The sequence below is a fragment of the Thalassospira sp. MIT121401 genome (genome assembly GCF_047125595.1).
Classification (GTDB): Bacteria; Pseudomonadota; Alphaproteobacteria; order Rhodospirillales; family Thalassospiraceae; genus Thalassospira; species Thalassospira povalilytica.
Window position 1 is genome coordinate 7,501 of record NZ_CP138926.1, and the last position, 57,671, is coordinate 65,171.

At 53.2% G+C, this 57,671-nt stretch carries 54 protein-coding genes, 1 tRNA gene and 1 riboswitch (2 of these 56 only partly in view); of the genes, 19 read left to right on the forward strand and 36 right to left on the reverse strand.

Features of this window, described 5'->3' with window-relative positions:
- Window positions 1–762, forward strand: the 3' portion of a protein-coding gene (locus SIB88_RS00040; RefSeq protein ID WP_412559020.1) for an MATE family efflux transporter. The gene continues 666 nt to the left of window position 1, outside the view; only the last 762 of its 1,428 coding nucleotides appear in the window; its start codon lies beyond the left edge, outside the window; the stop codon is at window positions 760–762.
- Between the two features lie 99 nt (window positions 763–861).
- Here SIB88_RS00040 and SIB88_RS00045 read toward each other — a convergent pair whose 3' ends face one another.
- Window positions 862–2,127, reverse strand: coding sequence for a hypothetical protein (locus tag SIB88_RS00045; RefSeq protein WP_412559021.1), 1,266 nt, complete (start codon window positions 2,125–2,127; stop codon window positions 862–864).
- A gap of 140 nt (window positions 2,128–2,267) precedes the next feature.
- Window positions 2,268–3,227, reverse strand: a complete 960-nt coding sequence (locus tag SIB88_RS00050; protein WP_068517844.1) for a helix-turn-helix transcriptional regulator — start codon at window positions 3,225–3,227, stop codon at window positions 2,268–2,270.
- Window positions 3,228–3,474: 247 nt separating this feature from the next.
- Here SIB88_RS00050 and SIB88_RS00055 point away from each other — a divergent pair, with 247 nt between their 5' ends.
- Genes SIB88_RS00055 through SIB88_RS00065 form a run of 3 tightly spaced genes read left to right on the forward strand, consistent with a single transcriptional unit; the run spans window position 3,475 to window position 5,327 of the window.
- A complete protein-coding gene (locus tag SIB88_RS00055) occupies window positions 3,475–3,951 on the forward strand; it encodes a low molecular weight protein-tyrosine-phosphatase (protein ID WP_412559022.1) in 477 nt (158 codons plus the stop codon).
- Window positions 3,952–3,965: 14 nt separating this feature from the next.
- Window positions 3,966–4,826 carry a fructosamine kinase family protein gene (locus SIB88_RS00060; RefSeq protein WP_412559023.1) on the forward strand — a complete coding sequence of 287 codons (861 nt, stop codon included), beginning with the start codon at window positions 3,966–3,968 and terminating at the stop codon, window positions 4,824–4,826.
- Between the two features lie 51 nt (window positions 4,827–4,877).
- The gene (locus SIB88_RS00065) at window positions 4,878–5,327 is read left to right on the forward strand and encodes a c-type cytochrome (protein WP_412559024.1); all 450 of its coding nucleotides are present in this window, start codon (window positions 4,878–4,880) and stop codon (window positions 5,325–5,327) included.
- 90 nt (window positions 5,328–5,417) lie between these two features.
- Here SIB88_RS00065 and folE read toward each other — a convergent pair whose 3' ends face one another.
- From folE to metZ, 3 genes are all read right to left on the reverse strand, one after another.
- Entirely contained in the window at window positions 5,418–6,008 is a 591-nt protein-coding gene (gene folE, locus SIB88_RS00070; RefSeq protein ID WP_068517759.1) for a GTP cyclohydrolase I FolE, read from the reverse strand.
- Between the two features lie 69 nt (window positions 6,009–6,077).
- Window positions 6,078–6,470: a Co2+/Mg2+ efflux protein ApaG gene (apaG, locus tag SIB88_RS00075; protein ID WP_068517760.1), complete on the reverse strand. Its 393-nt coding sequence runs from the start codon at window positions 6,468–6,470 to the stop codon at window positions 6,078–6,080.
- Window positions 6,471–6,692: 222 nt separating this feature from the next.
- Window positions 6,693–7,895 carry an O-succinylhomoserine sulfhydrylase gene (gene metZ / locus SIB88_RS00080; RefSeq protein WP_412559025.1) on the reverse strand — a complete coding sequence of 401 codons (1,203 nt, stop codon included), beginning with the start codon at window positions 7,893–7,895 and terminating at the stop codon, window positions 6,693–6,695.
- A gap of 78 nt (window positions 7,896–7,973) precedes the next feature.
- A riboswitch (SAM riboswitch) is annotated at window positions 7,974–8,048 on the reverse strand.
- Window positions 8,049–8,306: 258 nt separating this feature from the next.
- Here metZ and SIB88_RS00085 point away from each other — a divergent pair.
- The 3 genes from SIB88_RS00085 (at window position 8,307) to SIB88_RS00095 (ending at window position 12,051) form a co-directional block, all read left to right on the forward strand.
- On the forward strand, window positions 8,307–9,071 hold the full coding sequence (locus tag SIB88_RS00085; RefSeq protein ID WP_412559026.1) for a TVP38/TMEM64 family protein: 765 nt from the start codon (window positions 8,307–8,309) through the stop codon (window positions 9,069–9,071).
- The gene (locus SIB88_RS00090) at window positions 9,064–10,491 is read left to right on the forward strand and encodes a dihydrolipoyl dehydrogenase family protein (RefSeq protein ID WP_412559027.1); all 1,428 of its coding nucleotides are present in this window, start codon (window positions 9,064–9,066) and stop codon (window positions 10,489–10,491) included. The genes SIB88_RS00085 and SIB88_RS00090 overlap by 8 nt, the downstream gene beginning before the upstream one ends.
- 75 nt (window positions 10,492–10,566) lie before the next feature.
- Window positions 10,567–12,051: a sensor histidine kinase gene (locus SIB88_RS00095; RefSeq protein WP_206926285.1), complete on the forward strand. Its 1,485-nt coding sequence runs from the start codon at window positions 10,567–10,569 to the stop codon at window positions 12,049–12,051.
- Between the two features lie 405 nt (window positions 12,052–12,456).
- Here SIB88_RS00095 and SIB88_RS00100 read toward each other — a convergent pair whose 3' ends face one another.
- The 4 genes from SIB88_RS00100 to SIB88_RS00115 all read right to left on the reverse strand — a co-directional run bounded on the left by SIB88_RS00100 (window position 12,457) and on the right by SIB88_RS00115 (window position 15,565).
- Complete coding sequence (locus SIB88_RS00100; RefSeq protein ID WP_412559028.1) at window positions 12,457–13,065, reverse strand: DNA-3-methyladenine glycosylase I; 609 nt, start codon at window positions 13,063–13,065, stop codon at window positions 12,457–12,459.
- Between the two features lie 3 nt (window positions 13,066–13,068).
- Window positions 13,069–13,356, reverse strand: a complete 288-nt coding sequence (locus SIB88_RS00105; protein ID WP_114112325.1) for a YciI family protein — start codon at window positions 13,354–13,356, stop codon at window positions 13,069–13,071.
- Between the two features lie 15 nt (window positions 13,357–13,371).
- Window positions 13,372–13,953, reverse strand: a complete 582-nt coding sequence (locus SIB88_RS00110; RefSeq protein WP_206926288.1) for a TetR/AcrR family transcriptional regulator — start codon at window positions 13,951–13,953, stop codon at window positions 13,372–13,374.
- A gap of 145 nt (window positions 13,954–14,098) precedes the next feature.
- The gene (locus SIB88_RS00115) at window positions 14,099–15,565 is read right to left on the reverse strand and encodes a TrkH family potassium uptake protein (protein WP_228195114.1); all 1,467 of its coding nucleotides are present in this window, start codon (window positions 15,563–15,565) and stop codon (window positions 14,099–14,101) included.
- A gap of 295 nt (window positions 15,566–15,860) precedes the next feature.
- Here SIB88_RS00115 and purU point away from each other — a divergent pair, with 295 nt between their 5' ends.
- Together purU and SIB88_RS00125 are read left to right on the forward strand one after the other, a co-directional pair.
- Window positions 15,861–16,727 (forward strand): formyltetrahydrofolate deformylase, encoded by an 867-nt coding sequence (gene purU, locus SIB88_RS00120; RefSeq protein ID WP_288350075.1) that lies wholly within the window; start codon window positions 15,861–15,863, stop codon window positions 16,725–16,727.
- A 213-nt stretch (window positions 16,728–16,940) separates the two neighbouring features.
- On the forward strand, window positions 16,941–18,377 hold the full coding sequence (locus SIB88_RS00125) for a diguanylate cyclase (protein WP_068517780.1): 1,437 nt from the start codon (window positions 16,941–16,943) through the stop codon (window positions 18,375–18,377).
- A 104-nt stretch (window positions 18,378–18,481) separates the two neighbouring features.
- On the opposite strand, the gene SIB88_RS00130 is transcribed toward SIB88_RS00125, so the two are convergent.
- The 3 genes from SIB88_RS00130 to SIB88_RS00140 all read right to left on the reverse strand — a co-directional run bounded on the left by SIB88_RS00130 (window position 18,482) and on the right by SIB88_RS00140 (window position 21,599).
- Window positions 18,482–19,489: an aspartate-semialdehyde dehydrogenase gene (locus SIB88_RS00130; RefSeq protein ID WP_101246980.1), complete on the reverse strand. Its 1,008-nt coding sequence runs from the start codon at window positions 19,487–19,489 to the stop codon at window positions 18,482–18,484.
- A 325-nt stretch (window positions 19,490–19,814) separates the two neighbouring features.
- Window positions 19,815–20,003 carry a DUF3012 domain-containing protein gene (locus SIB88_RS00135; protein WP_197460776.1) on the reverse strand — a complete coding sequence of 63 codons (189 nt, stop codon included), beginning with the start codon at window positions 20,001–20,003 and terminating at the stop codon, window positions 19,815–19,817.
- A 138-nt stretch (window positions 20,004–20,141) separates the two neighbouring features.
- Window positions 20,142–21,599, reverse strand: coding sequence for a TrkH family potassium uptake protein (locus tag SIB88_RS00140; protein WP_231856678.1), 1,458 nt, complete (start codon window positions 21,597–21,599; stop codon window positions 20,142–20,144).
- A 217-nt stretch (window positions 21,600–21,816) separates the two neighbouring features.
- Between SIB88_RS00140 and SIB88_RS00145 the strand changes: the two genes are divergently transcribed.
- Entirely contained in the window at window positions 21,817–22,530 is a 714-nt protein-coding gene (locus SIB88_RS00145) for a thermonuclease family protein (protein ID WP_412559029.1), read from the forward strand.
- Here SIB88_RS00145 and SIB88_RS00150 read toward each other — a convergent pair whose 3' ends face one another.
- The 10 genes from SIB88_RS00150 to SIB88_RS00195 all read right to left on the reverse strand — a co-directional run bounded on the left by SIB88_RS00150 (window position 22,531) and on the right by SIB88_RS00195 (window position 34,876).
- On the reverse strand, window positions 22,531–23,865 hold the full coding sequence (locus SIB88_RS00150) for a PepSY-associated TM helix domain-containing protein (RefSeq protein WP_412559030.1): 1,335 nt from the start codon (window positions 23,863–23,865) through the stop codon (window positions 22,531–22,533).
- A 29-nt stretch (window positions 23,866–23,894) separates the two neighbouring features.
- The gene (locus SIB88_RS00155) at window positions 23,895–26,333 is read right to left on the reverse strand and encodes a TonB-dependent siderophore receptor (protein WP_412559031.1); all 2,439 of its coding nucleotides are present in this window, start codon (window positions 26,331–26,333) and stop codon (window positions 23,895–23,897) included.
- 135 nt (window positions 26,334–26,468) lie between these two features.
- Complete coding sequence (locus SIB88_RS00160; RefSeq protein ID WP_412559032.1) at window positions 26,469–27,509, reverse strand: FecR family protein; 1,041 nt, start codon at window positions 27,507–27,509, stop codon at window positions 26,469–26,471.
- Window positions 27,510–27,627: 118 nt separating this feature from the next.
- Entirely contained in the window at window positions 27,628–28,188 is a 561-nt protein-coding gene (locus SIB88_RS00165; protein WP_228195103.1) for an RNA polymerase sigma factor, read from the reverse strand.
- Window positions 28,189–28,349: 161 nt separating this feature from the next.
- Window positions 28,350–28,423: transfer RNA gene (locus tag SIB88_RS00170), tRNA-Gly, on the reverse strand.
- Between the two features lie 215 nt (window positions 28,424–28,638).
- Complete coding sequence (gene gpt / locus SIB88_RS00175; protein ID WP_068517785.1) at window positions 28,639–29,118, reverse strand: xanthine phosphoribosyltransferase; 480 nt, start codon at window positions 29,116–29,118, stop codon at window positions 28,639–28,641.
- Window positions 29,119–29,301: 183 nt separating this feature from the next.
- Entirely contained in the window at window positions 29,302–31,197 is a 1,896-nt protein-coding gene (locus tag SIB88_RS00180) for a CHASE2 domain-containing protein (protein WP_412559033.1), read from the reverse strand.
- Entirely contained in the window at window positions 31,198–32,667 is a 1,470-nt protein-coding gene (locus SIB88_RS00185; RefSeq protein ID WP_412559034.1) for a M48 family metalloprotease, read from the reverse strand.
- Window positions 32,668–32,669: 2 nt separating this feature from the next.
- Complete coding sequence (locus tag SIB88_RS00190) at window positions 32,670–33,080, reverse strand: hypothetical protein (protein ID WP_170310201.1); 411 nt, start codon at window positions 33,078–33,080, stop codon at window positions 32,670–32,672.
- Window positions 33,081–33,262: 182 nt separating this feature from the next.
- Window positions 33,263–34,876 carry a tetratricopeptide repeat protein gene (locus SIB88_RS00195; RefSeq protein ID WP_412559035.1) on the reverse strand — a complete coding sequence of 538 codons (1,614 nt, stop codon included), beginning with the start codon at window positions 34,874–34,876 and terminating at the stop codon, window positions 33,263–33,265.
- A gap of 453 nt (window positions 34,877–35,329) precedes the next feature.
- Here SIB88_RS00195 and SIB88_RS00200 point away from each other — a divergent pair, with 453 nt between their 5' ends.
- On the forward strand, window positions 35,330–36,988 hold the full coding sequence (locus SIB88_RS00200; RefSeq protein WP_068517790.1) for a methyl-accepting chemotaxis protein: 1,659 nt from the start codon (window positions 35,330–35,332) through the stop codon (window positions 36,986–36,988).
- A gap of 71 nt (window positions 36,989–37,059) precedes the next feature.
- Here SIB88_RS00200 and SIB88_RS00205 read toward each other — a convergent pair whose 3' ends face one another.
- Genes SIB88_RS00205 through ubiE form a run of 3 tightly spaced genes read right to left on the reverse strand, consistent with a single transcriptional unit; the run spans window position 37,060 to window position 39,891 of the window.
- Window positions 37,060–37,512 carry a GNAT family N-acetyltransferase gene (locus SIB88_RS00205; protein ID WP_412559036.1) on the reverse strand — a complete coding sequence of 151 codons (453 nt, stop codon included), beginning with the start codon at window positions 37,510–37,512 and terminating at the stop codon, window positions 37,060–37,062.
- Window positions 37,513–37,541: 29 nt separating this feature from the next.
- The gene (ubiB, locus tag SIB88_RS00210) at window positions 37,542–39,104 is read right to left on the reverse strand and encodes a 2-polyprenylphenol 6-hydroxylase (RefSeq protein WP_068517852.1); all 1,563 of its coding nucleotides are present in this window, start codon (window positions 39,102–39,104) and stop codon (window positions 37,542–37,544) included.
- Window positions 39,105–39,117: 13 nt separating this feature from the next.
- Entirely contained in the window at window positions 39,118–39,891 is a 774-nt protein-coding gene (ubiE, locus tag SIB88_RS00215) for a bifunctional demethylmenaquinone methyltransferase/2-methoxy-6-polyprenyl-1,4-benzoquinol methylase UbiE (protein ID WP_068517793.1), read from the reverse strand.
- 155 nt (window positions 39,892–40,046) lie between these two features.
- Between ubiE and SIB88_RS00220 the strand changes: the two genes are divergently transcribed.
- The 3 genes from SIB88_RS00220 to SIB88_RS00230 all read left to right on the forward strand — a co-directional run bounded on the left by SIB88_RS00220 (window position 40,047) and on the right by SIB88_RS00230 (window position 44,268).
- A complete protein-coding gene (locus SIB88_RS00220; protein WP_250280769.1) occupies window positions 40,047–40,691 on the forward strand; it encodes a phosphoribosylanthranilate isomerase in 645 nt (214 codons plus the stop codon).
- A gap of 117 nt (window positions 40,692–40,808) precedes the next feature.
- Entirely contained in the window at window positions 40,809–41,804 is a 996-nt protein-coding gene (locus tag SIB88_RS00225) for an ion transporter (RefSeq protein WP_206926301.1), read from the forward strand.
- A gap of 226 nt (window positions 41,805–42,030) precedes the next feature.
- Window positions 42,031–44,268, forward strand: coding sequence for an anthranilate synthase component I (locus SIB88_RS00230; protein ID WP_412559037.1), 2,238 nt, complete (start codon window positions 42,031–42,033; stop codon window positions 44,266–44,268).
- A gap of 129 nt (window positions 44,269–44,397) precedes the next feature.
- On the opposite strand, the gene SIB88_RS00235 is transcribed toward SIB88_RS00230, so the two are convergent.
- Entirely contained in the window at window positions 44,398–45,015 is a 618-nt protein-coding gene (locus SIB88_RS00235) for an RNA methyltransferase (RefSeq protein ID WP_114112395.1), read from the reverse strand.
- A gap of 260 nt (window positions 45,016–45,275) precedes the next feature.
- On the opposite strand from SIB88_RS00235, the gene SIB88_RS00240 reads away from it, so the two are divergent.
- The 5 genes from SIB88_RS00240 to SIB88_RS00260 all read left to right on the forward strand — a co-directional run bounded on the left by SIB88_RS00240 (window position 45,276) and on the right by SIB88_RS00260 (window position 49,608).
- Window positions 45,276–45,473 (forward strand): CsbD family protein, encoded by a 198-nt coding sequence (locus tag SIB88_RS00240; protein WP_101246965.1) that lies wholly within the window; start codon window positions 45,276–45,278, stop codon window positions 45,471–45,473.
- 115 nt (window positions 45,474–45,588) lie between these two features.
- Entirely contained in the window at window positions 45,589–45,786 is a 198-nt protein-coding gene (locus tag SIB88_RS00245; RefSeq protein WP_412559038.1) for a DUF1289 domain-containing protein, read from the forward strand.
- A gap of 123 nt (window positions 45,787–45,909) precedes the next feature.
- A complete protein-coding gene (locus tag SIB88_RS00250) occupies window positions 45,910–46,683 on the forward strand; it encodes a HugZ family protein (RefSeq protein WP_412559039.1) in 774 nt (257 codons plus the stop codon).
- 220 nt (window positions 46,684–46,903) lie between these two features.
- A complete protein-coding gene (locus tag SIB88_RS00255) occupies window positions 46,904–48,529 on the forward strand; it encodes a phosphoenolpyruvate carboxykinase (protein WP_068517805.1) in 1,626 nt (541 codons plus the stop codon).
- Between the two features lie 206 nt (window positions 48,530–48,735).
- Window positions 48,736–49,608 carry a substrate-binding periplasmic protein gene (locus tag SIB88_RS00260; protein ID WP_412559040.1) on the forward strand — a complete coding sequence of 291 codons (873 nt, stop codon included), beginning with the start codon at window positions 48,736–48,738 and terminating at the stop codon, window positions 49,606–49,608.
- 47 nt (window positions 49,609–49,655) lie between these two features.
- Here SIB88_RS00260 and SIB88_RS00265 read toward each other — a convergent pair whose 3' ends face one another.
- The 10 genes from SIB88_RS00265 to fliD all read right to left on the reverse strand — a co-directional run.
- Window positions 49,656–50,567, reverse strand: a complete 912-nt coding sequence (locus SIB88_RS00265; protein WP_412559041.1) for a flagellin — start codon at window positions 50,565–50,567, stop codon at window positions 49,656–49,658.
- A gap of 11 nt (window positions 50,568–50,578) precedes the next feature.
- Window positions 50,579–52,300, reverse strand: a complete 1,722-nt coding sequence (gene flgK, locus SIB88_RS00270; protein WP_114112311.1) for a flagellar hook-associated protein FlgK — start codon at window positions 52,298–52,300, stop codon at window positions 50,579–50,581.
- A gap of 52 nt (window positions 52,301–52,352) precedes the next feature.
- Window positions 52,353–52,793 (reverse strand): hypothetical protein, encoded by a 441-nt coding sequence (locus SIB88_RS00275; protein ID WP_114112310.1) that lies wholly within the window; start codon window positions 52,791–52,793, stop codon window positions 52,353–52,355.
- Between the two features lie 12 nt (window positions 52,794–52,805).
- Entirely contained in the window at window positions 52,806–54,101 is a 1,296-nt protein-coding gene (flgE, locus tag SIB88_RS00280; protein WP_287464762.1) for a flagellar hook protein FlgE, read from the reverse strand.
- 17 nt (window positions 54,102–54,118) lie between these two features.
- Window positions 54,119–54,814: a flagellar hook assembly protein FlgD gene (locus SIB88_RS00285; protein ID WP_206926308.1), complete on the reverse strand. Its 696-nt coding sequence runs from the start codon at window positions 54,812–54,814 to the stop codon at window positions 54,119–54,121.
- Window positions 54,815–54,952: 138 nt separating this feature from the next.
- Window positions 54,953–55,456, reverse strand: coding sequence for a hypothetical protein (locus SIB88_RS00290; protein ID WP_412559042.1), 504 nt, complete (start codon window positions 55,454–55,456; stop codon window positions 54,953–54,955).
- Window positions 55,453–56,154 (reverse strand): hypothetical protein, encoded by a 702-nt coding sequence (locus tag SIB88_RS00295; protein ID WP_412559043.1) that lies wholly within the window; start codon window positions 56,152–56,154, stop codon window positions 55,453–55,455. The genes SIB88_RS00290 and SIB88_RS00295 overlap by 4 nt, the downstream gene beginning before the upstream one ends.
- 63 nt (window positions 56,155–56,217) lie before the next feature.
- Window positions 56,218–56,829: a sigma-70 family RNA polymerase sigma factor gene (locus tag SIB88_RS00300; protein ID WP_170310199.1), complete on the reverse strand. Its 612-nt coding sequence runs from the start codon at window positions 56,827–56,829 to the stop codon at window positions 56,218–56,220.
- Window positions 56,830–56,836: 7 nt separating this feature from the next.
- Window positions 56,837–57,301 carry a flagellar protein FliS gene (locus tag SIB88_RS00305; protein WP_170310198.1) on the reverse strand — a complete coding sequence of 155 codons (465 nt, stop codon included), beginning with the start codon at window positions 57,299–57,301 and terminating at the stop codon, window positions 56,837–56,839.
- Window positions 57,294–57,671: the 3' end of a flagellar filament capping protein FliD gene (gene fliD, locus SIB88_RS00310; RefSeq protein ID WP_412559044.1), read on the reverse strand. It continues 1,311 nt past the right edge of the window; only the last 378 of its 1,689 coding nucleotides appear in the window; the start codon falls outside the window, past its right edge; its stop codon occupies window positions 57,294–57,296. The genes SIB88_RS00305 and fliD overlap by 8 nt, the downstream gene beginning before the upstream one ends.

The window sequence follows — 57,671 nt, forward strand, 5'->3', positions numbered from 1 at the left end:
AGCGTTATTCGCTGGACCATGGCCCTGATCCTGCTTGGTTATGTTCTGGTCATGAAGGGGCATGATCAGTATGGCATCAGGAATGGATTTGCCGGATGGTGGCGCGGATCGCGCGATGCCCGACATCTTGGCTATGCCGCAGGCGCAAGCCAGGGCATGGAGACAAGTGCCTTTGCGGCGATGCAGCTTTTTGCCGGCCGCCTTGGCGTTATCGCCGCCGCAAGTTATGGCATCGCGATGACCATGCTGGCACTTATGTTCATGGTGGCACTTGGACTGGCGTCTGCAACATCTGTCAGGGTCGGGATAGCCTATGGCCGTCGGGACCGGCCGGATATGGCACTGGCTGGCTGGATCGGATTGTTGACCACGATGATTGTCATGTTCGGGTTAAGCATCCCGCTTTATCTGTTCCCGGTCGGGGTTTCGCATCTGTTCACACAAGATATCAACGTCATTGCAACCACGGTTTCGGTTCTGGTTCTGATGCCGATTATTTTCCCGACCGATGGCGGGCAAAATGCCGCGATCAGTGCATTACGTGGTGCTGGTGACAAATGGGCGCCGACCGTCCTGCATCTGGTGTCTTATATCTTTGTGATGATCCCGGCTGGATATTACCTGACATTCGAGCGCGATATGGGGGTACGTGGCCTGTTCTGGGGAATCGTGATCGCAAGTCTGGTGGCGGTTTGCGGTCTGGCGATACGGTTTGCCATTGTTTCGCGCCGCGCAATCCCGGCCTATGTGGCGCGCGGTTGATCCGCCACCTGTTCAAACGCAAATCCCTGCAATGAAAAGGCCCGCCTGTGTGTTCAGGCGGGCCTTTGTTATTTATGCGCAGACTTGGGTTTTTGATGCTTAGGAGCGCGTCGCATCAAACTTGCGCCGCGGCATCAACAGATCGCAAAATGGCAGGACCAGCGTATCAAAAGCCGAAGCAGCCCGTGCGGCATCGATGCGAATAATGTGCTGTTCGATATCGCGCTGTGTCGCCAATTCACCAAGCGGGGCCAATTCGGGCAGCGCATCAACAAGGGTCGTGTAAAATTCGATCTGGTCGGCCCGGGCCGTCCCCGAAGCAAGATTGCCAAGATGGTTATAAAGCGCCATGGCCAGGAACCAGCGACAATAAGGCATCAATCCCTGAAGGATTTCGGCACGTTGTTGTGGTTGAAGATATTGTTGCAGATCACTGTCAAGCCACACCGCATTTTGCACACCGGCAATAAAAGCATTGCGCAAAGCCGGATATTCGTCGGTGAAAAAGACCGTCGTCAGCCAGCCTGACAATTCATCAAGTGACGTACGCCGGCTTTCCGGTGTGCTTTCGGCGGTAAAATCAAGAGCCGGCATCGGCGGTTTCCCGGACATGGCAAGACTTGCCACCGCCGGATCAATCAGGGCATTGGCAAGCCATGCCTGATGCCAGATTCGCATTGGCCTGAAGAAAGGTTCCTTTTCAGACCCGCCAGCATCGATCCAGCTTTCGATCAAATGCGCGCGGCCAAGACAAATACCCAGACGCAATGCGTCTTCAAACCCCATGCCCCCGACAAGCAACGGATCCCCCAGCATGTCTTCGAGGAGCGGCAGGCTTGTTGCAACGTGATCGGCACGAAGCCCGGCACCGAGCGGCTGATAAAAAGCCGCACCATCACCATGGGCAAGAACCGTGCGCGCATGTTTGGCAAACTGTCCCCAGAAAACCAGCCGAACCGGTTCGGCACGCTTGCGCCAAAGCGGGCGGGTCAGATGCCAGTTTTCCGTTTCAAATTCGGCAAGCGGCATCATGCCGACAAGACGGGCCAACGGTTTTGCCACCGCCTGTTCCAGTGCATCTACATCGCCAACATGACCGATCGAAAGCCGCCATCCCGGTTGTTCATGGGGGTGGCGGTCAAGCCAAAGCATGGCAAATCCCGATGCCCCGGCACGTTCGCAAGATGGCGCAACCAGATCAAAGAAAAGGGATAGTGCGGATGGAATGTCGGGTACCAGATGGTCAGGCAATGCATCCCCAACCACCCAGGTCTTGACCATTACGTCATCGGCATCTGGCCGGTCATGAAAACGCGGCGGCAAAAAGCCGGCATATTGGTTGGCAGAACTCAGTGCGTCGGTCATGGCAGCCTCGTAAATACAAGCGGGATAAGGTTCGCGCCGTCTGTTTGGTGCTGATACCCAACGCGATCAGTCAGGTCAATGAGATGCGCGCGCCACAGCGGTACAACCAGATCCCTGCAATCGACAAGTTTGTGCTGTTCCTATGCCCGTGTGAGCCCGGCATGCCCGATGCTTGCTTCGCGATAAACAGATGGTGGCATTGCCATCAAGCGTCTGAAATCCCGGGAAAAATGCGCATTGTCTGTAAAGCCGCACCAAAAGCCGATTTCCCCAACCGACAGGGTCGTACCACACAAAAGCCGGCATGCTTCGCGCACGCGGACCAAACGCAAAATATCAGAGAACCGACTGCTGGCCTGTTGCAGGCGTCGCTGCAACGTGCGGCCGGATGTTTCAAGTGCCGCAGCGACTTCGTCGATTGTCCAGCTGCGTCCGATATCCTGTTCAAGGATTGCAAAAAGTTGCCTGACAATTGGTCGTTGCGCACCAATTGCCGGCGCGGTTCCGGGCATATTGGCCAAGAAAGGATAGGACGAAGAGACCGGCTCAAAACTGTTCCAGTTGATGCGGAAACGAAGCCCGCGACCGGTAAAGTCGAGCTTGTTATTGATCCGGCCCTTGCGCATGACACGGATGGCGGGGCCATGGCTTGGCAAAATCGTGCTGTCGATATTTTCGGCACCGACAGCTTCGAGAAGGCCGATTAAAAATCCCTGAAGAAGAAGGTTTTCAACCCGTGCAGGCGGCTGTCCGCGCACAACACCGCGATGGATGCTCATGGATTTTCCGGTAATTGAAAATTCGCTGCGTGCACGGGCGTGGGAATAACCTTCCAGACGGCGCCAACGGTCGGCAATGACCGCCGGTGTTGCCGAATGACGCAACATTGTCAGGATCGGCTCCTGTTCCTTGGCAGCGAGATGCCGACCAAGGCGCACCAGAACCGCCGGACCATTTGATTCTTCGAGCGCGAGCATGATGCTGCGCAGCTTGGCAGATGTGACAACGGTGCCCGCCGGGACCAGATCATACCCGCGCGGCAACCAGGCCAATTGCCGGATCAGGGCAACATGCAATCCGAAAGAAACAAATTCCTGCATCGAAACACGCCAAAATTCCAAGTTTGGCGCGATCATACAAACTATTGATTGCACTGTCAGCGCACGATCCAAAATGTCACGAAGCTGTTACATAACAGCATCTTCATCAGGACTTCCAATCAGCCAGACAAGCAAAGGACAGATGACGGATACAGGATGAGCATATGGCGGAACGCCACATATTGCCCGAACCGCCCGTGCATGTCAGTCTGGGCCATTCCGAATTCACATTTAACGGACATATGGCGTGATCAAGGTTCTTTTTGTCTGTACCGGCAACATTTGTCGGTCCCCCACCGCAGACGGGGTTTTCCGTAAAATTGTTGACCAGGCGGGACTTTCCGACCAAATCGGCATTGATAGCTGCGGGTTGTCTGCCTATCACGTTGGTGAATTGCCAGATCCCCGATCACGGGAAATGGCCGAAAGCCGCGGCTATGATCTGAACGATATCCGGTCCCGCAAAATCAAGCCAAGCGACTATATACAGTTCGACTACATTCTGGCGATGGATGATGGCCATTTGCGCGACATGCGTCGTCAGGCCCCGTCGGAACATCAACATCGCATCGAGCTGTTTCTGGATTACCACCCCGAAATGGCCGGGCAAAGTGTCCCTGATCCGTATTATGGTGGCAGCAACGGGTTTATCCGCGTGTTCGACATGATCGAAGAAACGTCAAACAATCTGTTGTCCCATATCCGTAAACAGCACGGCTTGTAACACAGCCACCAAAGATGGACAGAAATGCCGCAACATCGCTGATTGAACGTTTGACCGGCTGCCCGGTCAAACAGATTACCCGCATGTCTGGCGGTTCCTTTGCCGAGGTCATCCGGCTGGATCTGAGCGATGGCCGATCAGTTGTCGCAAAGATTGCAAGCAGCGGGAAAGGCGACCTTGAGACAGAGGCAGAAATGTTGCGCTATTTCGCGAAACATTCCCCGATTGCCTGTCCTGATGTCATTCATGCTGACCAAGACTGTCTGGTGATGACCTATGTCGCCAATGACAACCGGATGTCACAAAGCGTTCAGCGTGATCTGGCCATCCAGCTTGCCGCACAGCATCAGGTCACTGCTCCGAAATTCGGTCTTGCGTTTGACACCCTGATCGGGGGATTACACCAGCCCAACAGGTTCGAGCAAAGCTGGGTAACCTTTTTCGGGGAGAATCGCCTGCGACACATGGCGCAGGTAGCACATCGCGAAGGGCAATTGTCCGCATCGCTGACTGTGCGGATTGATCACCTTATCCAGCGGCTCGATCATTTCATTGATGACAAACCACAAAGTTCGCTTCTGCATGGGGATCTTTGGGGCGGAAATATCCTGTGTCAGGATGGGCGGGTTGCGGCCCTGATTGATCCGGCAATTTATTACGGTGACCGCGAAATCGAGCTGGCCTTCGGGACACTGTTTGGCGATCTGGGACCGGATTTTTTTGGGCAATATCATGAAATTTTGCCAATCGCGCCAGGGTTCTTTGAAGAACGCAGGGATTTGTATAATCTTTATCCGTTACTGGTGCATGTGCGCCTGTTTGGTGCGCCATATGTCAGATCGGTTGAAAACATCCTTGAGCGATTTGGCGTTTAAGAGAGACCGCCTTTATCCAAAACAATTGTCGAAATACAGGGGACGAGAGAGTTGAAATTTCTAGCAGGAGCCGCTCTGGCACTTTCCATGACGGTCAGCATTGCCGCCATCGCCCATGAAGGTGCGAGCGGCGTTGTCAAAGAACGCATGGATGGCATGAAAGCCATCGGCCAGCAGGTCAAGATCATGGTCCCGATGATGAAAGGCACATTGCCTTATGATCCGGCCAAGGTCGCCCAATCAGCCGAAATCATTGAACGTCACGCCGGTGAAAACTTCACCAGCCTGTTCCCGGAAGGCAGCGACGGAAAGCCATCGGAAGCCCATGCCGATATCTGGTCGGACTGGTCAAAATTCAACGACCTTGCCATCGAGCTTGAAACCAGTGCATCGGAACTCAAAACGGTTGCAGCCAATAACGGCTCGGAAGATGCCTTCAAGGGCGCGCTGGGCTCGGCATTGCGGACCTGCAAATCCTGCCACAGCAGTTTCCGCGAATAGGCAACAGGCCTGTCGCAAGACACTGCCAATAAAAAGGCCGCAGCACCCGAAATGCTGCGGCCTTTGTCATTCAATGTGCTATCGGCGCGATTAGCGACCGATCATCGCGAAAAATTCACGACGGGTAATCGGATCATCGCGGAATGCACCGAGCATCCGGCTGGTGACCATTGATACGCCGGTTTTGTGCACGCCGCGGGTGCTCATGCACTGGTGGTTGGCATCAATCACCACAGCAACACCAAGCGGATCAAGCTCTTCCTGAATGGTGTTAGCGACCTGTGCTGTCATTTTTTCCTGAATCTGCAACCGTTTGGAATAGACTTCGACAACACGGGCCAGTTTGGAAATGCCAACAACGCGCTTACGCGGCAGATAGGCGACATGTGCGACACCGATGATCGGCACCATGTGGTGTTCGCAATATGACTCAACGCGGATGTCACGCAGGACAACCATTTCGTCATAGCCGTCGGTTTCTTCAAAAGTCCGCCGCAGAATCTCGGCCGGGTCCTGCTGGTAGCCCGCAAAGAATTCGCCATAAGAACGCACCACACGATCGGGCGTCCCACGCAATCCTTCGCGGTCGGGATCGTCCCCCGCCCAGCGAAGAAGGGTCCGCACCGCATCTTCTGCTTCTTCGCGTGTTGGACGTTTCACGGCGCTATGTTCGCTGCACATACTAAATCCTTTTGTCATTTCCGTGCGGGATAAATCCCGGCTTGGTGGGGCTCCTGACCCGCTTTTATATCAGTTCACAGTATGTTGCCCATGGGGACTGTCCAGAGAAAAGGCAGGAATGGCAATATCAAAATGATTGCCGTCCATGTCCATCATCTCATAGGTCCCAACCATAAAGCCACTTGGCGTCGCCAGTGGCGCACCACTGGTATAGTTGAAACGTTCCCCACCTGCGAGGACGGGCTGTTCGCCGACAACACCCGGGCCTTTGACCTCCTGGGTTTCCCCGCGTGAATCCGTAATCCGCCAGTAGCGACTAAGCAACTGGACGGTTTTGGATCCGAGGTTTTCAATCTCGATCCGATAGGCCCAAACATAGCGATGGGTATCAGGATCGGATTCATCCTCAAGGAATACGGGTTGCACCGAAACCTTGATGTCGTGGGTTACGGTCGAATACATGCACGTCTCCAGGCCAAATGTGTTCCATTCATCTTCTGTCAGCCAAGATCACAATTGATGAGCCATATGTAGACAGTCTGCATAAGAAGTACCAGTGGCCTGTCACAATAGTTGCGAAACAGTTTCGCCGCTACTGCCAGGCCGCCAAAACACCCTTCTAAAAGCAACGGCCCGCACATTGTACGGGCCGTTCCGATATCAGGATTACCGTATCACCATCCGTTATACGGAAAGGGCCGCCAGCAGATCTTCTTTCAGATCATCAATGTCTTCCAGACCAACAGACAAACGCAGCATGCCCTCGGTAATGCCCATCGTGATTTTGTCCTCGGCCGGGACACGCTGATGCGTTGTCGTCCAGGGATGGGTGGCCAGACTTTTGGCATCGCCGAGATTGTTGGATATATCAATCAGATTGAGGTTATCAAGCAACGAAAAGGCTGCTTTCTTGCCCCCGGCAAGCTCAATCGCGATCAATCCACCGCCCCGACCAGACATCTGTTTCATTGCCAGTTCATGCTGCGGGTGACTTTTCAGTCCCGGATAGATAACGCGCGACACTTGCGGCTGTTCCGACAGGAATTCCGCCAATGCCGATGCATTGCGGATATGCTGGTCCACACGCAGGCTAAGTGTTTCAAGACCTTTGAGAAGCACCCAGGCGTTGAACGGGCTCATGCTCGGCCCGGTGTGACGCAGGAATGTCGTCAGGTGTTCGTCATGCCATTCCTTGTCGTTAAACAGGATGGCCCCGCCAAGACAGCGCCCCTGACCATCAATATGCTTGGTCGCGGAATAGACAACAATATCAGCCCCCAGTTCCATCGGCTTTTGCAGGATCGGGGTCGCGAAAACGTTATCGACCACGACTTTCGCACCTGCCTTGTGCGCCAGATCGGCGATAAAGGCGATATCAAGAACTTCCAGGGTCGGGTTGGACGGCGTTTCAAGAAAGACCGCATCGGCCGGCTTGGAAAGGGCTTCTTCCCATGCGGCGTGATCCGTACCGTCGACCAGTTCGGTTTCAACACCAAAGCGGGGCAAAAGCGTGGTCAGGATGAATTCACAAGACCCGAACAATGCGCGCGAACCCACAACACGCCCGCCTGCCTTGGTACAAGCCGCAAGCGCATTCCACACCGCCGACATGCCAGATGCGGTCGCCCGGCAGTATTTCGCGCCTTCGAGCAACGCAAGGCGTTCCTCGAACATGTTCACGGTCGGATTGGCAAAACGTGAATAGACATAGCGTTCCGGACCACTGCCATCAAAGGAGGCCTCGGCCTCGGCGGCGGTTTCATACACATATCCGGAATTCATAAAGATGGCTTCGGACGTTTCGGAGAAACCGGTGCGCGCGGTACCACCACGAACGGAACGGGTCGCGGCACGCCAGTTATCGGAAGCCTTTTTTTCGGTCGTCATCGTCTTGCTCCTAATATGCCCGAAGATATTGGTGCGTTCCGGGCACAAAAAACCCTGACCGGCATGAATGGGTCAGGGCCGAAGCCGTTTTACCCCTCTTTAGCGATTTTTTACGTGGCCGCAAGCCGGTCGACAAATCCCACGATGCGCAGACGATACGTCCAGATTTCCCCGACGTCAAGCACCAGACCATCAGGATTTCTGCGCAGCTTTGTCTGCATTGATGCTTTGTCGGTGATCGCGATTTCCTCACGCAATGGTGAAAGCAGTTCATAAGCTTCTTTCGAGAATTCGCTCTAATCTTGCCGAAATTAATGCAATCCTGTTTATCGGGTTTTGCTCTTCACCCCGTCACCAGATCCATGCAAGAGCGTGAATTATATGATCAAAACCAGTTCAGCGACGCCAACAGTGTCCGACCACAAAACAGAACATACAGATCAGAATCAGGCTGCGCGCAAACCGCTTTGGCGCCGGTTGCTGCCACTTGTGGTTCTGATTTGCGGCCTGCTTGTCGCCTGGAGCAGCGGCCTTCTGGATTTGCTGTCCTTTGACACGTTACGTGACAATCGCGACCAGTTGCAGGACCTCGTTGCCAGCAAACCTGTGCTCAGCATTCTGGGCTTTATGGCGATTTACGTGATTGCGGTTGCCCTGTCCTTGCCGCTTGGGTCCATTCTGACCATTTCCGGGGGCTTTTTGTTTGGTGCCGTACTCGGGACCACATATGTCGTCAGTGCCGCGACCCTTGGCGCTGTCATCGTTTATCTTGCCGCGCGATACGCGTTTTACGATGTCATGCATGACAAGGCGGGCAGTGCAATTCGGAAAATGGAAAAAGGCTTTTCCGAAAATGCCTTCAGCTATCTGATGGTCTTGCGCCTGATCCCGATATTCCCGTTCTGGCTTGTCAATCTGGTACCGGCATTGCTCGGGGTGAAATTGCGCTCCTTTGCCATGGGAACCTTGCTTGGCATCATTCCGGGCACCTTTGTTTACGCATCTATCGGTGACGGTCTTGGTGCCCTGTTTGATCAGGGCAAGACACCCGATCTTGGCGTCATTTTCGAACCCCGAATTCTGACCCCGATTATTGGCCTGGCTGTTCTGGCGATGCTGCCGGTTGCCTACAAGAAACTTCGCAAATCCAAGAATGAGGCCAGCTCAGATGAGTAAATTGATCAAAACCGACATCTGCGTCATTGGTGCCGGGTCTGGCGGTCTTTCGGTTGCGGCGGGGGCCGTTCAAATGGGGGCAAAGGTTGTCCTGGTCGAAAAGGGCAAAATGGGCGGTGACTGCCTGAATACCGGTTGCGTGCCCTCCAAGGCCCTTCTGGCGGCGGGTCATGCTGCCGAAAATGCACGTAAAGCTTCGCGGTTTGGCATTTCAACCGGCCCGGTAAGCGTCAATTTCGATCAGGCAATCGATCATGTTCATTCGGTAATTTCGGGCATTGCGCCCCATGATTCGGTTGAACGATTTGAAGAACTGGGCTGCGACGTCATACAGGCAGAAGGAAAATTCACAGCCCCCGACAACCTTGTTGCAGGTGACAGCACAATCAAGGCGAAGCGTTTTGTCATCGCAACCGGATCGCGCGCAGCAGTGCCCCCGATCCCCGGTCTTGATGCCGTTCCCTATTTCACCAACGAGAATATTTTTGAAAACCGTGTTTGCCCTGAACATCTGATTGTCATTGGCGGCGGTCCGATCGGACTTGAAATGGCACAGGCCCATCAGCAACTTGGCGCCAAGGTGACCGTCATTGAAATGATGTCCATTCTGCCAAAAGACGATGCAGACATGGTGTCTGTGGTCCGCGACAATATCAAATCCAGCGGTATCACCCTGTATGAAGGCAGCAAAACCAAGGAAGTCCAGTCAAACGGTGACAACATTCGTGTCATCATTGAGCATGACGGCATCGAAATCACGCTTGAGGGCAGCCACCTTCTGCTTGCCACTGGACGCAAGCCGAATGTTGAAAATCTGGGCCTTGAGCAGGCAGGTGTTGAATATGAACGAACCGGTATCATCGTTGATGAACGCCTGCGAAGCTCGAACCGCAAGATTTTTGCGATTGGCGACGTAACCGGTGGTCTGCAATTTACCCATATGGCGGGATATGATGCCGGAATTGTCATTCGAAATGCCTTGTTTAAACTCCCGGCCAAGGTCAATTACAATGCGGTTCCTTGGGTGACCTATACCCAGCCCGAACTTGCCCAGGCTGGCATGAACGAAACCGCGGCGCGTGCCAAATATGGTGACAGTATCCGGGTTGTCCGATGGGATTATGCCGAAAATGATCGCGCCCGGGCCGAGGCAGATACAACCGGTTTCATCAAGGTCGTCACGACCGCAAAAGGCCGCATTCTGGGTGCCGGGATCGTTGGCCGTCAGGCCGGCGAGTTGATCGGGCTCTGGTCATTCGCGATTTCACAGAAAATGAAAATCGGGGCGATTGCCGGCATGATCGCGCCGTATCCGACCCTTGGTGAATTGTCCAAACGGGTTGCCGGTGCCTGGTACACTCCCAGCCTGTTTAGCGAAAGAACCCGAAAAATTGTTCGTTTCCTTCTCAAGCTTGGCTAACGGCCCGATGTCATCAAGACAAACAAGCTTCTGTAGCACTGTACTTTTTTGACGGTCTCTGACTAACATCTCCTTATGGAACGGCCGCATCTTAAATTGCCCCCATGGGCCAAATCGCTTTCCGCACGCCTGCTGGTGCTGACGGTCAGTTTTGTGATGCTTGCAGAGATCTTTGTCTTTGCCCCGTCCGTTGCGCGGTTCAGGGTCGACTGGCTCAAGGCACATCTTGATTCCGGCTATCTCGCGGCCCTGGCGCTTGAAGCAACCCCCGATCAGATGATCCCAGATGATCTTGAAAAGGAACTGCTGTCAAATGCCGGGATTGAGGCCGTCATTCTGCGCCGCGAAGACCGCAAGCTTCTTTTGCAACGCGATGACATGCCCGCCAAGGTCGACAAGAACGTCAATCTGACCAACTTTTCCATCCCGATGGCGGTAATGGAAGGCCTGGCAACCTTGGCACAAACCGAAGACCGCATGCTGCGTGTCATCGGCATGCCGTCAATGGCACCGGATTTCGAAATTGAAATTCTGGTTCATGAAAAAGCACTGACCAAGGCAATGCGCAATTTTGGCTGGCGGGTGTTTGGCCTGTCGCTGATGATTTCGTTCTTTACGGCTGGTCTGGTCTATTTTGCCCTCAATCGGTTGCTGGTGCGTCCAATGCGCACACTGACACATGACATGATCCGGTTTCGCGAAAACCCCCAGGACAAATCATCGCTGATCACACCGGGTCTGCGCGATGATGAAATCGGTGTCGCCCGTCAGGAGCTGGCCATCATGCAGCAAGACATCCAGGCGATGCTCAATCAGCGCCGACGTCTGGCTGCTTTGGGAACGGCGGCCACCAAAATCAGTCATGATTTGCGCAATGCATTGGCGACATCGATGCTGATGACAGAGCAGCTCGCCAAAAGTCAGGATGACGAAGTCCGCGCAGTTGTGCCCCGACTGCTGTCTTCGATGGAGCGCGCGGTTTATATCAGTGAGCAAACATTGTCCTTTGCCCGCGAAACCCCGGCACCTCGTGATCTGGCGAAATTCACGCTGATTGAGCTGATCGAGGAGATCCGCGATCAGATTCTGTTGCAGAAATCGGAAAACCTGATGGATGGGGCCGCTGGTCGTGATCTTGGCGATAAAGCCGAACCCTGCACCGCGCGCATCGACATCGATTTGCCCGACGATGTTATGCTTGAGGCAGATTATGACATGCTGTTTCGCGCCTTCAGCAACCTGATCCGCAACCCGCTCGAAGCGGGGGCAGACATCGTCACTGTCACATGGTCAAATCCGATTGCCGGAAAAACAAGCGACGAATCGGATCAGTCGCGCAGTTTCATTGATGTTCTGATCAAGGATAATGGCCCCGGATTGCCCGAAAAGGCGATCAAAAACCTGTTCGTTCCCTTTGCCGGAAGTGGTCGCAAAGGCGGCACCGGCTTGGGGCTTGCCATCGCGCGGGAGTTGATAAGCACGCATAATGGCGAACTTCGCCTCGTTGCAACAGGCCCGGACGGCGCTGTTTTCGGTGTAAAACTGCCGATAATCACCTGATTTTGCTGCATTGCCCTATCGCAATGCGTCATGTTGATAGTTTAAATCTATCAAAACATTTTTTATATTCAATTTTATCTTGGGAATGATCTTTGGCACCTTGTCTTCAAGGCGATGCCGGGCCGAAATCCCGATCCCCGATCCGCTCCTGACCCAAGGCTCGGTATCGCCTGATTGATTTCCCTGATCGGTCAATCACCTGCAAGAAGACCCCAAAAGCGTTGATTTTGGAAATAGACGCGCCTTGCGGTTGATAGAAACGATCAGACAGCTGAATAATCCTTGCCGGATTATCATCGAGGGACCATTCAAACGGTCCCTGACCCTCAACCCCTTGCTCCCCCCGGGCAAGGGGTGTCTTTTTATCGGAACAGATTTCTGGGTCTGCCTGATCAGAGTTCCATCCTATAGCGGACGCACGAATGACTTGCGGATGTCTTCGATTTTCGGCCTCAAAAAGCAGCCCTTCGCATGGTCATTGACCAACCCCATTGCCTGCATGAAGGCAAAAACGGTTGTCGGTCCGACAAATTTCCAACCCCGTTTTTTCAAGTCTTTTGACAAGGCCACCGATGTCGGAGATGTCGACATTGTCTGCGGCGTCGCGATTTCCGTCGGATCCGGTTCAAATCGCCAGAAATAGGCGGCAAGCGATCCTTCGCGTTCGACCATCTCACAGGCACGCTGTGCGTTGTTGATCGTAGCTTCGATCTTGCCGCGATGCCGAATGATCCCTGCATCTTGCAAAAGACGCGCTATGTCAGTTTCATCAAACTGCGCAACACGACGAAAATCAAAATCGGCAAAGGCGGCTCGGAAATTTTCACGCTTTGACAAAATGGTGCGCCAGCTCAGCCCCGACTGGAAACCCTCCAGACAGATCTTTTCGAACAGACGTCGATCATTCGTAACCGGAAATCCCCATTCGGTGTCATGATATGCGTTGAATTCCGGCGCTGCATCACACCATGAACACCGGCATTTCCCGTCCGGCCCGGTCACAATCCTGTCCATTGCTCACGCCTTTAAAAATTCAAGCCGCGGATCGGTCTGCCCGGGCGCAATTTCAATGATCTCTGCCGATACGATGCCTTCAATCACAAACGGATCCTGATCGACCCGGGCCTGGAGATCTTCACGCGTGACGCCATGGGCAAGAACCGCGCCACCCAAATTGGGCTGTAAACTTCCGACAACCAGAAACACGCCGTCCGCCAATCCCTTCTGGATCCAGGATTTATGACCGTCCATAAATTCTCCGGCACGGCTGCGGTTTTCCGCAAATTTAAGCAATACGACAAACATCTTTGCATTCCCTGTTCACGATTGAGCAGATCTGTTGAGATCGGCGATCTGGCCATCAAGCCAGTCACACATCAGCGTCACTTCACTTTGAAGAAACCCATTGTCGTCAAAGGCGTTTGCAAGGGTGGCGACACCTTGACTGCGCCCAAGAATATGCATTGCCAATCCATCGGATTTGGCGCCAAAGCCAAGGGCCGAAAACTGCCGGCCCAACCAGGTTCTAAACAGGGTGAACAATGCGGCGGCATCGCTGTGCGCCGAATGGTTAAGCTTTGCCAGCTCCGATGACAGGGTGCCAACCGGGCAGCCGAACTTTCGGATCTTCTCACCATTGACGATCAGGATATGGATAAAGCTTCGGATACGCTCAGCCGGGTCGTTGCCAGTGACTTCCCAGTGGTCAAGCATCTGTTCGGTATTCGCCAGGCGCTGATTGATCACCGCATCAAGGATGTCATCCTTGGTTTTGAAGTGATGGTAAAAATTGCCCCGTGAAATACCAACCGCACTTGCGATATCGGCAAAGGAAGTTGCTTCGAACCCTTGCTGATAAAAAAGACGATCTGCTGTCTCGATGATCCGGTCGCGCGTTGACATTGCTTTTCCTGCTTTTGAATGACTAGGACATGTGTCCTATTTCGAAGATTAGGTCAATCGTCCTAACTCGTCAACAGGCCCGAATCAAAACACCCGCAGGCGCGATACCTGCGGGTGTTTAAAATCATCAAACAAAGGCGATCGATCAGTCGCGCCAAAAGGCCGGGAACAACAGAACCAAGACCGTAAAGACTTCCAGGCGCCCGATCAGCATACCGATCGACATCAACCATTTTGCCCCGTCCGGCAGGGTCGCAAAGTTCCCCGATGGCCCGACAATCGGGCCAAGGCCCGGACCAACATTGGCAATGGCCGTGCCGGCACTGGAAACCGCTGTAATGAAGTCCAGCCCCATCGCCCCAAGGGCCGCTGCCAGCACAACAAAGCAGAACACAAACAGGAAGAAGAAGCTCAAAACCGATTCTGTAACATCTTCTGAAAGCGGTTTGCGGTTGTAATAGGCAATGAACACCCCGTGCGGCCGCAACATGTGCGACAACTGAATTTTGGCGATTTCATAAAGCACCTGAAGACGGAATATCTTGACCCCGCAGGTCGTCGACCCTGCACAGCCCCCGACAAACATCACAAAGAAGAACACCGTAACCGCGAATGGCCCCCAAAGGCCGTAATCGGTCGTCGCATAACCCGTTCCGGTCATCACCGACACGATGTTGAATGATGTATAGCGCAACGCATGAAGGAACGGCACACCATTGGTTTCCGAATGCCAAAACGCCAATCCGACAATGATCGAAACGGCAATGGTCAAAAACCAACGGACCTGACTGTCGCGGAAAAGCGCATTGCCCTGCCCGCGCAACATCTGCAAATACAGAATGAATGGCAATGCACCCGTCGCCATGCCAAGCGTGATGATGACGTCAATTGCTGCACTGTCGAAATGCCCGACCGATGCATCCTTGGTCGAAAAGCCGCCTGTGGCAATCGTGGTCATGGCATGGGCAATCGCATCAAACGGCGTCATGCCCGCCCACCACAACAGGATCGCCCACAATGCGGTAAAACTCAGATACAGCATAGCGATGCCCATGGCGATTTGGGTCGCGCGCGGGAATGCCTTGTCCGACTTGTCGGAGTTTTCCATCCGGAAAAGCTGCATCCCGCCAACACGCAGCATCGGCATGACGGCAATCGCCATCACAATGATCCCGATCCCGCCAAGCCACTGCAACAATGCGCGCCACAACAATATCCCCGGCGGGGCCGTATCAAGCCCGACAATAACGGTCGACCCGGTGGTCGAGATTCCCGACATCGCTTCGAAAAAGGCGTCGGTATAGGACATATCAAGGTCGGAAAAGGCAAAGGGCAGCGCAGATGCCGCCGTCAGAACCACCCAGCTCAAAGTCGTCAGGATGAAAGCCTGTCGCGAATTGATCTTCAGATTGTCCATCCGGTTCATCATGATCAATGCACCGCCGACAAACAGCGAAACGAATGATGCCGCGGAAAACACGATCCAGTCCGATTGACCGTAATAAAGGTCAACCAGTGCCGGCACGAACATGCCTATGGAAAGCGTGCACAACAAAATGCCGACAATGAAAAGAATAGGACGGAAATCAATCAATGAAACGCCTCTTGGCATATAGTGCCGCATCTCCCCCCGGATGCTGCGGCATGATGCATTTGCTGTTCTGGTTTCAGGGGCAGCCCCAAAGGGCACTGCATAACCGAAATTGCGGACAACATGTACCCCATTCATGACAAGCAGCGGAATTCTTGGCACAAGCGTTGATAAAGTCCAGTCCTTTATCGGCTATGCGTTTTTGTTCTGGCAGGTTTGGCATAGGCGGAAATCCGCCATTTCCGGGTTGGCAGGACGCTTGATCGCCGCTATATCGGCGGGGTAAACAAATTCAAGAAAGAAAGCAGCCGCGGAAATGTCCGAACTCGCCAAAACCTTTATTCTGACCATCACATGCCCCGATACCTTCGGGATTGTCGCAAGCGTTTCAAGCTTCCTTGCCGACGAAGGCGCGTTCGTGACCAAACTTGAACAGTTTGGTGACCCCATTAGCAAACGCTTCTTTATGCGTGTCAAATTTGAAGCTGGTCGCGCCTTGCGCACGGATTCCGAATTTGCAGAAAAATTTGCACCGGTTGCCGAAAAATTCTCGATGCAGTGGAAACTGCACGACTTCCATCGCAAACCGAAAGTGTTGCTGATGGTGTCGAAATTCGGCCATTGCCTGAATGATATTCTGCACCGTGTTGCATCCAACAACCTGCATATCGAAATTCCGGCCATCGTTTCAAACCATGAAGACATGCGCGGCATCGTCGAATGGTACGGCATCCCCTATTATCACCTGCCGGTCAGCAAAGAAACCAAGGCAACCCAGGAACAGAAGCTCCTTGATCTGGTCGGGGAATATAAGGCTGATCTGGTTGGTCTTGCCCGCTATATGCAGGTGCTTTCAACCGACCTGTGCCAGGAACTCGAAGGGCGTTGCATCAACATCCATCATTCGTTCCTGCCAAGCTTCAAGGGTGCAAAACCCTATCACCAGGCGCATGCGCGCGGCGTGAAACTGATCGGCGCAACGGCGCATTACGTGACAGCAGACCTCGACGAAGGTCCGATCATTCATCAGGCTGTCGAACGCGTTGATCATACCATGACCGCTGATGACATGGTCGAAATCGGTCGTGATATTGAATCGGTCGTATTTTCCCGCGCCATTCAGATGCATTGCGAACATCGCGTGTTCCGCAACGATCACAAAACCATCGTATTCCGCCGCTAGTTCCGGGCTTGCACACGCAAAAGTTTCACGAAACCGCCAGTCACCTGATTGGCGGTTTCTTTTGATTCAGACCAAATTAATCGCCGACTGCATTTGGCACCCTGTGCCATTTTGGCCCGTGCAATGATCCGTTCTTTCCCGTAGATTACCAAACCGGAAGTGCTGAGCATAAAACAGCCAGCGATATAAGGTTTTATCTTTGGGGAGCTTTCCGTGCACGGGAAGAAATTATATTTCGCTATCGTTTTATGCGTTCTTCTTGCGGTTGGTTTTCTGACCACAAGTTTTGTAAGCTTTTATGTCGCACGGGATTCGCTTGAAGAACAGATTTCCGAAACCACACTTCCGCTAACCAGCGACAATATCTATTCCGAAATCCAGCGTGACCTGCTTCAGCCGATCTTCATTTCGTCGCTGATGGCCCATGATACCTTTGTGCGCGACTGGGCCTTGTCCGGCGAGACCGATGAAAAACGCATCATCAAATATCTGACCGAAATCCAGTCACGCTACGACACCATCACGTCCTATTTTATCTCGGATAAAACCCGGAACTATTATCATCCAAGCGGCGTGATCAAGCAGATCAGCGAAGATGACCCGGCCGATGCCTGGTACTTCCGGGCACGCGATGCCAAAAAGCCTTATGAAATCAATATCGACCATGACACGGTCGATCGGTCCCGCATGTCGATCTTCGTCAATTATCAGGTACTCGACTATAACGGGAATGTCATTGGCATAACAGGCGTTGGCTTGTCGGTCAGTTCGGTCACCAACCTGATTGAAACCTATCAGAACCGGTATGGTCGGACGATCTATTTTGTCGACACCCAGGGTCATGTGACATTGCGCGGCAGCGGCTTTGGCGATGCGCAAAATCTGCACGAACGGCAAGGCATGCGCCATCTTGCCACACAGATCCTGACATCGCCGGGTGCATCGATGTCGTATGAGGAAGATGGCCATACATATTTCGTCAACAGCCGCCTTGTACCGGAATTCGGGTGGCTTCTGATCGTTGAACAAAGCGATTATTCATCAAATGGCCGACTGCAAAACACCCTGTTTGCCAATATCGGCATTTCGCTTCTGATCACCGTCATCGTCGGTCTTGTCGCCTATCTGACGGTTCGCAATTACCAGAACCGGCTCGAAGAACTGGCATCACGGGACAAGCTGACCGGAAGCCTCAATCGTCAGGTCTTTGACATGGTCTTTGACCAGACAACCAAAACCGCCCGTCGTCAAAAAACGCCATTGTCTGTCATGTGTTTTGATCTCGACGGGTTCAAAAGCATCAATGACACCTATGGTCATCCGGGTGGTGATGCGGTTTTGCGCGAAGTTCTGACATCGATCCGTACCAATGTTCGTGAATCTGATCTGATTTGCCGTTGGGGCGGGGACGAATTCGTGGTGATATTCCCCGAAACCGGTCGTCAGGACGCCATGATCAAGGCCCGCGAACTCGCCGATAATATCCGCGAAGCACCTGTGCGATTTGGCCGTGACCAGATCCTGATTACGATCAGCGCCGGTGTGACCGAGTATCGCGACGGCGAAGACCTTGAAACCCTGATGGCGCGCGTTGATAACGCGCTATACACCGCCAAGGCATCCGGACGCGATCATATTTCACTGGCGTGAACGGCCTGACCGGCCCGACATGGCACCGACAGAACTCTGTCAAAACAAATGGCCCCGCCAGATGATCTGGCGGGGCCATTTTCATATCAGGATCAAAGCCGGGCTTAGTCGGCGATCGATGCTTCTGCAATCTGGACCGCGTTAAGGGCCGCACCTTTGAGAAGCTGGTCACCGGCAACAAACAGTTCCAGACCGTGATCCCCAAAGATCAGGTTAGAACGGATACGACCGACTTCGACGTCATACTGTTTGGTCGCGGTCAACGGCATCGGATATTTGTTATTTGCCGGATCATCGACAAGTTTGACACCCTTGGCCTTGGACAGAACTTCGCGGGCCTGCGCCGGGGTAACGGCCTTTTCGGTTTCCACGACGATCGCTTCGGAATGGGTACGCTCGGTCGGGATACGAACCGCGGTGCACGATACCGGCAGATCCGGCGTGCCAAAGATCTTGCGCGTTTCCCAGGTCACCTTCATCTCTTCGCGGGTGTAGCCATTGTCCTGGAAGCTGTCGATATGCGGGATAACGTTGAATGCCAGCGGATGGGCAAAGACTTCTGCCGGAACCGGCTTGCCTTCAAGACCGGAAGCCAGACCTTCGCGCAGTTCGTTCATGCCCGGCTGACCCGCACCCGATGCCGCCTGATAGGTCGACACGATGACTTTCTTAAGGCCAAACGCCTGATGCAGCGGCCAAAGTGCAACAGCGGCAATCGCCGTGGTGCAGTTCGGGTTCGCGATCAGTTTCGCGGTCTTGGCAAGGTCACCATTGATTTCCGGCACGATCAGCGGCACATCGTCATTCAGACGGAATGCCGACGAGTTATCAATCACCAGCGCACCTTCGGCGATCTTCGGCGCATATTCCTTGGCGAAATCACCCGAAACAGCAAGGAAGACAATGTCGCACTGCTTTGCTTCTTCGACAGAGAACAGCGCGACGGTCTTAGTGCCAAACTTAGTCTCCACGGTCTTGCCTGCTGAACGCTCGGATGCGAACAGGGTGAGTTCACCCACAGGGAAGTTACGATCAAACATAACGTTGATCAGCTCGACGCCAACCGCACCGGTTGCGCCGATCACACCGACATGGAGATTTTCGGCACTCATAATACTTGTCTAACCTCGTATAAAAATTGTTGTCGTATTCGACTACCGCGATCATTCGCGGGCCGCGCATTATAGGGATTTATCAAGGTAACGCAAATGTACCTTGCTGCATCGCACTTATGCGCGGAAATGTTCTGTCTCTAACGCCCCTGACAACAGTTTGTTCCATGTCGTTTTTCATAGGCCAGACGCAAAAATCCGCCCTTCGACAGTACCACCGCCAAGCAGGTGTCGAAGGGCGGATTTAACCGTCGTGAAGACGGCATTTCCAGACATCAGCAAAGAATCGACCAGCACGGACCGTGCCGGTCAGACATTCACACGATCAGAAAAGACAATGTTTTGCGAAATCCGCGGCCTCATTGGCCGTCCAGTCGCCTTTGGGCTTTTCCTTAAGATCGGCACACCATTCCTCGCTGCCGACTTCCGGTGAACAGGCCGAAACCACACCGGCAATCATCAGTACCGAAAAAACAGTGGCCATTTTGCGCGTGAATTTGTTCTGCAGCATCATGTCCGTGTCCAGGTTTGTTTGTTCGTTTGTTTTGTTTGTTGCCTTCACAACATTGCACAAACCTGTATCAAACCGGTCACGCCGTCTGTGGCGTCCGTCACAGCCGTTCGATATTTCCCGAAACAAGGGATGACGGGGTTAATCCCGCCAGAATGACGGCATCAAAAGCACCAGAAGGGTCTCGAATTCAAGTCGCCCAAGAACCATTGCGATATCAAGAATCCATTTCGCAGAATCCGGCAAGGACTGGAAATTGCCCGCCGGCCCGATAATGTTGCCAAGACCCGGCCCCACATTGGCAAGTGACGTTGCAGCGGCACTCATCGACGTGATCAGATCAAGCCCCGTCATGCCAAGCGCGATGGTCACCGCGATATAGCTGACAGTCAGCAGGAACACATAAACCGTCACGGCATTATAGATGTCAGACGTGATTTCATGCCGGTCAATACGACTGACCACGACAGCCGACGGACTGCGCAGCCGCATGAAATGGGCACGCAACCCTGTAAACACCACATAAAGACGGAACATCTTGAAACCGCCTGATGTGGATCCGGAACATCCACCAATGAAGGTCGCAAAGAAAAACAGCATTACTGCTGCCGGCCCCCACAAAAGATAGTCCCCCGACGCAAACCCGGTGGTCGTTATGACCGACACAAGGTTAAATGCCGCCATGGTCAAAGACCGGAACAGGCTGTCATCTGAAATCTGGGCCAAACGAATCGTCAGCAACACGGTAAAGCCCGCGATGATCAGACAGAACAGCTTGATCTGCTGATTGCCGATTACGGCCTGGATATTGCGTTTGCGCAGCACCACGGCATAGGCAGTAAACGGCAATCCACCGGCAAACATGAACAGAATGGCGATCCAGTGCAGCGACAGGCTGCTGTCAAACTTGGCAAAGGACAAATCCGACGTTGCATAGCCACCGGTCGACAATGTCGTCATCGCATAGTTGATGGCATCAAACCAGTTCATGCCAAATACGCGATACAAAACAAGGCACACGAAAGTCAGGCTGCTATAGATCAGGACGATCTGCAAACACATGTCGCGCATGCGCGGGCTGAGCTTTTCTGAACGATCGGAACTTTCCATCTGGAAAAGCTGCATCCCGCCAACCCGCATCATCGGCAACAATGCCAGCGCGGTAACGATGATCCCGATCCCGCCCAGCCACTGCATGATGGACCGCCACAACAGCAAACCCGGTGGCAACTGGTCAAGCCCGGACAGGATGGTCGAACCCGTTGTCGTCAGACCCGAAACCGTTTCGAACACGGCATCGCAAAAACTGATATCCAGCGACGAATACCAAAGCGGCAATGCCCCGGTCACACTGACAGCAATCCAGGACACAACGGTCAGGACATATCCCTGCCGGGCGGTGACACGCGGCCCGATATCCGATCGGCAGGCAAGGCACGCCATGCCGCCAAGTCCGATGGTCGTGATCGATGCCTGGGCAAAGATTTTCCAGTCAGGATTACCGTAATAAAGATCCACGGCAGCCGGCACCATCATCGAAATCCCGATGATAATGACCATAACCCCGACAACGAAAAAGATGGGTTGCAGACGAAACAAAGAAGCTTCCCTGTCAGCAAAAGACAAACCCGCTTGTAGCGCCAAATCCCGATCAATGCATCCTGTTATTGCGCATGGCACCTGCCACACCGCATGCGGTTTCAGACCTTAAAATCAAAGCCGGTCATCATTTTGCCGTTCTTTTCCCTTGTTCTTTTGATCTATCCGATGTGTCATTCGTCAAAGACCGATCCGTCGCCCAACCATCGAGGTCCCGTTGCAGCGTTTTGTCCGCCTTCTCATTCTGTTCGCAGTTCCCCTTCTGTTTGTCCTGGCGGTCTATGCGCAGGGCGGGCCGGTACATGCAGCAGACAAAACCCAGCACAGGGACAAGCTCGCCGGGCTGGAAGCCGAAGGACGTGATGTTGTCGTCATTGATGGCGATACCATCATCATCGACAATGTTGTTGCCGATATCGCCGGCATTGACGCCCCAGAACTTGGCCAGCAATGCCTTCATAATGGCAGTTTCTGGGATTGTGGCATGTCTTCGGCGATGCAACTTCGCAAATATTTTGCCATGGCACCGTTCCCGGTGCAGTGCTGGCCCGGGGATCAGGAACGCTCGTCCAAACCGGGCGACTTCCCCATCGTGGAATGCGGAATTGGGGAACGTGACGTTGCCGCTGCAATGATCAGCGATGGCGAAGCACTTCCGATAAGCGGCTATTCACATCGCTATGATCGTTTGTCCGCAGAAGCCGACAACGCCGAAATCGGCATTCATGGCGGTGACATGATTGCCCCGGCCGACTGGCGGGACGGAAAGCGCCTTGAAGGTGAAACAGGTCGATGCCTGTTCGTCGCGACAGCAGACCACCACTATATCGGCACACTTGATCCGCGCTTTGGTAAGATCAATCAGGCAACAAACACCGAACTTTGCAGCGACGAAGAAGCTCGCACCAAGGGCTATTCTTATGCCCCGTGATCACGCCAAGTGAAGCTTCCTGTTATTTGCACGAGACAGCCGACAGATACCAATCACCCAAAGCAGTTCGATCAGCAACGTTACTATCGCCCAACTGACGATGAAGACTGTGACGCCATCTGGAAGTTCGACCATAACATATTCACCGTCGACTTTGCCGCCGACACGGTGCAGGTAAACCCAAACAATCGGCAATACCGAGATCGGGACCATCAATGCAACACAGGCGGCAAAATTCGCCTTTGGCCATTTTACCGACCTTTTGCCTTGCTGCTTTTTCACATAAAGCCAGCCCCCGGAAAGCGACAATCCAGCCAGGACAAGACCGAAAACAAACCAGACAACCTTGCTGGCGATCCCTGCGAATGTTCCAAAATGCAAAATATCGACCGTTTCAGACCAACGCCAATAGGTGTTTAGATCTTCGGCATACTGATTGAATTCAATCTCGCCACTGGCGGGATTGATAAACAGCTTGTTTGCCCGGTCTCGTACCAAAACATCATCGGATTGGCCGATAACGTAAAAAAATCCTGCACGATCAGGCTGGATCGTTGTGATGTGCATATCAGGGCGCGCCTGCCGCGCGATCTCAATCAATTCTCCAACAGCCAACTTCTCCAGCCCCTTGTTTCCGGGACCTGGCAACTGGTGAACTGCCAACGGATAGGCATCGACCAAGGCAAATTTTTCATCACCAAGTTTGTAGCGCGCTTCTTCAAACAGATACCAGACACCGGTAAACGCCATCAACAAAACGAACCAAAGGCTCCATAGCCCCGCAAATTTGTGCAGGTTGCTCCACAGGCTGATTTTTGTTCTTCCAAGACGCAGCTGAAAGAAGCGCTGCCACCACCGTTTAAAAAAACACAACGCTGAGAACATCGACAGGAACAGCGGAATGGCAAACAAACAGACAAGGAACTTGCCAACGCCATAAAGACCGAAAAACGCCTCGTGAAACTCGCGAAAGAACCTTTGAACTGTAAAGATCGACTGGCTTCCGGAAACCTCGGATGTCGCTGGACTAAAATACACGAACAAGCGTGCGCCATCCGGTTCCTTGACTGTGAACCGTGCGGCGGAAACTTTGTTTACCGGGGCTTCGGCGAGTTCGATTTTGGCACCAGGATAAGCACGTTCCACGACCGAGAAAGCGGTTGAAAAGTCGAACGTTTCGTCTGCTGTGGCTGCGCGGGACTCAGGCATAAGAAGCCAATCGATTTCCGATGATAGTGCGGCAAAAGCCCCACTCCAACATATGGAAAACAACATCAGCCCCAAATACACGCCGATCCAGCTATGCCAGTCAAACCAGTTTGGTTTGACTGACATTTTCGCTGATGATTTCCAGTCTCGAAGCATCAAAATTCGACTCTGACACTTCCAAACAGGGTTCTTGGATTACCGACACTCACACGGTATGTCCCGCCCGAGGCCACGTAATATTCCTCATCCGTTACGTTTTTGACGCCAAGGTCAAAGCGAATACGCGACTCATTTCTAAGTGGCAGATAATACCAGACACCAAGATCATAGACGGTATAGCTGCCCAGCTCGAACGTATGACCATTGTCGCCGTAGCGATCACCGACATGCGTCAAGCCGCCACCAAAACCAAGTCCCTTGAATTCACTTGCGGCATCCTGGAATTCGTAACTTGCCCAAAGGCTTGCCGTCATATCTGGCGTATTTCCCGGACGGTTACCATCATTGGCATTGTCGCTGACAATTTCTGACCCAAGGAAGCCGACACTTCCGCGCAGGTTCAAGCCTTTAACCGGTGTCGCGGTGACAGAACTTTCAAAGCCGCGCGAACGGATCCCCCCAGTCAATTGCGGTGTGCCATTAACAGATTCGACCACGTTTTCCTGCTCAATATCAAACAATGATGCAGTCAGAAGCAAACGATCCTTCAAGCCAGACCATTTCGCCCCGATTTCATACTGGCGCCCCTCTTCCGGGGAAAACACTGCTGTTGTTCCATTACCGCTATAAATATTCTGCGACTGGAATGTCTCGGCGAAGGATGCATAAAGTGACAACTGTTCAACCGGCTTCCACAGAAGTCCTGCCGATTTTGTCAGTTTGCCATCGCGTTTCGGATCCACCCCTGACAAAGCACCGGTCAGCTTGTTTTCAGCACTGTATTCATTGTCAAAGATCTCATACCGTGCGCCGAGTGTCAGCGTCACGGCATCGGTAAGATGCAAGTCACCCTGTGCGTACGGTCCATACGAGATTTGCTCGACCTCGGTATATTGCCGAGAGCGCGGGTTGGACGTCGTATTGTCAACCAGCGTGAAGGAAGACGGATTTGAAACGGTGCCACCAACCTGATCCTGACCAGAAAAGTTGGTCCAGGTTTCGTATTGATGTCGCAGCTCGACCCCGGAAACCAAATCAACCGGTCGCCAAAGATCGGCTTCACCACGCAGTTGCATACGCCCGAACGCAGTGCTGAGTTCGCGATCGTCATTGCCCTGCACACGTCGGGTTAAAACACCTGTGCTTGAAACATTGGTTACCTCATTGCGCAGCTCGTCAACCTGTTCATAGGCATAGAAAAGCTTGCTTTCGAGGAACCAGTCATCATCAAAGACCGGAACAGAGTTATCAAGCTCCCAGATATGCGTCGTCACATCACGGTTGTTCAGGTTGGTCTGATCAAATCGGGTATCAAGCGACACATTTGCGATCTCTCGGCTGCTACCGCTTCCGGGGACCGTGACAACGCCACGGTCAACAGGTCGCTCGTCATGGGTATATTCATAACTGAAATCAATCATTGAACCGCCATCCGTCATCCATGACATCGCGCTGTTCAAGAATTGCCGCTCGATCGTGGCATCGCGGAAATTTTCGCTATCCTCGGCAGAGGCCGTAACACGGTAACTAAACGCGTCACTTTCCCCAAGCGGTCCGGTCACATCAGCCAAGGCCTGTTTCTGACCATGCTCATTGAAATTCGTAACTGCATAGGCTTGCTGCTCATAAGACGGCTTTTTGGTAATGACGTTAACCAGTCCACCTGGCGTCATCTGACCGATTTCTGCCACCGGCCCTTTGATTATCTGCACATTGTCTACGGTTGACGGGTTGATGCGGCCATTGGTTTTAAGCCGCACCCCATTGCGATAAATATCGTCGCGGCGACGAAAACCACGAATAAGAAAGTCTTCACGACTACCGCCATAACCATCCATATTCACGACGTTCGGTGACAAACGGTATACGTCTTCAAGCTCCTGTGCATGCTGATCAAGCAGCAATTGCTCCGGAATAATTTCTACCGTTCGGGGGATCTCGGTTACATCTTTGGGAATCATGGTTCCCGTCTCGGCATACCGACTGTCATACCGGGATTGTCGCGTACCGATGACCTGAATGGTATCGAGTGTCATCTCGTCGGCATCGCTATTTGCATCAAGCCGGTGCAACGTGATCGAGTTTGCTGATGTGTAACTGAATTCGACGTTGCTGCCTTTCAGCAGGATATCAAGAGCCTGATCTGCCGTATATTCGCCAACCAGTGCTGACGAAGCATGTTGGTAAATCGACTGTTCCGTATAAAGGATCTGGATACCGGTGATGTCGGAAAATGCCGTCAAAGCCTGTGGCAAGGGTTGGGCCGATATATCGAATTGGAACAGTATCTGATTTTGTTCCTGCTGATCGGCGTCTTGCGCAAAAGCACCTTGTGCAAACGCATATTGAAAGGCCAACAACGATGCCCCAACCATCAGTTGCCGTCCGATCTTCATATTTATTAAGCTGACCACGTCAGTCCCCCAAGTCTTCAAACACAAAAATGCGAATAGGTCGCATTGACATCGTGCATATAAAGACGCGAGAGAATTGAAAGTCCCCTAGGCATCAGGGAACATTTTTTAAAATCATTGAAATGACCCAACGGAATCGAGTGTCATTTTCTTAAATTACATAATCAATATCATATAGTTAGTCAGCTTTACGACACGTACCGATAATGTACCCTCGATCGCATCAAGAACCTGCTCAATATCATCTGTTCGGAACACACCGCTGACGGACAGATCGTTAAGTTCGGGGTTTACCGCCACTATGCGCCCGTCGTGATAGGTATTAAGGACATCGAGCACATCTGAAAGCGGGGCCTGATAGAAAACCATTTTGCCTTTGCGCCAGGCTGTTGCCGCAACGCGATCAAACCGCGTACTTTCTCCGATACCACGCGATGAAAGTGTCGTTGCCTCACCCGCAACCAATGTCACAGTTGCGTTGTCGTCGCCCGTATTCTTGCTCGCCCCGTCGGCAACCCAGTTCACAGCAACCTTGCCTTGCTCCAGACTGACTTTGACCCGTTCTGCATCCGAACGAATGTTAAACGCCGTGCCCAATGCGGTCACATTCCCGAATTTCGTATGTACGACGAAGGGACGCTGCGCATCATGCGCAACATCAAACCAGGCTTCACCCGACACCAAATTCACGCGCCGGGTATTCTCGTCAAAGTCAACGGACACAGTAGTTTCTGCGTTCAATTTGATCTCGCTGCCGTCCGACAGCGATTTGGTCAGGACAGAATGCTCCGCATGAAGAAAATTCTCGTCAAACATCGCCATGACGGTCGGATAAAAATTTTGCCCAAGCCCAACGAAAAGCAACAAACAAGCCGCCATTGCTACCGCCATAACAGACCGCACATAGCCACGTTTTTCTTGCACAAACTTGCGTGTACGGCTTTGCTGATCGCCTGACGATCGCGCCTGTCGTTTTACAGGAAGCGCCAATCTGCCCCAAAGTTGCTCGACCTCGGCGTAAGCTCGTGCGTTATCTGTGGAAAGTGTCTTCCATCTTTCAAACTGTGCGATCAGCTCTTCCTGCTCATTCGCACTTGCGACATCATTTGCTTCGCGCAAACGCGTGTGCCAAATCACAGCCTCGTCAAATAACTGCTCTGAAACCGGCTCAAGGGGCATGTTGTGACGATCCGTCATTCAATCGCACCTGAAGGTTTATGATGTTCGGCCAACGCCATATTGCCGCGTAATATAGCGGAGATGCGCATATTTACACCGTAAAAGACCACAGGTTTCAAAACTCGAAGATACACTTTCAGTTATCCGCATGTGCTTTTTGAAGACTGCGACGACATTCCAACATCGCCTTGCGAATGTGATTTTCAACTGTCTTAACAGATACATCCAGTTTTTCGGATATCTCGCGCATCGAAAGTTCTTCACCACGATACATCAAAAAAACCTGGCGGCACTTCGGCGGAAGGGTTTCAACAGCTTGAGAAATAATACGTAACTCCTGCTGGGCGGCGGCCACGTCTTCTTGTGACGGTGCCTGATCTATTTCAACAATCCCTGGGGCATCTTTTTTTGATGACCGAACAGACAGATGAGACAGTCGCCCATAAGTTTCAGGAGAATTGTGGCTGCGACGATAATGATCTGCCAAAAGGTTGCGTGCAATTCGAAAGACATAAGCGCGCGGGTTTTCCGGAATAGTCTCGGCTGCGCTTTTTGCCCGCACCCAGGTTTCCTGCACGATCTCTTCGGCCACGACATCAGATCCGCAGCGTTTTCCGATAAAAAGCAACAGGTCGTCATAATATTTCTCGACGACCAGTTCTAAGCTGGTTGAAACCTGCCCGGCTATTTCTGACACGATGCCTCCCCGCTTGAGGCTGCCGATGGAAGTTTCAGTTGTCTAACAGCTTCAACAACCCTGTATTACACGATTTTGATAATCATTCGCAAATATTTTATGGATATACGTAATGCAAATGAATACGCCGCTGTTCTTGAGGTTCTTTGGGGGAAGAAGATTGGAGCGGGTGAAGGGAATCGAACCCTCGTATGCAGCTTGGGAAGCTGCCGTTCTACCATTGAACTACACCCGCAAAGCGCGCGTTTTATAGCCCGCTTTGTCGCGGTGTGCAAGCAGATCAAAAGACAGCCTGGCAATTTATTTCCTTAAATCGGCCCTTCACGCCTGGGCTCCTTCACAGGAAAAAAATCGCCCGGAGTTGCATCTGGAAACATCAACAGTTCCCTGATGGAAGTCCGGGCGATAATTCCGTCATTCTGACAAAAGTCAGATGCGTGGGATCGTCACTTAGCGTGCGCGTTCGGAAATCGGTGCATTCACCGACAATTCCATATCCCACGGGAAGTAAATCCAGGTGTCCTGGGACACTTCGGTGACAAAACTGTCGACGATTTCACGGCCAAGCGGCTTGGCATATACAGTGGCGAAATGCGCATTCGGCAGCTTTTCACGAACGGCCTTTGCGGTTTTTCCGGTATCGACCAGGTCATCAATGATCAGCATATCGGTGCCGTCACCTTCGATGCCTTTGAGCCATTCCAGTTCGCCACGGCTTTTGTCGGAATAGCTGCGCACACAAACCGTATCAATCAGGCGAATATCAAGCTCACGTGCAATGATCGCCGCAGGAACCAGCCCACCGCGGGTAATCGCGATAATGCCTTTATACGGGCCTTTTTCCAAAAGACGCCATGCCAATGCACGTGCGTCGCGATGCATCTGTTCCCAGGATACCGGGAAACCTTTGTTATACGGAGCTTCGCTCACAAGAATTCTCCTGCGCCAGATCAGTTCGCCAAAACGGGTGGTCTTCACATCGTGAACGATACCAAACCGTCAAGGACCGCAACTCATAAAAATTTAAGGCGCTTAACTACGCCTTGTTTGCAGCAAAGGCAAGGGCAGCCGTCATTTGCCGCATCCAATTCACCTTCGGACAATAGCGCAAAATTAAACAGTTGCAGATTTTTCAATAGCTTCGGCTGAATTTTCATGGCGGTCATGTTCTGCACCTTCTGCCAATTCATTGTCCTGCGCAAACAGCGAGCGCACAAACGGTATGTAACTCAGCATGCCCAAACCGATTACCGCCAGCCAATTGACCGGGGCAATAGACAGCACAGACAGCTCCAGCACAATTGCGCCAAACGTCACGATCGCAACACTCAAAACCAAATCAAGCAAACAAATCAAAACCATGAACCAGTTGCGTGCGAGCTGGCGGTCACGCAGGTCAAGTTGTTCCGTCCAATGGTGTTCTGCATTGCGATTCCCTGACCAGACCCGAAGAAGTTTCGGGATCTTCGGAACAAACCTCATCATCGACAAAAACATTGAAAGTTTGTTCGCCAAAATCAGTCCGAAATATTCAAGAGGATTGCACTCCCTGTCTTGGGCATTGCTGGCGTGTGGCAACGCAGGAAACGACCGCCGCGCAAGCCCGGCCAGTCCAAAACGTAAAAAGACAATGATCGCCAGTGTCATGATTTCAATCAGGTCCGCTGTCAGCCAGGAACTGTATGTTGCCTTGTCAGAAAGATATGCTGACCCGTTGCTCAGAAGGTTTTCCAACGCCATTGCATGCAGGAAGACGCCCGGAATATCCGTATCAAGCGTTGGTGGTCGAACCACATCCTGAAACCCCTGGAGGTTCTGACCATACATCACAATGCGATCTTTAAAATTCTCCACCCATCGCCCGGCAGAAGGGGTGTCACGATAAACCTGTTCTGCAGAAATTGTGTGAAACGGTGCACAGTTGACGTCGGCTCGCGCCCCGATCCCAAACAGTGTCGCCAAATTGCCAGTTATCCGTTTGGCAACATTCGGGTCGCTATATTGCGGACCGCATTCATAGGGTGGAATGACATTCCCGGATTGATCATATGCCTTTGTCCAGGCCGAATAGTCCGCTTGCCGGTCCGGCCATGACAGCCACATCGGACGGACCACCAAATCGTCCCGCCATGCCAACCATTCCGATTTGTCTGCTTTGGGCGGCATAATCAATGCCTGGTCACAGTTCCAGCCACGCCTTATGGATTTTGCGCGCTCTTTGCCAGAACAAAAATGCTGATAGATCGTTGTTGCTGCTGCGGTAATTCCGGAAACATCACATCCAAGGAGGTTGCCGTTCCCCGTCCGGCGCATGACTGCATCATCACAAAGCGGCAAATCATCATCCTGGAGATTTGCAACGCGCCCGGCGTTGCGTAATTCAGGGGCCAATTGATATGAAAGTGCCCTGATATCAGCCTGGCCTCGCAAATCACCCCAGCCCGACACCAGAGTTACATATGGTGCAAGCTCTGACAGAACAGCGTGGTGCTGATAAAAGTTAAGCGCCCCGGCCTGCAAATATACCGGAATATCCATCATCTGGTACATCTGCAACGTACTGACCAGCATCGTCAGGCTGTCGTCATGGACATAAAGCTCGGGCATCCATTCGTCAGCAAGAACACCTTGCGGTGCTGCCGCGCGACGGTCGCGGAACGTAAAATCGATGAACAGTGCCTTTGGCTTTGCTGTCAGCAACTTGCGCAAAACCTTGGCATGCAATCCATATACCGCGGGCCAGCTTGATTTCAGCCCCGCCAGGGATTCGTCATCAAGAAGAATAACGCCAATATCATCCACCCGGCTGGCTGGATATAGCGGTGCCCCTACTGTCTGGCTGAAGACAGCATAGCTGTATTCATCAACCGCATCCCCAATGGAATCCGGCTCGATCAGCAAAATAATCGCGGCCAGGGCGACGTTGATTACCCCCCACCACACTGGCTTGAGACGGGCAACTTTGAATTCTTTTTGTTGCCCGTCGCTACGAAAGCTCTCTTGCCCCATTTACATACCGGCCATTTGTCCGGCGGGGGAATTTCCCGCGCACATGGCACGCTGTTGCGGATACCGGGTCACACATCCGATCAGCAGTTCGTTTTCACGCACTTTGTTGCCGCTTGCTTTTACAAGTGGATACAAAAACCGGTAAGTTTCAAGCGGCCAGTCATAGTAGGTCGCAACCTCTTCAACCCGGTTGAACGCCGTTTTGGTATTCCCAAGCGATTTAAGAATCTCGGCCCGCTTCATTTCAACCGGCAAGGCAAGAATCTCGCCATTGCCGATAAGGTCAATATTCTGGGCTGCTTTCTTGAGGTTCCCCTGACGTTCGCGAACTTTGGCAAAGGCCCAGCGTGTGTATGGATGACTTGCCGTCGGTCCGCTTACGGCCTTGCGGGCATCAGCTTCAAGAACTCTCAGATCAATTTCACCGTCGTCACTTTCCAAGGTCTGCAAGATTTCGGCTGCAACCCGGTAATTTTCCAAAGTGCGTTTGTTGCGCTTCACGACAGAATCAAACGCGTCTTTGTGAACCATCCTGCTGGCACGCTCCGGCATGTATTCCCGCATACCATAAGCAAATATTTCCTCGGCACGTTCTGCTGCGTCATCATGCTTTGCTGCAAGATTTTGCTGAATTGTGCTGACCGCGTTTCCGAGCTCGGAAAGGAACTGATTCAGCAGAACATTGTCCTCGCCTTTCGGCTGGAATTGCATCTGAAGAAACAGTTCAAGCTGGTTTCTGGTGACCTGGTAATTTGCGCCGAACTTTTCTTCTGCTTCTTTGGCTACTTCAAAATAGCCAGATGCTCCTTTCGGCTGGTAGCCGGCTTTCACCATCAAATCCAGACCAAGATAATCTGCAACCCGCTCCTGGCTCCGATCCCAGTTGGGCAACAAAAGATCACGCAAGATCAGGTCACTTCCATACATCTGCCCGGCCTTGCGAAGCAGGTCGCTTTGGTTATTTTCATTCCCAAGCGCAATATCCGCAGCTGTCAAAAGATACGGACGCAGCATGGAAAACAGGTTTTCCGGAGTATGCTGCATCAAGACGTGGCTGTATTCATGGCCAATCAAAAAGGCCAGTTCGTCCTCGCTGCGCAGATATTCGAATGCCGAATGATAAAGAAACACTACACCTTCACGTGCCGCATGTGCGCCCGGTCCGGAATTGCCGATCAAAACGATCTCGGCTTTCGGTGCCCCGACTGGTGCAACGGCAATGATCTTGTCCAATACCTCTTGGGCATAGTCCTGAAGCTCGTTGATCGGGGCCTCACCGATTGACTGGGCCATGACCATAGCTTTCGCCGAATGGATTTCCTCAATCGTGTATTTCTTTGCTTCCGGAATAGAAACCGTATCGATCAGTTTTCCTTTTTCCGGAATTGAATCCGAAAGAAATTGCATATCTTTGACGCAACCGGTCAGCGTCATCGCGCCAACGACCAGGATCAAACCCAGCTTTTTCATTTTTATTTCCCCTTAGCCGAGACGCAGTCAGCACCCGCGCCCCGTGTCCCCTTACCGCCGAGTGTCCCGATGTCGCCTCCGCAGACGACCGGGCTACGTGCGACTTCTTTGCCCTGCACGACAATCATGTCGTCAGGAATCCAGTAGATTTTCTGTTCATCGAGAAAACGGACCTGGTACGCCCCGAAATTCTTGCTGTCGTGCGAATAGAAAACGACCTGAGCGGGAAAATTTTCCCCCAGGACCATTCGCTCGCATTTTCGGGATTCGCCACCAGAATCACACATGACAACGGGGAACGAGGGATGGGTAACAGTGACCCCTCGAATTTCTTCGTTCTGTGCAAAAGCACTGCTAATACCAAGCACACATAGAACTGCGGCCACAAAACCAGACCGAATTAGAGTTGCCACCCGAAGTCCCCCCCATCATGTATCCCGGATACAACCGGCACATGTGAAGCATCATGCATCTTCAAAAAAGATGATGTAACTGTTCGAAGGGGAACTTATGCTATCCGATCAGATAGTTAGAGAGTTTCCGGATTTCACATAAACCTGAAAAACATCAGCTTGCCTTGCCGAACTTATCACTTCTAATTTGCAGCTTCGTTTCTTTGACGTGCCTGCAGCAGCGTCAAAAAGTCGCCTGTCAGCTTTTTGACCGGTGCTGTCCAGTCGTTCGGGTCCTGTTGCCGATAAATCCGCATGGTCGGATACCATGGACTGTCGGCGCGATCGACCATCCACCGCCAGTCGGTTGTGAACAGTTGCAGCATCCAGACCGGAACGCCCAGCGCACCGGCAAGATGGGCCGGTGAACTGTCAATGGTGATCACCAGATCCATTGCCTGCATCAGGGCCGCACTGTCCCCGAAATCATGAATATGGTCGCCAAGGTCGGTCACAAAGGCCTGAAGACCGATCTTTTCGATGTCGCCGCGACGATCATCGATCTGGAAACTGTAAAAGGCGGCCCCTTTGGCCGACAGGATCGGCAACAGCATATCAAGCGGACAAGACCGGTCACGGGGATTGAGTTTCCCGGCCCAGATCAACCCGACCTTAAGAACCGTACCCGGGGTCGGCGCCAGCCGGACCTGTTTGCCAGCCGGCGGCGAAAGATAAGGATCCGCCGAGATCTTTTGCAGTTCCGCAGCCCCGATCCCCATCACATGCGGTAAGCTCAGAAGCGGGACATGCACATCAAATTCCGGTAACGGGCGGCCTTTTTCAATCAATGTCCCGACACTGGCCACAGTGCGCATGATCGGCATCAGCTCCTTGCGACATTCAAGAATGACGTGCCCCGCCTTTTTGGCGACCAGTGGCACAAACCGGGCAAACTGTATCATGTCGCCAAAGCCCTGCTCTGCGCGCAGCAAAATCCGCTTGCCCCGAAGGTCGGATTTGCCATCCCATTCCGGTGCAGTATCAAGCGGACGAATCGGATTGTCCGCCAACTTGCGCCGCGTTTCATACCCGGCCCAGCCATCGGCATAATTGCCCAACGCCAGATGCGCCAACGCCTTGTCCCAGTTGGCGTCGACATAATCGGGATCAATCGCAAGCGCGCGGTCGAAATATTCCAGCGCCTGCTCAAACCGGTTGAGATCACGATAGACAAGACCGGCATTGAACGTGTGCGACTTGATGCTGTCATCAAGTTCGATGGCCTTTTTATGCGCGACAATGGCTTCGTCAAAACGCATCATTTCACGCAGGCAATTTCCCATGTTCGACCACAGTCCGGCATTGTCCGGACGCAGTTCCCCAGCCCGGCGATACGCCAGAAGGGCCGCTTCGAATTTCTTGCTGCGCCGTAGCGCAACACCAAGATTGTTCCACACGTCGGGCTGTTGCGGGTTTTGCCGCAAGGCGGCGCTGTAAAGACGGATCGCATCGTCAATCTGGCCGGCCTGATGGGCCGCCAGTCCACGCTGGAACAAATCATTGATCACACGGCGCCGCTGAATGGCGGCCGCGTTTTCGGCCCCACCATTGGTTCCCGTTGTCCCGGTTGCAGGTTTGGATTTGGTATCACCGCTCGGGGATGCATCGCGCGTGTCGGTATTGCTTTCGGCTTCCTGACTTTTCTGGGAAACAGCAGACTCATCTGCCGGACCTGCCTTGACTGTCTTTTTGGTCGCTGACGATTTGGTGCCTTTTTTGGCCTGTCGCTTTTTCGCCGTTGTCGCAGATTTAGCCATCCTGATCCCCTTGTGCCCCGCACGTTTCCTGATCGGAGCAAACCCGTGCGCGATGACACGGACATCTGACTGCACGCCATCGCCCTATCGAGTCGGCGGCATATCTTCACATAAGCACATTAGTATATTTTACCAAAAATTACCTAACCAATAGCCGTATTTGTCGTTTCAATTCACAGAAACCGAATATTCGCCAAACCCGTCGTTTCTTGTTTCGGGAATGTGACTGTATGGGGTAGCCTCAATCGCAGGAAGAGAAGGTTTTACTCAACTTCTACGTCCCCACACGGTAAAGTGGATAAAATATAAAAACGCAGAATGATCCTGATTCCTTAAGATTCAGGAAAACAGTCTGCCAAGACCTGTCAGGCTTCGTACCAGATCAATGGCGAACTGCGCGACAGTATATCTAGGGAAGCGACTTAAAGCCTTTGAAGGAGTGGGAGACCATAAATGGCTGAACCAAAAAGATCCGGTGCTTCTGTCGGACGAAAAGTTATCTTCGTTATCGTCGCACTTCTGGTCGTGGGCTTTGGCTCCATGATGACCATTCAGACTGTTTCGCAGCACGAAGCCATGCTCGAAATCATGTATAATGAATCGGTCGAAAAAACCGAAATGCTGTCGACTGCAGTCCAGCCAGGTTTCATTGCGATGGATGGTGCGTCCGTCGAAAAAGAATTTCGCAAAATCACTGACAAGGAAGGTTCACAGCTTGCCAGCCTGATCGCGGCCAATCCCGGTGGTGACGCCATTGGCACCTATCAGTCAGAAACCCTGCGCCAACATGATCTTCCTGCCTTGGTCGAGCCCTATCTTGAACAGATCGAAAACAAGGAAGTCGTCAGCTTCATTTCCGAAGACGCGGTCATTGTCGCAGCCCCCATCACCAAATATTCCAAACGGCGCGATGAAGACCAGTATCGCGGTATGCTGGTGACGGCCTGGTCTCTTGATCGGGTAAATGCCGAAGTCAAACAGGCGGTCATCATCCAGGTCGCCCTTGCTGCTGCGATCCTTGTGGTTCTTCTGGGCGCGACCTGGATTGTGTTGCGCAACCAGATCCTGACCCCGATGGTCAAGATCAATGGTGCGATGCGATCACTTGTTGATGGCGATCTTGATGTCGATGTTCCGGGCGTCGGGCGCAATGACGAAATCGGCGAAATGGCATCGTCTGTTGAAATCTTCAAGGAAAATGCCAAACGCGTTGCCCAACTCGATCGCGAACGCGAACAAGAACGCGAACGCGCCGAAGCCAAACGCCGCGAAGCCATGGTTGGCCTTGCCGGACGCTTTGAGCAAACCGTCATGGGCGTGGTTGATGGTGTCTCGGGTGCATCCGGTGAAATGCAACAGGTCGCCCAGACAATGGTTGCCGCAGTCCAGCAGAACGAAGCTGGTTCCCAAGCTGTGGTCGCGGCCGTCGAGCAGGCCAATCACAGTGTGGAAACCGTCGCCAGTGCCGCCGAAGAACTGGCCGTTTCCATCCGCGACATCAGTGCGCGCGTCAATGAAACATCCAACATCACCGCCAATGCCAGCACCGAGGCCGTTCGCGTCAACGAAATGGTGCAGGGGCTTGATGTTTCCGCCCAGAAGGTCGGCGAAGTGGTTCAGATCATTCAGGCCATCGCCGAACAGACCAACCTTCTGGCCCTGAACGCCACGATCGAGGCCGCCCGTGCCGGTGACGCCGGCAAGGGCTTTGCCGTGGTCGCCAACGAAGTCAAAAACCTTGCCAACCAGACCGCACGTGCGACCGAAGATATCTCTGCACAGATTTCCGGTATTCAGGGATCAACCCAGGAAGCTGTTGGTGCGATCGAAGGCATCACCAGCATCATCGCCAATCTGAATGAAATCGCCACCGAGGTCGCAGCCGCGGTCGAGGAACAGGGCCAAGCCACGACCGAGATTTCCAACTCGGTCCAGCAGGCTGTTCAAAGTACGCAGGAAGTGACCAATCACATCCATGAAATGCGTGAAGCCGCCCGCCAGACCGGCGAGGCCGCCCATCAGGTGCTTGGTGCATCTGACAAGCTTAACAGTCAATCGGGCACATTGCGCGGTGAAGTCGGCAACTTCCTTGACGAAGTCCGTGCAAGCTAAGCCATCTGCCACTGACCCAAAAAAAACGCCGCCCGGCAATCCGTGGCGGCGTTTTCTCTTACCGGGTTTCTTCAGCGCAGCGGATCGCGCTTTTGGGCATTCTCATCAACGCGCATCATCATCAGATCATCCAGATCCTCGTAGCCGTGCTGACGGTAAAGCGGTTGCATATCATCGGTCGCCAGCACCCATCTTTTCACCCGGCGAAGATCGGGATGCGTGTGCAAGGCGTCAAGCATCCGGGCGGCAATCCCGCGCCTGCGAAAGTCGGGATCAACAAACACGTCGGCGACATAGGCAATGGCAATCTGATCACTGACCACCCGCGCAAAACCGACCTGCCGGCCGTCGCAAAAGGCCCCGACCGGAAATGACATTTCGACAGACCGGTCAAATTCGCCACGTGTCCGCCCGCCCGACCAATAGGATGACGCGATAAAGCCATAACAATAGGCAAGATCAATGCGCGCGCGATCAGTACTGATTTCGACTTTGATGTCGGCTGGATCAGTATCGTCGGTCATAAGACAAGCTCCCGGAATGCCAGATGCGGCTATTTCAAATAGACCGCAACACCCAGCGCAATGATCGCCACCCACAGAACAAGCGTCTGGCGCGAAATGCCCGTCGACTTGTTTTGGCCATTACCCGATTTTCCGCGCATGGCCGCCACCGTTTCAGGATGCAGTCGCAACCCCTGATCGGTCAGAACCGAAGATGCCTTTTCCGCAGCTTCAAGCACGCGGGGCAAACGTCGCAACATTGATCCGGCCTGAAGGGCTGCTTCCTTGACCTTGGCTTCCGGACCAAGGTTTTCACGCATCCAGTCTTCGATCAGCGGACGCGACAGTTCCCACATATTTTCATTCGGGCTAAGGATACGTGAAAGTCCCTCGGCAACGATCATGGTTTTCTGAAGCATCAGAAGCTGCGGCTGGGTTTCCATCCCGAACTGTTCGGTAATCTGGAACAACTGCCCCAACAAGCGCCCGACCGAAATATCGGCCAGTTCCTTGCCCAGGATCGGCTCGCCGATTGACCGGCATGCCTGCTGGAACGTTTCAAGCGACTGGTTACGCGGAACATAGCCCGCTTCGAAATGAACCTCGGCCACGCGATGGTAATCGCGCGTCAGGAAGCCCAGAAGCATTTCCGCCAGATACAGACGTGTCTGTTTATCAACACGTCCCATGATGCCGAAATCAACAATGCTGACCCGACCGGTTTCATCGACAAACAGGTTGCCCGGATGCATGTCGGCATGGAAAAACCCGTCGCGGAAAACCTGCTGGAAAAATGCGCCCGCCGCCTTGGCCAAAAGGGCTGAACGATCAATTCCCATGCGATCAAGGGCCTCGACATTGTCGATACGCACGCCTTTGACCCGTTCCATGGTCATCACATGTTCGGCCGTTCGTTCCCAATCAATCTGGGGGATGTAATAGGTCGGATCATCTTCGAAATTATCGCGGAATTCCGATGCCGCGGCCGCCTCGAAACGCAAATCCATTTCAAGATGGACACTGTCTTCAAGCGCCTTGACGGTTTCAACCGGTTTCAGGCGGCGCAAGCGCGGTTGCGTCAATTCGACAATTTCGGCAACCCAGTAAAACAGATCAAGATCACGGGCAAACCGCACCTTGATATCCGGACGCAGCACCTTGACCGCGACTTCACGGCCATCTGTTGTGGTGGCAAAATGAACCTGCGCGATTGATGCTGCTGCAACTGGCGTTTCATCGAACTCGGCAAACAGAACATCAAACGGTTCGGCCAGCTGTTCGGTAATGATCCGTTTTGCAACTTTGGCCGAAAAGGGCGGCAAGCGGTCCTGAAGCGACGACAGATCGGCAGCAACATCATCACCAATCAGATCGGATCGCGTCGCAAGTGTTTGCCCAAGCTTGATGAATGCCGGTCCGAGTTCTTCGAGTGCGCGCGCCAGGCGCCGCCCCGGCGGCAACCCGGACCGCCCGGAAAACGGGGCTGTCAAACGGGCAAAAAATGCCAGAATTTTTCCACCCGGCACAAGGGCCAGCGGAAACAGGGCATCATGACGTGCCAGGGTCCGCGCCATGGCAAGCAGGCGAAAGCTGTTTCGGACAAACCGGATCATGCGCCAAGCACCCTCAAACCCGCCAACCGGAATGAATGGCGGCAATCCCGCCCGACAGGTTGCGGTATTTCACCCGCTCGAACCCGGCCGCACGGATCATCGACGCAAAGGTTTCCTGATCCGGGAATTTGCGAATGCTTTCGGCCAGATACTGATACGCTTCGCGGTTCCCCGCGATAAAGCGACCAATTTCAGGCAAAAGCTTGAACGAATAGGTATCGTAAAGCTTGTCGAAGCCTGGCACGACGACCTTGGAAAATTCAAGGCACTGGAACTTTCCGCCGGGCCGCAAAACACGGAACGCCTCGGAAAGAGCTTCTTCGATGCGGGTAACGTTGCGGATGCCAAACGCAATGGTATAGGCATCAACCGAATGATCGGGCAGCGGCAGTTTCTGCGCATCGCCAACGGTCCAGTTGATGTTCTTCAAAATCCCGTGGTCAGCCGCCCGGTCGCGTCCGACATGCAGCATTTCATAGTTGATGTCGCATACCGTGACCGAACCACCGCCATTTTTCAAAAAGCGGAATGCGATATCCCCCGTGCCACCTGCAACGTCCAGAAGCTTCATGTTCGGGCGCGGCTTAAGCTCGTTGATGAACGTGTCTTTCCACAGACGGTGGATACCGCCGCTCATCAGATCGTTCATCAAATCATATTTGGACGCGACAGTGTCGAAAACCTCGCGCACCATGGATGCCTTCTGGCTTTCAGGAACATCCCGAAACCCGAAGTGGGTTGTGTTTTCGCCGTTTTCGCCCGCGGCAGGGTCTGTATGCTTGCTCATGGTCGGGAAAATAGCGCAGCAATGATTATCCTGCCAGTGGAAAGCCATCGGAAATCGCAAATATCCTGTCGATATGATGCAGTTTCTGCTAAGTGACTCAGACGCACCAATTATTTGCCGTGCGAATTAGAGTGACGACAAGACAGGATACCCCGATGAGCTGCATGGTCAAAATCTGTGGAATCAACAGCGAAGATGCCCTTATCGCAGCCATGAGTGCCGGGGCAGATGCATTGGGCTATGTGTTCTTTCCACCAAGCCCGCGCCACATATCGCTTAAGGGTGCCAAAACCCTGACCGAACGGGTCCCCAACAGCATCCTGAAAGTCGGCCTGTTCGTCGAAGCCGGTGACGAGGCACTTGAAAATGCGATCAAGGCCGGAAGCCTTGATGTCATTCAGCTCCATGGCAAGGAAAGCCCCGAACGCGTCGCAGCGGTCAAGGAACGTTTCGGCCTCAAGGTGATGAAAGCCATTTCGGTAAGTACCGCCGATGACATCGAAAATGCCAAGTCCAACTATGACGGCGTTGCCGATTTCCTGCTGTTTGATGCCAAACCACCCAAGGACAGCATTCTGCCCGGTGGCAATGCCGTGTCTTTTGACTGGACGTTGCTGACCGGTCAGAATTTCAAAAGTGACTGGATGCTTGCCGGTGGTCTTGATCCCAATAACGTCGCCGAAGCCGTCGAGATATCCGGTGCGCCATGGGTAGACGTCTCATCAGGTGTCGAAAAATCCAAGGGTGTAAAAGACGCCCGGAAAATTGCCGATTTTGTCCGTGCGGCAAAAGGCTATTGATCACCGAATTGATCAGGGCCGGAAAATAAGGCCCTGATAATTTAACCATTTCTGAAGCGATTGGCGCAAAACTCACCTGGCAATCAATACTCTATTGCCGGATCGGGCTTGCGCGACATGACAGCGACTCTTCGTTCAAAGACACATAAATTGCTCCATGGTGTTGAACGCCATTCGCGCCTTTCCCTGTTCGTTCACCTGATTCTGGCCAGTGCGATTGTCATCAATGTCGTGTCGGTTATTTTTGACTCGGTCCACGAACTGGCCGAAAGATACTATCTGCAATTTGCCATCATCGAGATCGTTTGCACCCTGATCTTCACCGTCGAATATGCATTGCGGGTCTGGTCCGCCCCCGATGACGAACGTTTCAGCGGCCGCCCCTGGGCACGCCTGCGCTATATGTTCACGCCGATGGCGCTGATTGATCTTCTGGCGATCCTGCCGATCCTTCTGTGGTTCTTTACATCCGTCGATTTGCGATTTGTGCGGATCATCCGGTTGCTGCGTTTGCTGAAATTCACCCGCTATTCCACCGGGCTGGAATTGATGTTGCTGGTGTTTCGACAGCAATTGGGCATTTTTGGTGCCGCCAGCGCCGCACTGGCTTGTATGCTGGTATTCAGTGCCGGTGCGATCTATGTCGCCGAACACGAAGCCCAGCCGGACGCCTTTGGTAACCTGCTTAAGGCACTGTATTGGAGCGTCATTACCCTTGCCACGGTCGGCTATGGTGACGTTGTGCCAATTACACCGTTTGGCAAATTCCTGGCCAGTGTCATTTCCCTGACCGGGATCGGGATTGTTGCGGTTCCGGCCGGTATTCTGGCATCGGCTTTCAATGCGGAATTGCGACGTCGCGAAAATGAATACCGTCATCAGGCCACCCGTCAGCTGATGGGCAAACGTCTGACCGAACGGGTTCGCCACAAACTGAAATCCCATCAGGAAGAACTCGGGATCAGTGACGAACAGGCCCAATCTGTTCTTGATGACATCCGCGACGTTCACCGCAATGAAAGTGACGAGATTCTTACCTGTCCGCATTGCCATCAGCCCCTGCACATGGAACTCAAAGAGGCAGAAGGCAACAGCTCGACGCAAAAGCCTTGACGCCGGGAAATTTTGCGCACATGGTTTGAGCCATGAAAACACATGGCATGAACCCGATCCGTATTTCCAATCGTTGGTGGTGGCTCGCTTAAGCGGGCGGCCAATACACATGCCCTGAACATACCGGCCGCCTCATTCTTGCAGGCGGCTTTGTGTTTTCAGACTTCCGTTTTCCTGATCATCACATGGCTCCTGCGGCACTAGGCCCCAAAAGGAGTATCTGAACGTGACGACCCCAATTCAGGAAACCGGCATTTCCGACGATCAGGCCGAATACCGATATACCACCGATGGCGGTGTTTCGGTCATTCGTCGCATGACCACCATTGGTTATGAGAACGCCACCGAAGGCCTGATTGATGCCCTTGATCAGACCAAGGGCGTGCTTCTGTCTTCAAGCTATGAATTCCCGGGTCGCTATTCACGGTGGGATATGGGGTTTGATGCGCCGCCACTTGAAATTGTCGGGCGTGAACGCGGTTTCGCGGTTCGGGCCTTGAATGACCGCGGTCGGGTCCTGCTGGATGTGATTTCCGACATTCTGGGAAGCCATCCACATGTCGACAGCATCACCGATGGCGAAGACGGCCTTTATGGCGTGGTCAAAAAACCCGCTTCCTGGTTTGCCGAGGAAGAACGCAGTCAGCAACCAAGTCTGTTTTCGGTCGTCCGCGCGCTGCGCGATCTGTTTGGTCACAAGGGCGATGAACGGCTGGGGCTTTATGGCGCGTTCGGCTATGACATCGCGCTTCATTTCGAACAGATCAACCTGACACAGGACCGCCCGTCAGATCACAAGGACATCCACCTGTTCCTGCCCGACCGTTTGATCACCGTCGATCATGCGTCAAAAATCGCCACCCGGATCGAATACGAATTCATCACCCCTGACGGGCACAGCACGGCCGGCCTGACCCGCAATTCACAGCCCCATCCGCCATCGCGCGGCAATAATGCCGTTGTCGAAAATGACATGAAAACCGGCGAATATGCCGCCATCGTCGATGAAACCAAGCCCCGCTTTGCCCGTGGCGAACTGTTCGAAGTTGTCCCCAGTCGCGTTTTCAGAACCCCTTGTGCCACCGCACCTTCGGAAATTTTCCGCCGTCTTAAACGCCGCAATCCGGCCCCTTATGGCTTCCTGATCAATCTTGGTGACGGGGAGCATCTTATTGGCGCATCGCCCGAAATGTATGTCCGGGTCAAAGGGCAGCGCATTGAAACCTGTCCGATTTCGGGCACCATTGCCCGTGGCCGCGACGCCATCGAGGATGCCGAAAACATTCGCACATTGCTTAATTCGACCAAGGATGAGTCGGAACTGACGATGTGCACCGATGTTGATCGCAATGACAAGGCCCGCGTTTGCAAACCCGGAAGCATCCGCATTCTTGGTCGTCGCCAGATCGAAATGTATTCACGCCTGATCCACACGGTCGATCATGTCGAAGGCCGCCTGCGTGACGGGTTTGACGCGCTTGATGCCTTTCTGACCCATTGCTGGGCTGTCACTGTGACCGGTGCCCCCAAACGTGCAGCCATGCAACATATCGAAGCCGTCGAACGCAGTGCGCGCGCATGGTATGGCGGGGCGATTGGTGCGGTTCTGTGTAACGGTGATCTCAATACCGGATTGACCTTGCGCACTGTGCGCCTGAAACAGGGTGTCGCCGAAGTTCGCGCCGGTGCCACCTTGCTCTATGATAGTGAATCAGACGCCGAAGAAGCCGAAACCGTCCTTAAGGCATCGGCAATGATTGATGCCGTTACCCGCGATGCCAAGGATGAAGTCACCATCGACCCGGCAAGCTCGGGCATTGGCAAACGCGTTCTTTTGATCGATCACGAAGACAGCTTCGTGCAAAACCTTGCCAGCTATATCCGCGCAACCGGTGCCGAAACACTGACACTTCGTCCCGGCTTCCCGGACGAGGCATTTGATGATTTCAAACCCGATCTTGTCTTCCTGTCACCGGGTCCTGGCCGTCCTGATGATTACCATCTGCGCGACAGCATCGAACGCGCCCTTGCAGCCGGCTTGCCAGTCTTTGGTGTATGTCTTGGATTGCAGGGAATTGTCGAATTTTTCGGCGGGTCACTTGGTCAACTTGTCACACCGATGCATGGCAAACCGTCAAAGGTGAAACTCGATACCACCGATCCGCTGTTTGACGGATTGCCCGAAGACATTGTTGTCGGCCGGTATCATTCCCTGTTTGCCAAGGCGGCTGAACTACCTGCGGACCTGAAGGTGACGGCGCGAAGTGACGATGGCGTGATCATGGGCATTCGTCACAGCAGCCTTCCGATCAGTGCCGTACAATTCCATCCGGAAAGCCTTCTGACCCTTCAGGGCGATGTCGGAATGCGGATGATTGCCAACCTGTTGCGCAATCCGCATGGCACCCGCCCCGGCGAAGAAGAAACGTCGGACACCATGACTTCGGATATCAAGGCAGCTTGATACCTTCACCCGATCTGCGCTGTGTCAAATCCCCCCTTAAGACACAATCGCGCAGATCACAAAGCGCAACGGCCGTGCTCCTCCCTCGCGGCCGTTGCTTTTTTATCTGTATCTTGGACTGTCTTTGGATCAGGCATCATCGTCATCAAGTGTGCCATCAATCACCGAGTAATCGGGTGGCGGTGCCTGACGGAATTTTTCCGGGTCCCCTTTGCGCTTGTCACGGGTCCGCGAAATCCAGCCACCATAATGGGCTTCGGGTTTCGGTTCGGTCGGCGCACCGGCACGCACCGGACGCGGCGCAAACCGGCCCAGACTGATCAGGCGGTCATACATCACGATATTTGCCGCAATCGCGACATTCACACAGAAGCTCATCGGGATCTTGATGATGAAATCGCATTTTTCCTGCATTTCATCGGACAGGTTACCGCGTTCCGGACCCAGGATATAGGCCGCCTGTGACGGATGCTTGAAGCTTGGCAGTTCGATCGCATCGGGGGTCAGTTCAATGCCGACCATCCGGCACCCTTGCGGCAGGAACAGGTTGTCATGATCCGGGAAATGGTAATAGGGCATCTGTTCGCCCGACTTTGATGTATCGGTGATGTTTGAACGTTCCTCGCGGAAGTCCGCATCAACCGTAAACGCAAAGCTTGCGCCAAAGGCATGGGCGGAACGAAACAGGGTGCCCACATTCAAAGGCTTGCTTGCCCCTTCAATTCCAATCCCGAAATAGCCGCGCATATCTTCCTCCGTGCCGCACGTCACGCCGCATTCGGGCCGGTGCGAAATCAACTCCATGACAAGACAAGGGGTCCATACCCCACCGGGGCTATACCCCCATGCGCCCGATAAGGCAAGCAAACCGCCCGATAAACCCGTCAATCGCCCGCGCTGTTTTCACCCGCCTTGCGGTTTTATGGAACAACACGCCCACAATTTCGTTCTTAAAGTCATACGGCATTTGCCACTATTACGAGCAACCCCGAAAGCAGGAGAACCCGATGAATTGGGATCAAATTGCTGGTCGCTGGAAACAGGTACGCGGTCACGTCAAACGCGAATGGGGCCGCCTGACCGAAGATGATGTCGACCGCGTTGATGGACAGCGTGAAAAACTGGTGGGCCTTATTCAGGAGGCCTATGGCATTGAACGTGAAGAAGCCGATCGTCAGATCCGCAACTGGTTCTCACGCCTTTAAACCGGTATTACGCCACACAGATTTATTCGCCCGCATGGATCGCTTCAGGCTTGATCCTTGCGGGCGAAACTGTTTTCTATGGGATTAATCATTAACGATCCCACCCAGGAATTTCATGCCCGTCAAATCCCCCTGTATCGGTGTTTGCGTCCTTGATGCCAAGGCTGGTTATTGCACCGGTTGCTTTCGCACCGGTGACGAGATCGGCGCATGGATGGGGCTGAGCGACGGCGAAAAAAAACGTGTCCTTGCCAAATCAAAGACACGGAAAAAGTCACATCAAAAAATCCGCCAAAAACAGACAGGCTCCTGATAAGAATCAAAACCTGTTTTTGATGTGTCCCTTGGACGTTCGGGCGCCCCTGCCATGTACGCGAAGACGGAAATCTGCGATAATTACACATCCGTTTCATGCGCAGTGACAAGGTAGATTTCCATGTCCCAGATCACACCACCGCCACCACCATCAGCCAGTGCATTGCGCCAGCTTTGCCGCATTGCTGATCAGGCGACATTGGCGACAATTGCCCACGATCATAAACAGGTCACTGACGGCTGGCCCGTGACCTCGATGGTTGTCCCGGTCATTGATATTGACGGAACGCCATTGCTGCTGATTTCTGATCTTGCCGATCACACGCGTCATATCCGCGCAGATAACCGGGTCTCACTGTTGTTTTCGCCCGCCCCACTTGCGCAATCGCAGCACCAGCAGACCGGCGCGATCCAGACAGACAGCGCGCGGCTGACACTTTTTGGCAAAGCTGTTGCTGATCCCGATCCCCATACCCGCGCGCGCTATTTGCGCGAACAGCCCGATGCCGGGCAGTATGCCGACTTTGCCGATTTCGCCTTTTACCGGATCGCGGTCGACGCAATTTATTGGGTCGGAGGATTTGGCAAACAGCGTCGCCTCAAAGGTGATCAGTTCATCGTTCCCGATTGTCATCCGCTCGTCACCGGTCATGACGGCATTGTCAGCCACATGAATGCCGACCATCTTGATGCCATTGCCGACATTGTTGCCCACTTCACGTTCCATGATCCCTCAATCGGCTGGAAAATGCATTCGATTGATTGTGACGGCATGGTTCTGGACTGTCACAAACCCGAACAGCCACCGATCAGAATCGACTTCGCACACACCATCCATTCACCGGGCGAAGCGCGCGATATTTTGGTCGAAATGTGCAAAAAATCGCGCGCATAAGTCGGACCATTTGTATTCCGAAAATTTATTGCTTCGACCCTGAACATGGAATTTTCGCAAACGCAAAAGTCGCTACGTTTTCCTAGGTATTAGGCAAAAGGACCGGTTGCTTTTAAGACACCTTTGTAACAATATGTCTCAACACAACGATTTCCCACAAATTGTTGTGTAAATTAGGATATTAACCCCCAGCTCTTTTAATTCCCACCAGGAGAGATTCGTGCTGCAATCAGGACCCGTTGTCAGCCGTGTAGGCCTTGAAACTCATGGCCTCAAAAACCTTGGCGCCGTTCACTGGAACCTCGACGCTGCCGGCCTTTACGAACATGCGATCCGTCGCAATGAAGGCAAGATCGCCAAGGGTGGTGCATTTGTCGCACTGACCGGCGAACATACCGGCCGTTCCCCACAGGACCGTTTCGTTGTCGAAGAAGAAAGCACCAAGGCAGATATCGATTGGGGCGATGTAAACCGCCCGGTCAGCCCGGAAGTATTTGAGCGCCTCTATCAGAAAGTGCGCGCATATTTCCAGGGCACCGAACTGTTCGTCCAGGATTGCTATGCCGGTTCTGATCCGCGTTTCCGTCTTCCGGTTCGTGTGATCAACGAAAATGCATGGCACAACCTTTTTGCGCGCAACATGTTCATCCAGCCGCAGAAAGAAGAACTTCGCGATTTCGCACCGGAATTCACCATCCTTCATGCTCCGGGCCTTCAGGCAGATCCGGAAGTCGATGGCACCCGTTCCGAAGTTTTCGTGATGGTCAGCTTCGAACGCAAAATGGTCATCATCGGCGGCACCTGGTATGCCGGCGAAATGAAGAAATCGATCTTCTCGGTTCTCAACCACATCCTTCCGGCCAAGGGCGTCATGCCGATGCATTGCTCGGCCAACATGGGCAAAGACGGCGACACCGCCATCTTCTTTGGCCTGTCGGGCACCGGCAAAACCACGCTTTCGGCGGATGCGTCGCGCACCCTGATCGGTGATGACGAACATGGCTGGGGCGAAGACGGTGTCTTCAACTTCGAAGGCGGTTGCTATGCAAAGGTGATCAAGCTTTCGCGTGAAGCGGAACCGGAAATCTTTGCCACCACCGAGCGTTTCGGTACCGTTCTTGAAAACGTTGTGATGAACAAGCAATCGCGCGAGCTTGACCTCGACGATGCCCGTCACACCGAAAATACCCGTTCTTCCTATCCGATCGAATTCATTCCGAATGCCTCGGAAACCGGTCGTGGTGGTCATCCGAAAAACATCATCATGCTGACCTGTGATGCGTTTGGCGTTCTGCCGCCGATCGCAAAGCTGACCTCGGCACAGGCGATGTATCACTTCCTGTCAGGTTACACCGCCAAGGTTGCCGGCACCGAAAAAGGTGTCAAGGAACCGACCGCGGCGTTTTCCGCATGCTTTGGCGCACCGTTCATGCCGCGTCATCCGTCCGTTTATGCCAAGCTGCTTGGTGAACTGATGGAAAAACACGAAGCCAATTGCTGGCTCGTCAATACCGGCTGGTCCGGTGGCGGCTATGGCGTTGGTTCGCGCATGAAGATCGGTTACACCCGTGGCCTTCTGAATGCGGCCCTGAATGGCGAATTGGAAAATGCCGAATTTGCGACCGATCCGTATTTCGGTCTGGCATATCCGACCGCATGTGGCGATATCCCGGCAGAAGTTCTGAACCCGCGTGAAAGCTGGAGCGACAAGGCAGCCTACGACAAGGCCGCTGCCAACCTGACCGGTCTGTTCGAAAAGAACTTTGCGAAGTTCGAAGAACATGTCACCGACGATGTCCGCGAAGCCGCAATCCGCAGCAGCGCAGAAGTCAAAGCAGCCGAATAATCCGCTGTCGACATATTGCAAAAAGGCCGGTCTTTGCACCGGCCTTTTTCATTTCCGTGCCGATCTGCCATGTTGATTTCCAGATTGATTTGACCTGCCTGATCTAACGCAATTCCTGCCGACAAGAGAAATAATACATTGCGCCCAAAGCGTGATATCATCTTGAACTTGTTTAAGAATGGCAGATCTTTGAAACCGGAATCTACATGCGCATAGCAGCATATTTTCCCAAGAATTTACGTCACCGGATCACTGATTGTGCCACCGGCAAGGACCGGCTTAAAAATTGGATCAATGCGATCACCGCACTTTTTGCCGTGACCCTGATATCGATCAGCACCATTGCATCTGCGCAAAACACGCTAATCCCCCCGGCAGGCAACCACGAAACCATCACCCTTGCCTGCAATCCGTTCCCACCGGCCAAAATCGCCGACAAGGCAACCGAACCCGGCTATGACGTTGAAATTCTTCGGGCCGCGTTTGCCACACGCAACATCACGTTGCTGACGCCATTTTACCCCTGGAAACGCGCCTATTTCCTTGCCAGAACGGGGCAGGTCGACGGACTGTGTTCTTGCAGCTACCTGCCGGAACGCGAAGCGGACTTTCTGTTTTCCGATATCCTTGGCCATGTACGCGTTGCCATCTATTCCACCCGTGACGAGGTTCTTGGGTCTGTTGAAACCCTTGCCGATGCGCGCGACATGACCGTCGGGGTGGTGAACGGCTATAACCTAGAAACGGCGGCACGCAAGGCCGGCCTTGATATCATCATGGCCAACAGCGAAACCACACTGGTCAATCTTTTGCTGTCCAAGCGACTGGACGCCGCCCTGTCATTTCGGGCCCCAATGGATTATGTGCTCAATGTCGGTAAAAGTGGTGCGACAGGTATCGACAAAATCAAAAGCAAAGTCCTGTCAAACGATCCGTATTATTCCTGCATCTCGCGTACAACCGAACATGCCAGTCTGCTTTTGGCCCAACTTAACGTCGGGCTTTCCACAATCCGCAAAAATGGCCTGTATGACAAAATCCTCGCGAAATACGGGATATTGTCCGAAGCATCGCAGTAAAATCGACATTCGATCCGAAATTCCGTGCAAGAATCCGAAATCCCCAATTAACGCAAATATTCAAACAACGACATGTCGGTGATCTGTGCTGTGATCGAATAGGATGCTTCAAGCTGGATCGAAAGCGTTTCAAGCGTCACCACGGCTACCGCCAGATCAACATCGGCCAGATTGGAAACCGTTCCCTCGGCCGCCAGTTGAAAATCGGTATGCATATCGACCACCGCTTCAAGCTGGTCCTGGGTGTAGGACACCTGATTTTGCAGTTCTGACAAACCGGCTGCTGCCGATTCAATCAGTTCCATCGCCTCGGTCAGGGCGGCTTCATCCACCGGATCGGTGCTGGCATTCGCCGCAAGGTTCAAGGCCCTCAATGCCTGTTCGAACGCATCTTCCTGTGCGGTAATCCCGTATTCGATTGTCGTGCCGTCCGCGACCTTGGCCGATGCAATATCACTGTTACCGGAATAATAGCTCAGATCTGTGGTCGACGGGCTGGTAATCACCGCATAATCGGCGGTATCTACCGAAACCGGTGCCGTATCGGATGCCGACCCGGCATAGATATAACGACCTTCATATTGGGTGTTCAAAAGCGACGCAAATGTCTCAAGTGCGGCACCGGCGGACTCATTGATCCCGTATGCTTTGTCTGTCCCGGTACTCAATGCACCCGACAAATCCGACGTCATTTCAGTCAAAAGATCGACCATGTCATTTAATGTCGAATAATAGACTTCAACACGTGTCTGGATTTCCTCGGCAATGTCGGCATAGGCCGCGGCCTCGGAAATTTCCGCACTCAGGGTCGCAATCACATAGGCATTATCCGCAACCCCGGCATAGGAATCCGATTTGACCCCCGAACTGGATTGTTCGGTGGCCTCGGCCAGCTGCGACTGTACCGACCGGATCTGGCTTAGCATATTCTGTTGCATTGCGGCTGTGGAAACGCGCATTTTCTGATCCCTTAACTGACCGCCTCAAGCAATGTGTCCATAAGCGACTGGGTAATTTCCAAAATCGCCGCGGCGGCCTCATATGCACTTTGAAGATTGCTAAGTGTCAGTGCCTCTTCATCGGTGTTGACGCCGTACTGGTTGGAAAAACTTTCCACCAGCTCCTCATAGGCACTGCTCGCAACACTGGCCTCGGTCTCGGCACTTGATGCCTGTTGGGCGACATCTGACAGGATTTCAGCCGCATAATCTGACAATGTTGTTTTGGTCGAGCCAAGATTACCTGCGGCGTCAAAACTGATATTATCGTCAAAAAGGTCGGCCAGTGCTTCGGCAACATCGGAACTGCCCGATGAAATGACACTGTCACCGACTGCCAGTGTCGCATCGTCCGATCCCGACCCCACCGGCAGCCTGCTGGTATCGTCAAGCCAGGCCGAGTTGACCGAAATATTGCCTGCATCGGTTCCGGTGAACATGTCGTTCAGTCCGAAATAATCCGAAAATCCCTGATCTTCGGCACCGACACTGGCATCCATATTGATAATCGAAACACCGTAATCATCATCCGATGCCGTGATCTCAAGGGTCCCGTCACTGCCGACCGACGCATCCAGATAGGTCGAACTATTGATCGCATCGACCAGATCCTGAACTGTTGTAATTGTGCTCAGATCAATCTCGATGATTTCAACGGCATTGCCGTCCTCGTCGGTTGCCGCCAGGCGTACCGTACCGGTTCCCGAAAACGCATCGGTCAGATCAACCTCTTCTGATCCGACCAGTTCGCTTGGGGCGGGATATGCTGTGCCAAGATTGGTAACCGCGTTGATGCTGTCCATCAATGTGGTCGCAAGATTATCAAGCTCTTTCTGAATGTCAGGAAGCGTTTCATCACGCAACTCGATCAGACCGCCCAGACTGCCGCCTGAAATGCTGTCGGTGATCGAATTGCCATTTACCGTGATGTCGGCAAATGTCGTGTCCGAGGTCACGGTTCCGACCGCGTTATAGGACAGCTCCTGAACCTGACTGCCAACCACGAGCGTCCCGCCGATATAGATCTGGGTCGTGTTTGATGAGTCGGTGTAGTAGCTGATATCGACCAGTTCCGATAGCTCGTTGATGGCCTGCGCGCGGGCATCTTCGAGTTCGCTGGTGGTCAGCGTGGTGCCGTCGGTTCCACTGAGCTGATTGTTATAGGCATGAATTTCATTCAACAGATCATTGATCTGATCGACAGTGTCTTCAATCGACTGGTCGGCACTCGCACGCTGATCCTGCACGGACTGTGAAAGATTGTTCAGCTCGTCTGCGATTGCATTGGCTTCGCTGAGCGTGGTTGATTTCTCGGACTGGCTGTCGGCACTGACGGCCAATGCCGCAATTGCGGTTTCAAGATCAGCAATCAGGGTCGAAATCGACCCGTCATCGCCGACATCCCCGAACTGGCTCGCCACCATATTAAGCGGATCTGAAAAAACCGATGCATAGCCGCTTTCAGATGCCGCTTCGCTGATCGATTTCAAAAGGTAACTGTCCACGGTCGATCCGACCGATGTCACTGTGACACCCGTTGATGCACCGGTCGTCACACTGCTGGAAAGGCTCAGTGACTTGGCTGTGTATCCTTCGACCGACGCATTGGCGATATTTTCCGAAGACACACTGATCCCGGCCTGACTGGTTTGCAGGGCACTAAGCGCGGCTGATTGTGCGGCACGGATCGACATGGCTGTGACCTATCGGATCTGATCGGTTGATAAAAAGATCGAAAATGATGACTTACATTTTCATGCTGAAGATTTTCTGGGTTGCCTTGCCCTGCAGGTCCCCCTGCTGGTCATAGGATGTTGCCCCGTCCCCGGCCGTCGCCGCCCAGCCCGCACGAATGCGTTTCAGACACGCTTCGCGCTTTGCCTTAAGGCGGATGTTATTGCGATTGAGCTTTTCGCGAAGGACTTTGACCATTTCAAAATCAACGATCACCCCGGCATGCGGCTGGCCTGCCTTGGCGGTGCGCTGGCTGGCAAGTTCGCTGTGCAATTCTTCTTCAAGAAGGGTCTTTTCGGCCGTGATATCAGGCAAAAGATTATATTGCGCCTGATCAAGGATCCGCCATTCCACATCCAGAAGATCGCCAAGGCGGGTCATAATACTGGTGATCTTGTCATCATCCTTTGGCATCGACAGATCGCCAGCCGGGTTTGCGTTAAGTACGGTCATCTCGGCCTCGCCTTAGTTCACGGAAGAAATCAGGGTGTCATACATGTCGCTGGTGGTCGAAATGACCTGGGCGGCGGCCGAATAGGCCTGCTGTGCGACAATCATCTTGGAAAACTGGGATGTCGTATCAACCGTCGAACTTTCCAGCGAATAGTCCGCAATCGTTCCGGTACCGCCATCGCCCGGCGTCTTGAGAACATAAGTCCCCGACGTATTGCTTTCCTTGTAAACGGTGTCGCTATAAGCCGTCAGACCGTCTGCATTGGCGAAGTCGGCCAGCACAATCTGATAGACCGGTTCGCTGACACCATTGTCATACGTCACCGACACCACACCATCGTCAGAGATCGAGATTTCGGAAATCTCGGAATAGTTCGATCCGTTCTGATCGACGGAATAAAGCGTCATGTCGCCGTCTTCATCATCCGACGCATATTGCTGCAAACCATCATTTTTGCCGGCTGTGCCCATGTCGGTAACGATGGTGCTGTCAGACGCACCGGTCGTCCAGCCGGTCACGGTCAGTGTGGCGCTGTCGGTCACATCGTTGCCACCGCCATCTTCGATCGATTCCAGTTCACCATCGGAATTGAACGTAATGGTCAGCGGCCCGCCAGACGTGGTGCCCGTAACCGTGGTTCCATCTGACGTCAGTACCGGATCGGAATAATCAAGTTCCCACTCGTTCGCGGCAGTCTTTGTATATTCATAGGTAATGGTGTGGCTGGTACCCAGACTGTCAAAGACCTCAACATCGATCGAGAAACTGTCACCGACTTCCGCATCCGCAGGCAGGTTGGCAACAATTGATGTTTCTGTCGTGGCCTCTGCCGTGCCGGTCAGGTTTTCAAGATTGATGGTGGTCAGGGCAGAAGTACTGGTCGGCACCGTCCCCGATGCGGGCTCGCCATCGGAATTGAGCGCATACCCCATCAGGTAATAGCCCGAGCTATTCACAAGATCGCCGTTTGAGTCCGCGGAAAAATCACCGGCACGGGTGTAATAGGTATCCCCGTTACCATCGGTCACGACAAAGAAGCCGTCACCCGAAATCGCAAGACTGGTTGCAGTGGAATCCGATTCAATCAAGCCCTGCGACGAAACATTGGTCAGGGTCGTGGTCGTTACACCGTTGGAATACCCCTGGGTGGTCGATCCCGGTGTCGTCACCAGCGATGAAAATGACGCGCTGCTGTCTTTGTACCCGACAGTTTCACTGTTTGAGATATTGCCAGAAATGATGCCAAGCGATGTCGATTGTGCATTCAGACCTAAAACGGCGGAATTCAGGGCGCTATTGAGGCTCATGGTTTTGATCCTTTGTTTCAGGAAACTGTTTGCGTGCCCTGCACATCCGAGATCGAAACATCGACCCCGTTTACATACAGAACGGCTTCGTCACCGGTCAGGTCGAGTGCCGACACCACACCGGTCATAAGGATTTCGGAATCAACGGAATTGCCATTGGAATCAACAGCACTGACCGACAGGGTGTAGGTCCCCGATGTCAGCGTTGCGCCATCATCGGTGGTGCCATCCCAGATGAAGTTGTTGCTGCCTTCAGATCCGGTTTCGGTCGTTTCATAGACAACATTGCCGTCTTCGTCGGTCACGGTGACCGTGACACTTTGGGCATCATCTTCAAGGACGTAGTACCATTCGGCTTCGCCATCCTCGAGCGGGGCGGTATCGCCAATGGCAACAACATCGGTTCCGAGATAGGCCTGCGCCGCGCTGTCATCGACAACCCCCTGAAGTGCCGTCAGCGATTCAGAAAGATTGGAAAGAAGCGCGTTATTCTGTTCAGCCAGTTCAAGCTGTTCGAATGTCGCAAGCTGATCTGTGATATCCGACACGTCTTCCGGGTCGGTAGGGTCCTGATTCTGCAACGTCGTCAGCAGCAAGGTCATATAGGTTTCATACGTCGAGTCATCGCTCGTCGTCGTGCTGGACGTGCTGCTGCCCGACGATGACGTCGAGGAAGTCAGGCTGTCATATGTCAGGCCACTGAGAAAACTCATTACCAACTCCGGGCAAGAACAGTTTAAGGCGTCTATGTTCATTGCACGGGGGGTGGCGCGAAAACTGGCGCAGAAAGTTTCCGTTTTGACGAAATAAAAAAAGGGATGCGATCGCATCCCTTGATTTTTACCGGTATTCTATTGCCGTCTTGGTGGCGGCGGCAATTCGCCAGGACCCATCAAAATCATTTGCCGACGATCTTTGGGTGACAGCTTGATCGCCGCATTGGCCATATGACCAAGGATCGCGCTCAAATCATCGCCAATCGCCTCGCGCAACCCTGCATAGGCTTCCCTGATCTCGGCTTCGGTGGCATCGGGACGATCGAGCGTCTCGCGCAGTTCCACCGTCAAAAGGAACGGGCTTGGCCGGCCTTTGATGTTGTTGATCACACCATCAAATTCAGCATCGAAAATAACCTTGCCTTCCGGGCTAAGCCGACTGCGCACATTCTTGAGCATACGTACACCGGGCGGCTCATTTTCAAAGGCCGGCGGGGGCGGTGGTGGCATGAAGAAATGAAACATCGAAAACCCGCTAACCAGGTTTCCGGCAAGCGCACCAGCCAAAAACAGATTGATCGCCAGTGACGCCCACATCACTTTGCGCATGGATGACACGCGGCGGAATGCAAAGCTCATTGCGGCTGCACTCCTTGTGCTTGATCGGATTTTGTCATTTCCGGCTTTTGAAGGTCATCGGGGTTGGTCATCTGATCAATCACATAAAGATGGTTTTCCAGAAGATCGATCATCTCGATCTCGTCGGCCTGTGCGGTGACCTGATGACCTTCCTGTACGGTCATCGCGACCCCGAATGCAAATCCGGCCAGCACACAGACAACCATCCCGACACCCGAAAACACACCACGCCCCAATTGATAAAGCGTACCCTTGGCCCGGCCGCCATAATGCGCACCGTCACCTGTGATCGCCTGATTAACCGGCGATGTTGCGGACTTGGCGGGATAGGTTTTGCGCGCCGGGCTTTCTCCGGTGGGCGCGGCACTTGCCGCACTCAGATGGGCGCGCGAACGCGGGCGATCATCAATTGTCGCAAAGGATTGGGCGGGATCGGTTTCCGAATTGTCGCGAGCATCGCTACTTTGGGCTTCTTGGGCCTCAATGGCGGCAAAAATATCGTCAATGGCCTTGTGTTTGCCCAGCGGCAACGGATCATCAGACAGCAAATCTTCGACAGAGCGCAGCGATTTCAGCATTTCTGCCGCTTGCGCATCCTGTGCGATCAGAACGTTTGCTTCACGACGCAACGCGTCTGGCCAGGACGCCAAATCCCAACCGTACTGATCCAGTAATTCTTCGAAACGCTCGATTTTCACAGCACACCGCTTTTTCATAGGACGAACTTACCTGTTCGAACAGAACGTAAAACTAATCGTATATCAGATCGTTTTCAACTCTTCACGTAAACGCTTGCGCGCCCGTTTCAACAGAGATTCCATAGCATTGACCGAGACCCCCATAATTGACGCGGCTTCCTGATTGGATAATTCACGGTCGTAAAACAAATTAATGGCAATTTGTTGTTGGTCGGACAATTTCTTGATTGCAAGTCGCAGACGCTTGAATTCCTGATGCTGGGCAAGCCGGTCAACCGCCGACATGGCTTCATCGGGCACCTCGTCAAGTTCGGCACCATCGACAAACTGGGGTTTGCGCTTGATGTCGATAACCCGGTTCACCGCAACCCGGTAAAGCCAGGTCTTGAAAGTCGCCCCGCCATCGGCCCGCCACTTTTCCCGGTGCAGCCAGACACGTACAAAGACATCCTGTGCCACATCTTCGGCGTCTCCGCCGGTCAGGCCCATGCGACGCGCGATGCCTACAATCCCGCGGTAATACCGTTCGACCACCACGCGATAGGCCCGCTTGTCGCCCTGAACCATACGGGCAACAAGACTGTTGTCATCAAGTTCGGACAGAACCTCACTGACAGCTGGAATGTCTGACGTATCAGAGCTTGTCGGCACTGCTCCGCGAAGACCTACACTCAAATGTCCCTCACAACACTGTTCCGATCATCGTCTGCCCTGATTGGGCCTGAACAGTCCTACTTGGATCGACTTTCGAGAATTTTTCCCATTCGCGCGCAAGCTCTTGCAGGTTGCGGTCAACGACCTCGTAACGTTCCTCCATGGAAGCGTCCCTGCGATTACGTGCGAGCAATTTAATCATTCTTGCGTAAAAGGCAAAGAGATCTCGTGACAGTTCCGGTGCACTTTTTGGCGCGATACACGCCTGAAGCGCCTTGAGCCGGGTCACCACCACCGCCTTTTCGCGGCCTTCAAGATCAAACTTCTTTTCGCTGCGATATTGCGCGGCCAGACGCAAATGCTGACGGGTGCGCGTAATGGCAATCGCCATCATTGCCACCGGTGACGTCGTGCGCAACGCGTTGTTATACTGGGCACTTGCACCGGCATAACGATATGCCTGCTGCGCGGCTGTTGCACTGTTATTAGTCATCATCACCCCACAAGGCATCAAGTTGTTCACGCAAAAGCTGCAACTGATAAAGCTCTGCTTCGATTGCGGAATATCGTTCGGTCAGTTTGGCGGCATATTCTTCGGCATCGGCGGTAATGTCTTCGACTTCTTCTTCAAGATCATCCACCTGCTCTTCAAGCCGTTCCAGGCGATTGGCAATCAGGCCATCGGAACTGTTGGTATATTTGTCGAGCGAATTGGTCAGGTCATAGGCAAGGCCGCTGGTGATCGACACCTCGACACTTTGCGAACTGTCTCCGCCAAAGAACAGCGTGACACCCTCATAGACACCACCTTCGACCCCGACCAGTTTGTTGCCATTGATGGTAAACAGACTGTCATCACCATT

Bases quoted from the DNA above. Each gene is read 5' to 3' on its own strand.
- SIB88_RS00250 (WP_412559039.1), top strand. From the start codon at position 45,910: ATGTCCCAGATCACACCACCGCCACCACCATCAGCCAGTGCATTGCGC.
- SIB88_RS00150 (WP_412559030.1), bottom strand. From the start codon at position 23,865: ATGTCAGTCAAACCAAACTGGTTTGACTGGCATAGCTGGATCGGCGTG.
- SIB88_RS00105 (WP_114112325.1), bottom strand. From the start codon at position 13,356: ATGTTTGTCGTATTGCTTAAATTTGCGGAAAACCGCAGCCGTGCCGGA.
- SIB88_RS00195 (WP_412559035.1), bottom strand. From the start codon at position 34,876: ATGGCTAAATCTGCGACAACGGCGAAAAAGCGACAGGCCAAAAAAGGC.
- flgE (WP_287464762.1), bottom strand. From the start codon at position 54,101: ATGAGCCTCAATAGCGCCCTGAATTCCGCCGTTTTAGGTCTGAATGCA.
- SIB88_RS00180 (WP_412559033.1), bottom strand. From the start codon at position 31,197: ATGGGGCAAGAGAGCTTTCGTAGCGACGGGCAACAAAAAGAATTCAAA.
- SIB88_RS00205 (WP_412559036.1), bottom strand. From the start codon at position 37,512: ATGACCGACGATACTGATCCAGCCGACATCAAAGTCGAAATCAGTACT.
- SIB88_RS00265 (WP_412559041.1), bottom strand. From the start codon at position 50,567: ATGCGCGTTTCCACAGCCGCAATGCAACAGAATATGCTAAGCCAGATC.
- SIB88_RS00225 (WP_206926301.1), top strand. From the start codon at position 40,809: ATGACAGCGACTCTTCGTTCAAAGACACATAAATTGCTCCATGGTGTT.
- SIB88_RS00135 (WP_197460776.1), bottom strand. From the start codon at position 20,003: ATGATGCTGCAGAACAAATTCACGCGCAAAATGGCCACTGTTTTTTCG.
- purU (WP_288350075.1), top strand. From the start codon at position 15,861: ATGTCCGAACTCGCCAAAACCTTTATTCTGACCATCACATGCCCCGAT.
- metZ (WP_412559025.1), bottom strand. From the start codon at position 7,895: ATGACGACCGAAAAAAAGGCTTCCGATAACTGGCGTGCCGCGACCCGT.
- SIB88_RS00240 (WP_101246965.1), top strand. From the start codon at position 45,276: ATGAATTGGGATCAAATTGCTGGTCGCTGGAAACAGGTACGCGGTCAC.
- SIB88_RS00290 (WP_412559042.1), bottom strand. From the start codon at position 55,456: ATGAGCTTTGCATTCCGCCGCGTGTCATCCATGCGCAAAGTGATGTGG.
- SIB88_RS00060 (WP_412559023.1), top strand. From the start codon at position 3,966: ATGGACAGAAATGCCGCAACATCGCTGATTGAACGTTTGACCGGCTGC.
- SIB88_RS00185 (WP_412559034.1), bottom strand. From the start codon at position 32,667: ATGAAAAAGCTGGGTTTGATCCTGGTCGTTGGCGCGATGACGCTGACC.
- ubiB (WP_068517852.1), bottom strand. From the start codon at position 39,104: ATGATCCGGTTTGTCCGAAACAGCTTTCGCCTGCTTGCCATGGCGCGG.
- SIB88_RS00275 (WP_114112310.1), bottom strand. From the start codon at position 52,793: ATGACCGTACTTAACGCAAACCCGGCTGGCGATCTGTCGATGCCAAAG.
- SIB88_RS00260 (WP_412559040.1), top strand. From the start codon at position 48,736: ATGCGCATAGCAGCATATTTTCCCAAGAATTTACGTCACCGGATCACT.
- SIB88_RS00200 (WP_068517790.1), top strand. From the start codon at position 35,330: ATGGCTGAACCAAAAAGATCCGGTGCTTCTGTCGGACGAAAAGTTATC.
- SIB88_RS00130 (WP_101246980.1), bottom strand. From the start codon at position 19,489: ATGAGTGCCGAAAATCTCCATGTCGGTGTGATCGGCGCAACCGGTGCG.
- SIB88_RS00305 (WP_170310198.1), bottom strand. From the start codon at position 57,301: ATGACTAATAACAGTGCAACAGCCGCGCAGCAGGCATATCGTTATGCC.
- SIB88_RS00220 (WP_250280769.1), top strand. From the start codon at position 40,047: ATGAGCTGCATGGTCAAAATCTGTGGAATCAACAGCGAAGATGCCCTT.
- SIB88_RS00045 (WP_412559021.1), bottom strand. From the start codon at position 2,127: ATGACCGACGCACTGAGTTCTGCCAACCAATATGCCGGCTTTTTGCCG.
- SIB88_RS00115 (WP_228195114.1), bottom strand. From the start codon at position 15,565: ATGCCAAGAGGCGTTTCATTGATTGATTTCCGTCCTATTCTTTTCATT.
- folE (WP_068517759.1), bottom strand. From the start codon at position 6,008: ATGTGCAGCGAACATAGCGCCGTGAAACGTCCAACACGCGAAGAAGCA.
- SIB88_RS00090 (WP_412559027.1), top strand. From the start codon at position 9,064: ATGAGTAAATTGATCAAAACCGACATCTGCGTCATTGGTGCCGGGTCT.
- SIB88_RS00100 (WP_412559028.1), bottom strand. From the start codon at position 13,065: ATGGACAGGATTGTGACCGGGCCGGACGGGAAATGCCGGTGTTCATGG.
- SIB88_RS00235 (WP_114112395.1), bottom strand. From the start codon at position 45,015: ATGCGCGGCTATTTCGGGATTGGAATTGAAGGGGCAAGCAAGCCTTTG.
- SIB88_RS00050 (WP_068517844.1), bottom strand. From the start codon at position 3,227: ATGCAGGAATTTGTTTCTTTCGGATTGCATGTTGCCCTGATCCGGCAA.
- ubiE (WP_068517793.1), bottom strand. From the start codon at position 39,891: ATGAGCAAGCATACAGACCCTGCCGCGGGCGAAAACGGCGAAAACACA.
- SIB88_RS00245 (WP_412559038.1), top strand. From the start codon at position 45,589: ATGCCCGTCAAATCCCCCTGTATCGGTGTTTGCGTCCTTGATGCCAAG.
- SIB88_RS00160 (WP_412559032.1), bottom strand. From the start codon at position 27,509: ATGACGGATCGTCACAACATGCCCCTTGAGCCGGTTTCAGAGCAGTTA.
- SIB88_RS00095 (WP_206926285.1), top strand. From the start codon at position 10,567: ATGGAACGGCCGCATCTTAAATTGCCCCCATGGGCCAAATCGCTTTCC.
- SIB88_RS00110 (WP_206926288.1), bottom strand. From the start codon at position 13,953: ATGTCAACGCGCGACCGGATCATCGAGACAGCAGATCGTCTTTTTTAT.
- SIB88_RS00285 (WP_206926308.1), bottom strand. From the start codon at position 54,814: ATGAGTTTTCTCAGTGGCCTGACATATGACAGCCTGACTTCCTCGACG.
- flgK (WP_114112311.1), bottom strand. From the start codon at position 52,300: ATGTCGATCCGTGCCGCACAATCAGCCGCGCTTAGTGCCCTGCAAACC.
- apaG (WP_068517760.1), bottom strand. From the start codon at position 6,470: ATGTATTCGACCGTAACCCACGACATCAAGGTTTCGGTGCAACCCGTA.